This window comes from Comamonas sp. 23 (genome assembly GCF_049601575.1).
Lineage (GTDB): Bacteria > Pseudomonadota > Gammaproteobacteria > Burkholderiales > Burkholderiaceae_C > Comamonas > Comamonas squillarum.
Map to the genome: position 1 here is coordinate 3813446 of NZ_CP187127.1, position 57417 is coordinate 3870862.

The 57417-nt window shown below is 64.7% G+C and carries 46 protein-coding genes (2 of these 46 only partly in view); 15 read left to right on the plus strand and 31 right to left on the minus strand.

Annotation, left to right across the window (positions count from 1 at the left end; genetic code table 11):
- On the minus strand, positions 1-421 hold the beginning of the coding sequence (locus ACPEE1_RS17300; protein ID WP_423934090.1) for an RtcB family protein. The gene continues 800 nt to the left of window position 1, outside the view; only the first 421 of its 1221 coding nucleotides appear in the window; the start codon lies at positions 419-421; its stop codon lies off the left edge, out of view.
- A 616-nt stretch (positions 422-1037) separates the two neighbouring features.
- The gene (locus ACPEE1_RS17305) at positions 1038-2615 is read right to left on the minus strand and encodes a vWA domain-containing protein (protein WP_423934092.1); all 1578 of its coding nucleotides are present in this window, start codon (positions 2613-2615) and stop codon (positions 1038-1040) included.
- A 264-nt stretch (positions 2616-2879) separates the two neighbouring features.
- Here ACPEE1_RS17305 and rtcR point away from each other — a divergent pair, with 264 nt between their 5' ends.
- The 5 genes from rtcR (at position 2880) to ACPEE1_RS17330 (ending at position 9580) form a co-directional block, all read left to right on the plus strand.
- Positions 2880-4496 (plus strand): RNA repair transcriptional activator RtcR, encoded by a 1617-nt coding sequence (rtcR, locus tag ACPEE1_RS17310; protein WP_423934095.1) that lies wholly within the window; start codon positions 2880-2882, stop codon positions 4494-4496.
- Between the two features lie 902 nt (positions 4497-5398).
- Positions 5399-6766 carry an amino acid permease gene (locus ACPEE1_RS17315; RefSeq protein ID WP_021027717.1) on the plus strand — a complete coding sequence of 456 codons (1368 nt, stop codon included), beginning with the start codon at positions 5399-5401 and terminating at the stop codon, positions 6764-6766.
- Between the two features lie 14 nt (positions 6767-6780).
- Entirely contained in the window at positions 6781-7458 is a 678-nt protein-coding gene (gene kynB / locus ACPEE1_RS17320; RefSeq protein ID WP_260719053.1) for an arylformamidase, read from the plus strand.
- Positions 7459-7531: 73 nt separating this feature from the next.
- Positions 7532-8848, plus strand: a complete 1317-nt coding sequence (gene kynU / locus ACPEE1_RS17325) for a kynureninase (RefSeq protein ID WP_116924879.1) — start codon at positions 7532-7534, stop codon at positions 8846-8848.
- A 30-nt stretch (positions 8849-8878) separates the two neighbouring features.
- Positions 8879-9580, plus strand: coding sequence for a 3'-5' exonuclease (locus ACPEE1_RS17330; protein ID WP_182345204.1), 702 nt, complete (start codon positions 8879-8881; stop codon positions 9578-9580).
- On the opposite strand, the gene ACPEE1_RS17335 is transcribed toward ACPEE1_RS17330, so the two are convergent.
- Positions 9555-10988: an L-lactate permease gene (locus tag ACPEE1_RS17335; RefSeq protein WP_260719052.1), complete on the minus strand. Its 1434-nt coding sequence runs from the start codon at positions 10986-10988 to the stop codon at positions 9555-9557. The genes ACPEE1_RS17330 and ACPEE1_RS17335 overlap by 26 nt on opposite strands.
- Before the next feature lie 66 nt (positions 10989-11054).
- On the opposite strand from ACPEE1_RS17335, the gene ACPEE1_RS17340 reads away from it, so the two are divergent.
- Positions 11055-11636, plus strand: coding sequence for a helix-turn-helix domain-containing protein (locus ACPEE1_RS17340; protein ID WP_182345202.1), 582 nt, complete (start codon positions 11055-11057; stop codon positions 11634-11636).
- A gap of 27 nt (positions 11637-11663) precedes the next feature.
- Here the strand turns inward: ACPEE1_RS17340 and ACPEE1_RS17345 are convergent, their stop codons facing one another.
- The gene (locus ACPEE1_RS17345; RefSeq protein ID WP_423934100.1) at positions 11664-12572 is read right to left on the minus strand and encodes a LysR family transcriptional regulator; all 909 of its coding nucleotides are present in this window, start codon (positions 12570-12572) and stop codon (positions 11664-11666) included.
- Positions 12573-12678: 106 nt separating this feature from the next.
- Between ACPEE1_RS17345 and ACPEE1_RS17350 the strand changes: the two genes are divergently transcribed.
- Positions 12679-14211 (plus strand): MFS transporter, encoded by a 1533-nt coding sequence (locus ACPEE1_RS17350; RefSeq protein WP_207788046.1) that lies wholly within the window; start codon positions 12679-12681, stop codon positions 14209-14211.
- Here the strand turns inward: ACPEE1_RS17350 and ACPEE1_RS17355 are convergent.
- The 3 genes from ACPEE1_RS17355 to ada form a co-directional block, all read right to left on the minus strand.
- On the minus strand, positions 14205-15125 hold the full coding sequence (locus tag ACPEE1_RS17355; protein WP_116924873.1) for a DNA-3-methyladenine glycosylase 2: 921 nt from the start codon (positions 15123-15125) through the stop codon (positions 14205-14207). The two genes, ACPEE1_RS17350 and ACPEE1_RS17355, sit on opposite strands and share 7 nt — an antisense overlap.
- An 87-nt stretch (positions 15126-15212) precedes the next feature.
- Entirely contained in the window at positions 15213-16037 is an 825-nt protein-coding gene (locus ACPEE1_RS17360) for a 2OG-Fe(II) oxygenase (protein WP_116924872.1), read from the minus strand.
- Positions 16030-17202 (minus strand): bifunctional DNA-binding transcriptional regulator/O6-methylguanine-DNA methyltransferase Ada, encoded by a 1173-nt coding sequence (gene ada, locus ACPEE1_RS17365; RefSeq protein ID WP_423934104.1) that lies wholly within the window; start codon positions 17200-17202, stop codon positions 16030-16032. Before ada ends, ACPEE1_RS17360 begins: the two co-directional genes overlap by 8 nt.
- A gap of 107 nt (positions 17203-17309) precedes the next feature.
- Here ada and kynA point away from each other — a divergent pair, with 107 nt between their 5' ends.
- Positions 17310-18170, plus strand: coding sequence for a tryptophan 2,3-dioxygenase (gene kynA, locus ACPEE1_RS17370; RefSeq protein ID WP_182345199.1), 861 nt, complete (start codon positions 17310-17312; stop codon positions 18168-18170).
- Between the two features lie 307 nt (positions 18171-18477).
- Positions 18478-19749 carry an MFS transporter gene (locus tag ACPEE1_RS17375; protein WP_423934107.1) on the plus strand — a complete coding sequence of 424 codons (1272 nt, stop codon included), beginning with the start codon at positions 18478-18480 and terminating at the stop codon, positions 19747-19749.
- Between the two features lie 46 nt (positions 19750-19795).
- Here ACPEE1_RS17375 and ACPEE1_RS17380 read toward each other — a convergent pair whose 3' ends face one another.
- The 5 genes from ACPEE1_RS17380 to ACPEE1_RS17400 form a co-directional block, all read right to left on the minus strand.
- Positions 19796-21004, minus strand: a complete 1209-nt coding sequence (locus tag ACPEE1_RS17380; protein WP_116924868.1) for an FAD-dependent monooxygenase — start codon at positions 21002-21004, stop codon at positions 19796-19798.
- 99 nt (positions 21005-21103) lie between these two features.
- Positions 21104-23962 (minus strand): putative bifunctional diguanylate cyclase/phosphodiesterase, encoded by a 2859-nt coding sequence (locus ACPEE1_RS17385; protein WP_260719047.1) that lies wholly within the window; start codon positions 23960-23962, stop codon positions 21104-21106.
- Between the two features lie 157 nt (positions 23963-24119).
- Positions 24120-27044, minus strand: coding sequence for an aconitate hydratase (locus tag ACPEE1_RS17390; RefSeq protein WP_423934111.1), 2925 nt, complete (start codon positions 27042-27044; stop codon positions 24120-24122).
- Between the two features lie 487 nt (positions 27045-27531).
- Positions 27532-27819, minus strand: a complete 288-nt coding sequence (locus tag ACPEE1_RS17395) for an H-NS family nucleoid-associated regulatory protein (RefSeq protein WP_021027731.1) — start codon at positions 27817-27819, stop codon at positions 27532-27534.
- A gap of 121 nt (positions 27820-27940) precedes the next feature.
- Positions 27941-29233, minus strand: coding sequence for a hemolysin family protein (locus tag ACPEE1_RS17400; protein WP_423934114.1), 1293 nt, complete (start codon positions 29231-29233; stop codon positions 27941-27943).
- Positions 29234-29274: 41 nt separating this feature from the next.
- Between ACPEE1_RS17400 and ACPEE1_RS17405 the strand changes: the two genes are divergently transcribed.
- Positions 29275-30117, plus strand: coding sequence for a symmetrical bis(5'-nucleosyl)-tetraphosphatase (locus ACPEE1_RS17405; RefSeq protein WP_260719044.1), 843 nt, complete (start codon positions 29275-29277; stop codon positions 30115-30117).
- A 60-nt stretch (positions 30118-30177) separates the two neighbouring features.
- Here the strand turns inward: ACPEE1_RS17405 and ACPEE1_RS17410 are convergent, their stop codons facing one another.
- The 4 genes from ACPEE1_RS17410 to guaD form a co-directional block, all read right to left on the minus strand.
- Positions 30178-31629, minus strand: a complete 1452-nt coding sequence (locus tag ACPEE1_RS17410) for a DEAD/DEAH box helicase (protein WP_116924864.1) — start codon at positions 31627-31629, stop codon at positions 30178-30180.
- Between the two features lie 185 nt (positions 31630-31814).
- Positions 31815-32693, minus strand: coding sequence for a KPN_02809 family neutral zinc metallopeptidase (ypfJ, locus tag ACPEE1_RS17415; RefSeq protein ID WP_116924863.1), 879 nt, complete (start codon positions 32691-32693; stop codon positions 31815-31817).
- A 223-nt stretch (positions 32694-32916) separates the two neighbouring features.
- A complete protein-coding gene (gene dcd, locus ACPEE1_RS17420; protein ID WP_021027736.1) occupies positions 32917-33483 on the minus strand; it encodes a dCTP deaminase in 567 nt (188 codons plus the stop codon).
- Between the two features lie 104 nt (positions 33484-33587).
- Complete coding sequence (guaD, locus tag ACPEE1_RS17425) at positions 33588-34889, minus strand: guanine deaminase (protein ID WP_423934119.1); 1302 nt, start codon at positions 34887-34889, stop codon at positions 33588-33590.
- A 285-nt stretch (positions 34890-35174) separates the two neighbouring features.
- Between guaD and ACPEE1_RS17430 the strand changes: the two genes are divergently transcribed.
- The gene (locus tag ACPEE1_RS17430; protein WP_116924937.1) at positions 35175-35645 is read left to right on the plus strand and encodes an HIT family protein; all 471 of its coding nucleotides are present in this window, start codon (positions 35175-35177) and stop codon (positions 35643-35645) included.
- Between the two features lie 65 nt (positions 35646-35710).
- On the opposite strand, the gene ACPEE1_RS17435 is transcribed toward ACPEE1_RS17430, so the two are convergent.
- The 10 genes from ACPEE1_RS17435 to ACPEE1_RS17480 form a co-directional block, all read right to left on the minus strand.
- A complete protein-coding gene (locus ACPEE1_RS17435; protein ID WP_260719042.1) occupies positions 35711-36754 on the minus strand; it encodes an adenosine deaminase in 1044 nt (347 codons plus the stop codon).
- Position 36755: 1 nt separating this feature from the next.
- Positions 36756-37745, minus strand: coding sequence for an aromatic ring-hydroxylating oxygenase subunit alpha (locus ACPEE1_RS17440; protein ID WP_260719041.1), 990 nt, complete (start codon positions 37743-37745; stop codon positions 36756-36758).
- Positions 37746-37894: 149 nt separating this feature from the next.
- Positions 37895-39043 (minus strand): BMP family ABC transporter substrate-binding protein, encoded by a 1149-nt coding sequence (locus ACPEE1_RS17445; protein WP_260719040.1) that lies wholly within the window; start codon positions 39041-39043, stop codon positions 37895-37897.
- A gap of 201 nt (positions 39044-39244) precedes the next feature.
- Positions 39245-40393, minus strand: a complete 1149-nt coding sequence (locus tag ACPEE1_RS17450; RefSeq protein ID WP_116924858.1) for a BMP family ABC transporter substrate-binding protein — start codon at positions 40391-40393, stop codon at positions 39245-39247.
- A 78-nt stretch (positions 40394-40471) separates the two neighbouring features.
- Positions 40472-41392: an ABC transporter permease gene (locus ACPEE1_RS17455; protein WP_116924857.1), complete on the minus strand. Its 921-nt coding sequence runs from the start codon at positions 41390-41392 to the stop codon at positions 40472-40474.
- The gene (locus ACPEE1_RS17460; RefSeq protein ID WP_021027744.1) at positions 41392-42474 is read right to left on the minus strand and encodes an ABC transporter permease; all 1083 of its coding nucleotides are present in this window, start codon (positions 42472-42474) and stop codon (positions 41392-41394) included. The genes ACPEE1_RS17455 and ACPEE1_RS17460 overlap by 1 nt, the downstream gene beginning before the upstream one ends.
- Positions 42467-44059 (minus strand): ABC transporter ATP-binding protein, encoded by a 1593-nt coding sequence (locus ACPEE1_RS17465; RefSeq protein WP_260719039.1) that lies wholly within the window; start codon positions 44057-44059, stop codon positions 42467-42469. The genes ACPEE1_RS17460 and ACPEE1_RS17465 overlap by 8 nt, the downstream gene beginning before the upstream one ends.
- A 62-nt stretch (positions 44060-44121) precedes the next feature.
- Entirely contained in the window at positions 44122-45069 is a 948-nt protein-coding gene (locus ACPEE1_RS17470) for a LysR family transcriptional regulator (RefSeq protein ID WP_116924855.1), read from the minus strand.
- Between the two features lie 102 nt (positions 45070-45171).
- Positions 45172-47238, minus strand: a complete 2067-nt coding sequence (locus tag ACPEE1_RS17475; RefSeq protein WP_182345191.1) for a diguanylate cyclase domain-containing protein — start codon at positions 47236-47238, stop codon at positions 45172-45174.
- 217 nt (positions 47239-47455) lie between these two features.
- Entirely contained in the window at positions 47456-48073 is a 618-nt protein-coding gene (locus ACPEE1_RS17480) for a Crp/Fnr family transcriptional regulator (RefSeq protein WP_116924853.1), read from the minus strand.
- A gap of 293 nt (positions 48074-48366) precedes the next feature.
- Between ACPEE1_RS17480 and ACPEE1_RS17485 the strand changes: the two genes are divergently transcribed.
- Positions 48367-49389, plus strand: a complete 1023-nt coding sequence (locus ACPEE1_RS17485) for a porin (protein ID WP_116924852.1) — start codon at positions 48367-48369, stop codon at positions 49387-49389.
- 129 nt (positions 49390-49518) lie between these two features.
- Here the strand turns inward: ACPEE1_RS17485 and ACPEE1_RS17490 are convergent, their stop codons facing one another.
- Together ACPEE1_RS17490 and ACPEE1_RS17495 are read right to left on the minus strand one after the other, a co-directional pair.
- Positions 49519-49797, minus strand: a complete 279-nt coding sequence (locus ACPEE1_RS17490) for a PsiF family protein (protein ID WP_021027750.1) — start codon at positions 49795-49797, stop codon at positions 49519-49521.
- A 178-nt stretch (positions 49798-49975) separates the two neighbouring features.
- On the minus strand, positions 49976-50680 hold the full coding sequence (locus ACPEE1_RS17495) for a YebC/PmpR family DNA-binding transcriptional regulator (protein ID WP_116924851.1): 705 nt from the start codon (positions 50678-50680) through the stop codon (positions 49976-49978).
- Positions 50681-50904: 224 nt separating this feature from the next.
- Between ACPEE1_RS17495 and ACPEE1_RS17500 the strand changes: the two genes are divergently transcribed.
- Entirely contained in the window at positions 50905-51279 is a 375-nt protein-coding gene (locus tag ACPEE1_RS17500) for a hypothetical protein (RefSeq protein ID WP_116924850.1), read from the plus strand.
- Positions 51280-51345: 66 nt separating this feature from the next.
- Positions 51346-52197 carry a glutamate racemase gene (gene murI, locus ACPEE1_RS17505; RefSeq protein ID WP_423934130.1) on the plus strand — a complete coding sequence of 284 codons (852 nt, stop codon included), beginning with the start codon at positions 51346-51348 and terminating at the stop codon, positions 52195-52197.
- Here murI and ACPEE1_RS17510 read toward each other — a convergent pair whose 3' ends face one another.
- Positions 52198-52746: a YgjP-like metallopeptidase domain-containing protein gene (locus tag ACPEE1_RS17510; protein ID WP_116924936.1), complete on the minus strand. Its 549-nt coding sequence runs from the start codon at positions 52744-52746 to the stop codon at positions 52198-52200. It lies immediately after the preceding gene.
- A gap of 85 nt (positions 52747-52831) precedes the next feature.
- On the minus strand, positions 52832-53470 hold the full coding sequence (locus ACPEE1_RS17515; protein ID WP_116924848.1) for a DUF6806 family protein: 639 nt from the start codon (positions 53468-53470) through the stop codon (positions 52832-52834).
- 132 nt (positions 53471-53602) lie between these two features.
- Here ACPEE1_RS17515 and ACPEE1_RS17520 point away from each other — a divergent pair, with 132 nt between their 5' ends.
- Complete coding sequence (locus ACPEE1_RS17520) at positions 53603-53854, plus strand: hypothetical protein (RefSeq protein ID WP_133248075.1); 252 nt, start codon at positions 53603-53605, stop codon at positions 53852-53854.
- A 135-nt stretch (positions 53855-53989) separates the two neighbouring features.
- Here the strand turns inward: ACPEE1_RS17520 and ACPEE1_RS17525 are convergent, their stop codons facing one another.
- On the minus strand, positions 53990-57417 hold the 3' portion of the coding sequence (locus tag ACPEE1_RS17525; RefSeq protein ID WP_423934134.1) for a choice-of-anchor P family protein. It continues 202 nt past the right edge of the window; the window shows 3428 of its 3630 coding nt (coding positions 203-3630); the start codon falls outside the window, past its right edge; its stop codon occupies positions 53990-53992.

Below are 57417 nucleotides of genomic sequence, written 5' to 3' on the forward strand. Positions count from 1 at the left end.
TGACCAGGCCCGTCCAGGCGGCATCGGTTTCCTCAGGCGGCGTCTCCCAGCTTCCCTTGTCGCGGCCATAGCGCTTGGGCGTCATCCCCACCGGCACTGCCCGCTCGATCGCAGCGCGGATCGGCGCCAGGTTGTCGGGCAGATCGCTGGCCGTCAACGTGGTCTTGCAGGCCATCATTCCGCAACCCAGGTCCACCCCCACCGCCGCCGGGATGATGGCCTTGAGCGTAGGCACCACCGAGCCGATGGTGGCACCAATCCCCAAGTGGACATCAGGCATCACCGCCACGTGCTTGAACACCACCGGCAGGCGCGAGATATTGGCCAGCTGGTTCTGCGCTTCGGCCTCGACCGGCACGCCATTGGTCCACATCTTCACGGGCACGCCATTAGGCACTTGCATTTCGTTGTATTGCGACATCTCTTAGCTCTCTTCTTTATCTTCACACCGCTGTATGACAGCGATGACTTGGTAGGGGTGACACGGTGAGCACCTCTGGGCTGCGACCAGGGTTTGGTGAAACACTTCCGGAGCTCAGGCACTGAGCTACAGGTTCAAAGAACCTGGCGGGATTCCAACCCGCATCGCCGGATTCCAATGTAGTTCCACCGGCATTCGCAGCCAGCGATGCAAACCTTCCCAAAAACACTATCCCAACAAAAGCGCGACCAGGGTCGGCAAGACAACTGCCACACCGGTTTCCCGGCTGAGGATTCGAACCCCCGGCGTTCCGGATGTAGTCTTGCCAGCATTCGCGCAAACCAAAAATCTTGTACAGATGGGCCACCTGCAGCGACTAAAAAGGTGAAATATTTTTCGTGCTCTACCCATGAGCTACAACTTGCGTTGGCAGGACTCGAACCTGCTCCCTCGAGCGTTAAAGGCTGTAATTTCACCGGCATTCGCCGCAAGCCACCCAAACCTTTTAAACCTTATTCATTGTCGGTATCCACCGTTGGCGACCAGAAGGTGGTGTGACGCAACAGTTTTGGAATATAGTCACACCGGCATTCGCCAACAGCAGATAAAACACAGCTTACTGGGCGGGCAGCACGATCTGCTCGATCTCGCCCACCCAATGTGCGGCACCCAGCTTGCCTTCGGCAAAACGGGCCACCACATCAAATACCGCATCGCTGAAACCACCGATATTCAAGATATCGGCACGCTCCTGCGCCTGCGTCGTCGCATACGGCTGGATGTCAATACACACCAGCTTGGCAGCGGGGTTGCGTTGCTTGATGCGCGCCCATTGCTGCATCGTCTCCGTCGCACCCGAGCGCTTGCCATCCACCCAGGACTCGTTGTCCGAGACCAGGATCACCAGGTCCACGGCCGCCTTTTCATCGGCCAGCAGCTTGAGCGGCGCACTGCAATTCGTACCGCCTCCGCCCACAGCCGCCAGGCGGCTGGCATTGGTCATCACCGAATCACGGCCGTTGAGCGACAGCGGCACCACCTTGCATTCAAAGGGAAGCACGCGCGCCTCGCGGTTCTTGCGCAGCACGGCAGCCGCCATCAGGCCAGCCACATCGATGCAGCGCACCGCGCTGGTGGCACCGGCCCGGTAACCCGTCACCGACGAGTGCATGGAACCAGAGACATCAGGGCAGACGGCGACCCGGCCCGCAAATTGCGGCACGTTGGCCGTTGCCAGCTCCATCGCATCCTGCAGCGCCTCTGCCACGGCAGCCGGCACCTGCTGGCCCGCAGCCTGGTAGGCCGCCAGCAGCTGGTAAGGCATGGCACGGGCCTTGGCCACGGCTGCCGCATCCTGCAGCTTGGCGGCCACGCGCTCAGCCATACCAGGCAGCTCGAACACACCATGGCGTGCCAAGGTGTTCAGGTTCTGCCGCAGCATCTGCCACGAACCCTGGCTTGCAATCTGCGCCCATTGCTGCGCACCCAGGCCCAGCGCGGTCAGCATCTGGAACGGCACCTCCGGCACCTGCTCGGGCATCTGGCCCTGGGCCACGGCACGCTTGAAGCGCTCGAACGCCAAGGTGATGGGTGGCAGGCTGGCTTCGTCATACGACTTGCCAATCAGCCAGGCAAACCAAGCGGCGCGCCAGGCCTCCTGGGGCTTGGGGTGCACCATCTTGACCACATCGGCGAGCGAGGGCTGGTTACCGATGGCGGCGTTGAGCAACTGCTTTTCCGTCGCCGTCAGCAACCACTGCTGCACCAGCTTCTTGGGCCGGGTGCCGAGCGACTTGCGCCCCAGCACTCCGCTGCGCAGGATTTGCACAAAATTGCGCAGCATCTTGCCGTTGTCCACCACGCGGGGAAAGATCTGTGCCAGCAGCTCGACATCACGCACGGCCAGCACCGCCGCCAAGGTGGCAGGCATGTCCTTCATATAGCCACGCTCACGGGCATAGATGGCCGTCTTGGCAATAAAAGGCGCTTCGACCTTGGCCAGCACGTCCATCAGATGCGAGAGCTGGTCCTGCGGGCTGGCATAAAAAGTCTGGCCCAGGCAACCGGTCAGCGCCATTTGCGCCAGCTGGTGCTGCGGGCCAAATGCATAGGCCGCCATACCCGATTGGTTGGTGGCATCCGCCGTTGCCAGCTGGGAGCCCTTGTAGGTTTGAAACAGTTGCAGGTTGACCATGGTGTTCTTCTTTCTTGTTCATTCAACGCCTCGGGAAAGCAGAGACCCTGCTCTGCTTTCCCCAACGCACGCCACGTGGCGCTTGTTAGGTTTATTGCCAAAAGCGTGCCAACTTTTATATCCAGCACTCGCACGAAATTAACTTATTGATTTAAATATAAATTTTCATACCACCACCAATTCCCACTTCACCATCGTCTCGCTATTTTTATCTTTTTATCTAATCTATTTAGAATATGGAATCGTCTTCAAGATCGCACTCGCATGAAACCCATCACCGTCATCGGCTTCCTTGGCACCCAGCTCGACAGCGGACGCGGCGCAGGCCGCTGGAGCAAATGGCGCCCCTCGGTGGCCATCACGCAGCATGAGGACATGGTGGTGGCCCGCATGGAGCTGCTCTACACGCGCGCGCATGTGGACCTGGCGCGGCTGGTGCAAAAGGACATCGCCACCGTGAGCCCCGAGACCGAAGTCCACCTGGTGGAGCTGCCGATCCACGACCCCTGGGACTTTGAAGAGGTCTATGGCGCGCTCTACGACTGGACCAGCAGCTACCACTTCGACAGCGACCAGGCCCAGTACTGGCTCAACATCACCACGGGCACCCATGTGGCGCAGATCTGCCTGTTTTTGCTGGCCGAATCGCGCACGATCCCCGGCGTGATCCTGCAGGCCTCGCCGCCCAAGCGGCAGATCGATGGCGCGGCGGGCAACTATGCGCTGATCGACCTGGACCTGTCGCGCTACGACGCGCTGGCCACCCGCCATGCGCAGGCCCAGCAGGATGCGGTGGCCTTTCTCAAAAGCCACATCCCCACCCGCAACCCGCGTTTCAACCAGCTGATCGCCGAGATCGAGCAGGTGGCAGGCCGCTCGCAGGCGCCCATGCTGCTGGTGGGGCCTACGGGCGCGGGCAAGTCCTTCCTGGCGCGCCGCATGTACGAGCTGAAAAAGGCACGCCACCAGCTCAGCGGCGCCTTTGTCGAAGTGAACTGCGCCACCTTGCGCGGCGACAGCGCCGCCAGCACCTTGTTCGGCCACAAGAAAGGGGCGTTCACCGGCGCTGCCACCGAGCGCGCCGGCCTGCTGCGCACCGCAGACCAGGGCCTGCTGTTTCTCGACGAAATCGGCGAGCTGGGCGCTGACGAGCAGGCCATGCTGCTGATGGCGATCGAGGAAAAGCGCTTTTATCCCATGGGCTCGGACAAGGAGGTGAGCAGCGACTTCCAGCTGATCGCAGGCACCAACCGCGACCTGCGCCTGGAGGTGAGCGCCGGCCGCTTTCGCGAAGACCTGTTTGCCCGCATCAACCTCTGGACCTACAACCTGCCCGGCCTGGCCCAGCGCAGCGAAGACATCGAGCCCAACATCGACCACCTGCTGGTGCAGCATGCCCAGCAAACCCACCGCACCGATCGCTTCAACGCCGAGGCGCGCAAACGCTACCTGCAGTTCGCCCAGAGCCCGCAAGCGCTGTGGAGCGGCAATTTTCGCGATCTGCACGCGAGCGTGACGCGGCTGGCCACCTTGTCGACCAGTGGTCGTATCACCGAGGACCAGGTGGAGGCGGAGATTGGGCGCTTGCAGTGGCTGTGGCAGCGGCCGGAGGCTGTGGCCTCGTCTGTCGATGGTTCTGCTGAAGTGGCGCTGGAGGCCTTGTTGCCAGGCGATGCCATTGAGGCCATGGATTTGTTTGACCGGATGCAGTTGGCGTCAGTGGTGCGGGTGTGTCGTTCATCTGGCAGTTTGTCAGAAGCGGGGAGGCAGTTGTTTCAGGCTTCGCGGGCGCAGCGGGCGGTGGTCAATGATGCGGATCGGTTGCGCAAGTATTTGCAGAAGTTTGGGTTGAGTTGGGATGTGGTTTGTGGTGCTCGTTGAGCCCTTTGAGGTCGCTTGCTGTTTTTAGCTTCCGCTGTGCATTGCATGCTGCTGGGCGTGTGCAGCTCTTGCTTATGCATATGCCTGCGGCGCTGCTTGATTTTGTTGGCCGGGTCTCGCCCCGGCGGGCGAGATACTTTTCTTGGCGACCCCGGATCGCCGGCCGAAGAAAAGTACCCAAAAGAAGGTCGCCCTGCTGACTACGTCCCTTCGCTTCGCTACGGGCAACCTGTGGTGCTCGGGTATGGGCTGCACCGCGAAACTCACTACGCGCCAAAGGCGCTCCGTTCAAACAGACGCGGTGAGTCAGTTCACGATGCAGTTGCACTCTACGGTGCAACTGCCCAGCCCATACCCTGTGCTCCTCGGCGCATTCAGAAGGGGAGATTCGCAGACGCAGGCCATCGCTACGCTCGGCCCCCAAACAGGCCGAGCGCAGCGATGGCCTATTGGTATTTGGCTGTTTGGGGGTTGTTTGCATCCCCCCTTTTGCATGCGCCTGGGGCGTGGTGTTTGTGGGGTGGCACTGGCACCGCAGAGTGCCAGTGCATCGTCAACTAGCTTGCCGCGTCTGTTTGAACGGAGCGCCTACGGCGCGTAGTGAGTTTCGCGGCACACCCCGCAAACGCCACGACACAGGTTGCCCTTCGCAAAGCGAAGGGTCGCAAGCAGCAGGGGCAGCCTTCTTTTGGGTACTTTTCTTGGCAGCGCAAGAAAAGTACCTCGCCCGCCGGGGCGAAACCCGGCCAGCAATAACTTGCAAAGATAAATGCCCATCTAACAGCCATGGCACAAACAAGCGACATGGATTTCCCACAAATCCTAAAATCCCCACCTTCCCCGCGCACCAGCGGCCCGCAAAGCCGCCCCAGCGCCACCCCAGCCACAACAAGCAAAAACCCGTGTCCCCTTTTGAATCGATTGCCCGCCGCGAACGCGGGCTGCTGCAGCAACTCACTGCAGCCCAAATGACGATGATCGCCATTGGCGGCGCCATCGGCACCGGCCTCTTCATGGGCAGCGCTTTTGCCATCGGCTTTGCCGGGCCCAGCGTGCTCATCAGCTACGCCATTGGCGCGCTCATCGGCCTCTTGCTGATGGGCTGCCTCGCCGAGATGACCGTCGCACACCCGACCAGCGGCTCGTTTGGCGCCTATGCCGAGCACTACCTCAGCCCGCTGGCCGGCTTTGTGGTGCGCTATGCCTATTGGGCGGCCGTGGTGCTGGCGGTAGGCATGGAGGTCACCGCGGTTGGCAAGTACATGAAGTACTGGTTCCCCGAGGTGGAGCAATGGGTCTGGGTGGCGCTGTTCTCGGTCGTGCTGGCGGCCGTCAATGCCACCAGCGTCAAGGCCTTTGGGCAGATGGAGTATGTGTTCTCCATGGTCAAGGTCGTGGCCATCGTGGCCTTTATCCTGATCGGCGCCTATGTGGTGTTCGGCTCGCGGCCCGAAGGTGTGGGTTTTTCCAACTACACCGCGGACCGGGGCTTTTTCCCCAATGGCTGGTGGGGCACCTGGGTGGGGGTGATCATCGCCATCTTCAGCTACCTCAGCCTGGAGTCGATCGCGATTGCCGCCGGTGAGGCGCAGAACCCGCGCCAGGCGGTGACCTCGGCGTTCAAGACCACGGTGCTGCGCCTGGTGCTGTTCTACCTGCTGTCGCTGGCTTTGATGCTGGCCATCGTGCCCTGGAGCCATGCCAGCACCGACAAGAGCCCCTTCGTCAAGGTGATGGAGATCGTCGGCATTCCCGGCGCGGCGAGCGTGCTCAATTTTGTGGTGCTCGTCGCCAGCCTCTCGGCGATGAATGCGCAGCTCTATGTCACCTCGCGCATGATGTTCAGCCTCTCGCGCGGCGGCTACGCGCCGGCAGCGCTGGGCAAGGTCAACAGCCGGGGCGTGCCGATGGGCGCAATTGCGATCTCCTGCCTGGGCATGGCGGTCGCCATGGTGCTCAACGTGCTCAAGCCCGAGGAGTCGCTCACCCTGATGATGTCGATCTCGATGTTCGGCGCCATGTTTGCCTGGTTCATGGTGTTTGTCACCCACCTCTTCTTCCGCCGCCGCTGGCAGCGCGAGCATCCGGGCGAGCGCCTGCAGTTCCGCATGTGGGGCTTTCCGGTGCTGACCCTGCTGGGCGCCGTGCTGATGCTGGCCGTGATCATCACCACCTATTTCACCGATGTGTTCCACATGACCACCTTGATCGGCGTGCCCATGCTGCTGGTAATGACCGCCGTCTACCTGATCTGGTACCGCAAGCGCTGATACATTGCATAGCTATGCCAAACACGCCTCACTCCGCGCCAACCCTGTGGGACATCTCACCGCCCGTCTACGTCGGCATGCCGGTGTTTCCCGGCGACACGCCCTACCAGCAGCAATGGGTGGCCAGCATCGGGCCGGGTTGCCCGGTCAATGTGGCCAGCATCACCAGCACCCCACATGCAGGGGCCCACGCCGATGCGCCGCTGCACTACGCCCCCGATGGCGCGACCATCGGCCAGGTCGATCTGGCGCCCTACCTGGGCCGCTGCCGCGTGGTCCATGCGATTGGCTGCGGCCCGCTGATCGAGTGGCAGCACATCGAACACGCGATAAGCGACGACCTGCCTGCGCGCGTTTTGGTGCGCACCTACCAGCAGATGCCGCAAACCCAGTGGGATGCGGGCCTGACGGGCTACGCGGCCGAGACCGTGGAGCGCCTGGCTGCGCTGGGTGTGCGCCTGATCGGCATTGACACCGCCAGCATCGACCCGGCCGACAGCAAGGCCCTCCCCAGCCACCAGACCGTGCGCCGCCACGACATGCGTGTGCTGGAGAACCTGGTGCTGGACGCCGTGCCCGAGGGCGATTACGAGCTGATCGCGCTGCCGCTCAAGCTCGTGCAGGCCGATGCCTCGCCGGTGCGCGCCGTGCTGCGCGCGCTGCCCGGCACCTACAATCAGGCCTCGGTCTGAACCACCCCATCCCTTGCGGCAGGCGCCTGGCCCACCAGCGCCTGCCCGCCACCATTGACAAAGAGACATAGCCATGACCACCTTGGAAGCCTGCCGCGACGTTGACCAGCAAGAGCCGCTGGCACCGCTGCGCGATCTGTTCGACCTGCCCGACGGCGTGATCTACCTGGACGGCAACTCGCTGGGCCCACTGCCCAAGGCCACGGCCGCGCGCGTGGCCGATGTGGTGCAGCGTGAATGGGGCCAGGGCCTCATCCGCAGCTGGAACGATGCCGGCTGGATCGACCTGCCCCAACGTTTGGGCGACCAGTTTGCGCCCTGGATAGGCGCCAAGCCCGGCGAAGTCGTGTTCACCGACACGACCTCGGTCAACCTCTACAAGGTGCTGAGCGCGGCCATCCGCCTGTCGCAGCAGGAGTTCTCCGACCCGGCGCCGCGCACCAAGGTCATCAGCGAGCGCAGCAACTTCCCCACCGATCTGTACATCGCCGAGTCACTGTGCAAGCAGCACAACCTGGAGCTGGTGCTGATCGAGCCCGAAGAGCTGCCCGCTTGCCTGACCACCGACGTCGCCGTGCTGCTGCTCAGCCACGTGAACTACCGCACCGGCCATATGCACGACATGACCCAGGTCACGCGCGATGCGCATGCGCAGGGCGTGCTGACCGTCTGGGACCTGGCCCATGCCGCCGGCGCCGTGCCGGTGGACCTGAACGCCGCCAACGCCGACTACGCGGTGGGCTGCAGCTACAAATACCTCAATGGCGGCCCCGGCGCCCCGGCCTTTGTCTGGGTGCATGCGCGCCATACCGACAAGTTCTGGCAGCCGCTGTCGGGCTGGTTTGGCCATGCCGAGCAGTTTGCCTTTACCAGCGACTACCAGCCAGCTGCCGGCATCCGCCGCTATATGTGCGGCACCCAGCCGATGATTGCGCTGTCGGCGCTGCAGTGCGGCCTGGACATCTTTACCGAAGCCGAGAAATACGGCGGCATGACGGCGCTGCGCCGCAAGTCCATCGCGCTGACCGACCTGTTCATCGAGCTGGTGGAGACCCGCTGCGCCGGTTACGGCCTGGGCCTGGCCACGCCGCGCGATATCTTTGCGCGCGGCTCGCAGGTGTGCCTGACGCGCGACGACGGCGCGGGCGTGGACGGCCAGGGCAGCGGCGCCTACGCCATCGTGCAGGCGTTGATTGCCCGGGGCGTCATCGGTGACTTCCGCAAGGGCGACGGCGGCAACGGCCCGCACAAGGACATTCTGCGCTTTGGCTTCACCCCCCTCTACACCCGTTTTGAAGACGTGTGGAACGCGGTCGAGCACCTGCGCCAGGTGCTGGAATCGGGCGAATGGCAAAAGCCCGAGTTCAACCGCATCCATGCGGTGACCTGATTGCCGAGCACCTCCAGCACCCGCCCCGCCATGTCCGAACGCATCGCCATTCTCGACTTTGAAACCACCGGCATGAGCCCGGCGCATGGCGCGCGTGCGGCCGAGGTCGGCATTGTCATGGTCGAGAACGGCCGCATTGTGGACCGCTACCAGAACCTGATGAATGCCGGCCAGCGCATGCCCAGCTTTATCACGCAACTGACCGGTATCACCACAGCGATGCTGCAGGCGGCAGCGCCCGCTGAGCAGGTGATGCGCGAGGCAGCAGACTTTGTCGGCACGGCGCCGCTGGTCGCACACAACGCATCGTTTGACAGCAAGTTCTGGCTGGATGAGCTCGAGCGCGCAGGCTGCGCGGCCAGCCCGGCCGCGGCGCCTGTCGGCAGCCTGTTTGCCTGCACGGTCTTGCTGTCGCGCCGCCTCTACCCCGAGGCGCCCAGCCACTCGCTGGGCAAGATCGTGCGCCATCTGCAACTGCCGCCGGCCGACAAGGCCCACCGGGCGCTGGCCGATGCCGAGATGACCGCCCATTTGCTGCTGCGCATGCAGGCCGATCTGCGCAGCCGCTGGCATATCCCCGACCCCAGCCATGCACTGCTGAGCGAGCTGCAGGTCTGCCAGCGCAAGCACCTGGGCCGCTGGCTCAGCAACACCTCCGCACGCCAGACCCAGCCACAGCTGCCCGAACTGGTGGCCACACTGGCGCCTAAGGCTGCTGCAGCACGGCGCTGAGCAGCACATTCAGCACCGCCATCAGCAGCACCGCCAGCCCGGTGACCAGCAGCACCTGGGACTGCACCCAGGCGCGCTCAGTCTGTGCCGTCCCGGACACCAGCTGGCAGGCCATCTCCACCTTGCCGGGCGATGCCATCAGCAGCAGCGCCGCGCTGACATTGTGGACCGCCATAAAGGGCAGCACCGCGACGCCCAAGGCCTGCGCAATCTCGGCCTGGGTAGCGGCAAACATCGCATTCGCCCCCGTGTTGGAGCCGGTCACAAAGCCGCCCAGCGCGCCGACAAAAGGCGCAGCAAACACATAGGCGCTGCCGCCCTGGGCCAAGGCATGGGCCAGTTGCGCGGCCATGCCAGATACCGCCATCACGACACCCAGCACGATGAACAGCCCCGTCACGGGCGCCACCTGGCGCCAGGACTGCCACACCCGCTGCAGGCTGCTGGGCGCTGGCAGGCCACGCGCAAACCAGGCCGCCGCCACAAACAGCCACAAGGCCGGTGACGCCAGCAGATGCCAGGCGCCCGCAGCTTGCAAGGCCCGCAGCACGGCCCCTGCCACCAGCACACCGAGCAGCAGCAAGCCATAGGCGGCCAGCGCGCGCCAGCCCAGAGGGCCCAGCGGCGCAGCGGCATCGCCCGCAAAAGCGCCTGCGCCCCGCCGGCCCAACCAAAGCCAGAGCACGGTCATCAGCAAGGCGCCCAGCGCTCCGGCGGCTGAGGTACCTACCACCGCATTGCTCAGCCCAATGGCCAGTGCCAGCAACAGGCCCGACAGCGCGCCCTGCAGCATAGCCCCCGCACGCCGGCCCGGCGCACTGGCCAGCCCTGCGGCGGCCACACCCACGACCACCATCGGGATCACGCTCACTGCCGCCGAGGCCACGCCCAGCGCGTCAAATGACAGCCCGGCCATCGTCGCGGCAACCAAGGTGCCCGGGCCCATCGAACCCCAGGGCACGGCGCACAGGCCTAATAGGCCAATCAGCGCAATCTTGCGCGCCGGCAAACCGCTGTGCACCAACAGTGGAATGCCAATCGTGATGCCAATGCCAAAGCCGGTCAGCGATTCGGCAAAGGGCGTGACCCCATGCACCACCAGCAACACCGCACCCATGCCTTCGCCGGTGCGGCCCATCACCCATTGCGCCAGCGCCTTTTGCGCGCCGGCGGCGCGCAGCACTTCGGACAGCAAGAGGCCCCCGCCAACAATCAGCAGCACCTCGACCAGCACCGGCATCCAGCTGGCCAGGGCCTGCAGCGCTGCGGGCGCGCTGAGCGGAAACGCCATCACACAGCCGACCAGCGCCAACGCCACGCCGATCAGCGCCGCATACAGCGAGCGCAGGCCCAGCAGCAACCCGGCGATAACGGCCAGGACCGGCGACGCACTCAATAACAGGTACATTGGGAGAGCTCTTGTTGAAATTGCATATAGGTAAATAATATTTCCTACACGAAATATCGTCAATCCATGTCGACTGAAAACTCCCCACCCAGCGCGGACTCCGACCTGCAGTTCGGCCTGGCGGTGCGCGCCCGCCGCGCCCAGCTAGCCATCACCCTGGACCAATTGGCCCAGGCCAGTGGCGTAACTTCCGGGGCGCTGTCCCGGGTGGAGCGGGGGCTACTGAGCGTGAGCCTGCGCAACGCCATGGCCATTGCGCGCGGCCTGGGCTGCGAGCTGAGCGACCTGGTGCAAAGCCCTGCCCCGGCGCAGATCACCCGCGCGGGCGACCATGCGCGCTTTGTGCATGAGGACACCGGCATCGTGCGCCTGGCGCTGGCCCGCCCGCTGCCGGGGCTCGAGCTGCTGCACTATGCGGTGCCGCCCGGCCAGAGCTCCAGCCACTTCGCGCCGCACCGCCCGGGCACACGCGAGGTGTTCTATGTCGAGACCGGCAGCCTGCGCGTCTTCACCGGTACTGATTCGGTGCTGCTGCAGGCGGGTGACAGCGCCCAGCTGGCGATGGACACCGAGCACCACTTTGCCAACGAAGGCCGGGGCGTTGCGCATTTCATCCTGCTGGTGGCAGCTCCGGCACACGGCGGCTGATGCCCCTGCGCCTGGCCTCGATGGGCTTTATGGCGACGGTGGCTGGAACAGCCACTCGGCCACAAAGTCCACAAACACGCGCAGGCGCGGCGACATCAGCCGGCCCGAAGGCCAGAGGATGCTGAACTGACCGGAATAGGTCAGACAGTCGTCCAGCACCGTCTGCAAGCTGCCATCGGCCAGCGCGTCGCGGGCCAGAAAATCGGGCATATAGGCGATGCCCAGGCCGGCGATCGCCGCGCCGCGCAAGGCCTCCATGTTGTTGCAGGTCAGCGCCGGCGGGTGGGCTGCGGCATCCTGCTGTGCCTCGGCCGTGTCACCGCCCATCTGCCAGGGCTGCAGCTTGCCCGAGGTGGGAAAACGAAAACGCAGGCAGTCGTGCGCCGCCAGGTCCTCGAGCCGCTGGGGCCGGCCGCGCTGCGCCAGATAGGCGGGGGATGCGCAGAGCACAAAGCGGAACAGGCCCAGGCGCCGGGCGCTGAGGCTGGAGTCGGCCAGCACCCCACTGCGGATCACCGCATCCAGGCGCGCCTCAACCACATCCACCAGCCGGTCGTTGAAGTCCAGGTCCAGCTCAATGTCCGGATAGCGCGCACGGAAGTCTGGAATCACCGGCAGCAAAAAGCGGTAGCCAATGGTGGGCAGCCCTATGCGCAACAGGCCCCGGGGGCTGCTTTGGGTGCTCGACAGCAGCGCCTGCGCATCCTGCAGGTCATCCAGAATGCGGCGCCAGTGCGTGTACATCAGCTCGCCCTCATGCGACAGCGACACCCGCCGCGTCGTGCGCACCAGCAGCTGCGTGCCCAGCTGCGCCTCCAGCTTGGCCACGCTTTTGCCAACGGCAGACGCGGAGATGCCCAGGGCGCGGGCGGCGGCCACAAAACTGCGGCGCTCGGCCGCCTGCACAAAGGCGGCGATGTGGTTGAGGTTGTCCATGCGCGCATATTACGGAATTTTGGTTGTTAATCAAACAACGATTGGCCTGTTTATCGGCGATTCATTCCTCATTAAGCTCCACAGCGTGTTTTTGCAGGAGTTGGCTATGCACCGTGTTTTACCCGCCGCCTGGCGCGGGCCCTGGATGGTTCTGGCATCCGTCTGTCTGGCAGCGCTGGTGCTGCCGCTGAGTTTTTCTGGCGGGGCCGTGGCCACGCCGGCAATTGGCCGCGCACTGGGCGGCAGCGCCACCAGCCTGGGCTGGATCACCAATGCCTTCATGCTGGGCTTTGGCAGTTGCCTGATGGCCGCCGGCGCGCTGGCCGACCAGTGGGGGCGCAAGCGGCTCTTTTTGCTGGGCCTGTCGACCTTCTGCCTGGCCGGCCTGGCGCTGGTGCTGGCGCGCAGCGTCTGGCAGATTGACCTGCTGCGTGCGCTGCAAGGCGTGGCCGCAGCTGCAACGTTGGCCGGCGGCACGGCCGCGCTGGCGCAGGAGTTTGCGCCGGCCCAGCGCGCCCAGGCCTTTAGCCTGCTGGGCACCACCTTCGGCACCGGCCTGGCCTTTGGCCCGCTGCTGACGGGCTGGCTGATCGAGCAAGCCGGCTGGCAGGCCGGTTTTGCGCTCTGCGCTGGCCTGGGCCTGGTCGCCTTGCTGGTGGGCATGGGGGCGATGCGCGAGTCGCGCGACCCGCAGGCCCAGGGGCTGGATTGGCCCGGTGCGCTGCTGTTCACCAGCATGCTGGCCTTGCTGACGCTGGGCATGGTGCAGGCCGCCGCGCTGGGCTGGCGCAGTCCGCAGGTCATCGCACTGCTGCTGGCATCCATCGCGGCGCTGCTGCTCTTTATCGCCGTGGAGCGGCGCGTGGCCCGGCCCATGCTGGACCTGAGCCTGTTCCGCTACCCGCGCTTTATCGGTGTGCAGGTGCTGCCCATTGCGACCTGCTACTGCTATGTGGTGCTGCTGGTGCTGCTGCCGCTGCAGCTGATCGGCATTGCCGGCTACAGCGAGGTGGCGGCGGGCTGGTGGATGCTGGCGCTGTCGGCCCCGATGCTGGTGGTGCCGCTGGCCGCAGCCTGGCTCACGCGCTGGTTCCACGCCGGCCCTATTTCGGCCGCTGGCTTGCTGATCGCGGCTGGCGGCCTGGTGTGGCTGGCGCAGGTGCCTGTGGATGCGGGTGGCATGGCACGGGTGCTGCCGCTCTTGCTGATCGGCTGCGGTGCGGGCCTGCCCTGGGGCCTGATGGATGGGCTGTCGGTGAGCTTGGTGCCCCAGGAGCGCGCAGGCATGGCCACCGGCATTTTCAGCACCGTGCGGGTGGCCGGCGAAGGCATAGCGCTGGCGATGGTGACCGCCCTGCTGGCCGGTTTGATCAGCCCGCATCTGCCCGCGGCGCTGGATGGGGCCAGCCTGCAAACGGCCGCCCAGCAGCTGGCGATGGGCGAGCTGCGCCAGGCGCTGGCCCCGTTGCCCGCCCAGCCGGGTGCGGCAGCAGATTTGCAAAAGGCCTATGGCCAGGCCTTTGCACAGCTTATGTATGTGCTGGCGGCGATAGCCACGGTCTCGGCCCTGGTGGTTTTGGGCCTGCTGCGCCCGGCCAGTGGCGATGCGCTGCAGGTGGCTGCGGCCAGTCCTCAGTAGCTTTTGGCCGACAGGCTGGCCCAGAGGTGGGCCGCCACCAGTGCCCGCCAGGGCGCGAACGCACCCAGCCACTGCTCGGCCTCGCGCTGCGAGACGCTGGGCACATCCAGCAAGCGGGCCAGCGCATTGCGCACCGCCACATCGCCATGCAGGCTGCCATCCAGCCAACCAAAGCCGCGCAGCAAGGCGTAATGCACCGTCCAGGGGCCAATGCCCTTGATGGCCAATAGCGCATCTTCAATCGCCTGGGCATCTTGCGCCTGCAAGGGCTGGGCGGCCCAGGCATCGAGTGGCAGGCTGCCATCCAGCACAGCGGCGCAGACGCGCTCCAGGGTAGCGATCTTGCTGACCGAAAAGCCCGCCGCGCGCAGTTGTTCGGGCGTCAGCGCCGCCAGCGCGGCGGCATCGGGGTGGCAGAGCATGCCACTGCTGTGCTGCACCGCTGCTGCCGCAATCAGGCGCCTGCGCAGCGCAATGGCCGCTGCCACGCTGATCTGCTGGCCGGTGATGGCCCAGACCAGCGCCTCAAACGGGCTACTGCTGGCGGGCACACGCAAGCCCATCTGGCCCAGCAGCAAGGGGCCCAGCACCGGGTGCTTGCCATGCTGCAGTGCCAGCTGGTCCGCCCCATCACCCAGGCCCAGCATGCGCGCCAGCATCGCATCGAGTGCAGCGGGGTCGTTGCCAGTAGGCGCAGTGCCATCGACTGCCAAGCTGGCGACCGCGCGGGACGCGCCGTCCACCATCTCCAGCTGCAGCAGCGCAGGCTGCCCCTGCCAGACCAAGCCCTTGCTGACACGCAACCCTTCGACCTTCTCGGACGCCTGCAAGGCATCGCGGGCATGCAGGGCCAGCATGTCCTGCGGGCGGTAGTTGGCAGGCAGGGCGACTTGGGTCGTCAGTGGCAGGGGCATGGCGGGGTCGGTAGAAGGCGGCGGCGGCCGTGGATCCCCACTATAGAGGATGGACTGCGGGCGATAAAGTCAGGGCTGTTTCAGTGTTTACTCCGCATCGTGGAACACGATGCCCAGCGTGTGGCGCTGCCCGCGCAGTACCGTGGACACCCCATGCCGGTGCTGCACCCGGTAGCTGCCGCGCGTGCCTCGTACCGGCCGCTCGCGCACCGCAATGATGGCCGCATCACCGCGCTGCAGCGGCAGCACCTGCACGCGCGACTGCATGCGGGGGCGCTGCTCGGTCAGCACCAGCTCGCCCCCGTCAAAATCCTCGCCCGGCTGCGACAGCAGCACAATCACCTGCAGCGGAAACACCAGCGCGCCATACAGGTCCTGGTGCAGGCAGTTGTAATCGCCCGCGCCATAGCGCAGCAGCAGCGGTGTGGGCCGCCGCTGGCCGGCTGCATGGCACTGCGCCAGCAAGGCCGCATGCTGCGCAGGCCAAGGCGGCGCGGCGGCTGCGAGCTGCGCGCGCCATTGCTCCGCCACGGGCTGCAAGCGGGCATAGAGTGCCGTGCGCAGAGCCTGCAGCAGCGCTGGCAGCGGGTAGGCAAAGTACTGGTACTCGCCCCGGCCAAAGGCGTGGCGCTGCATCTGGATGCGGCTGCGAAAATGCGCCGCTTCGCCATACATCGCGGCCATCTTCTGGCATTGCGCGGCATCCAGCAAACCTGGTAGCAGGCCCCAGCCCTGGCGGTTCAGCTCGCTGCCCACAGCGGCCCAGTCGTAGCGCTGCAGGCTTGCCTCACTGGCTACATCTGCGCCATCTGCATCGGGTTTTGCGGGGGCGGTGGGCTGCAACAGCGGCGCGCTGGCCTCGGCATCCAGCGGCAATGCAACCTGTGCAGCGCTGGCCGTGCGCTTAGCCATGGCGCGCCACCCGTGGCGCCTGCGGTGCCAGCTCGGCCTCGTGCTGCAGCAGCGCGCGCTTGCGGTCCACGCCCCAGCGGTAGCCGGAGAGGCCGCCGTCATTGCGCACCACGCGGTGGCAGGGAATGGCCACGGCAATCGCATTGGCCGCGCAGGCGCCAGCAACGGCGCGGCTGGCCTGGGGCATGCCCAGCTTGCGCGCCAGCTCGCTGTAGCTGACGGTGCTGCCGACGGGAATCAGCCGCAGCGCCTGCCAGACCTGCTGCTGAAACGCGGTGCCGCGCACATCCAGCGGCAGCGCCAGGCCGCGCGTGGGTTCATCGACAAAGCCGATGACCTGGGCCATCCAGCGCTCAAAGGCTGCGTCGCCCCCGGCCAGCTGGGCTTTGGGAAAACGCTGCTGCAGGTCCTGCACCAGCGCATCGGCATCGTCGCCTAGCAAGATCGCGCAAATGCCCTGCGCGGTGGCGGCCACCAGGATGGGGCCGAGGCTGCATTCGGCCACGCCAAAGCGGATCTGCTGCGCGGCGCCCCCTGTGCGGTACTGGCGCGGGGTCATGCCCAGCACGGCCTGGCTGTCGCGGTAGAGCTGCGCGGTGCTGGCAAAGCCGGCATCAAAGATCGCATCGATGACGCGGGGCGCTTCTTGCGCATCGCCCAGCGCCGTTTGCAGGCGCTGGCGGCGCTGGGCCTTGGCATAGGCCTTGGGCGATACGCCGACGGCCGCCTTGAAGACGCGCTGCAGATGGAAGGGGCTCATGCCGGCGCGCTCGGCCAGCTCGGCCAGGCTGGGCTCGTCTTCGGCGCTGGCGATCCAGTCGCAGAGCTGGGCCATCAACGCCGCATGGCCGGGCTTGGCCGCCGCTTCGGGCTGGCAGCGCTTGCAGGCGCGGTAGCCGGCGGCCTGGGCCTGCGCGGCAGTGTCGAAAAAGCTGACGTTCTCGGGCTTGGCCAGGCGCGAGCTGCAGGAGGGCCGGCAAAAAACGCCGGTGCTGCGCACCGCATAGACAAAGCGGCCATCGGCTGCGGCCTGGCGGCCCTGTACATCGGCCCAGCGCGGATCGGCCAGGGTTTGCTGCGCGCGGGAGGCAGCTAACGCGGCAGCACCGCGCGCCACAGGGGTGTCAGAAGTGGCGCTGGGTGTGGATGGGACAGACGGTTTCATGCGAATCACCTCAGTACAATCGATGCAGCCACTTTAGGCCTTGCGGCCCGGTTGTGCAGTGCCATTCTTGCGCTGCAATTGACGCCGCTTGCACTGCCCCACACACCATGCGAGACACCCCCAGCAAGCCCGAATCCATTGTGCATGAAGAGCGCGCTCAGCTCGATTTCAGCAAAGACATGAGCTATGGCGACTACCTGCACCTGGACGAGATCCTCAACGCCCAGCACCCGCTGTCGCCCGCGCACGACGAGATGCTGTTCATCGTGCAGCACCAGACCAGCGAGCTGTGGATGAAGCTGATGCTCCATGAGCTGCGCGCCGCCATGCAGGCCATGGCCAATCCGGCAGACAATACCAAGCCCGAGGCCTTCAAGATGCTCGCGCGCGTCTCGCGCATCATGGAGCAGCTGGTCAATGCCTGGACCGTGCTCTCGACAATGACCCCGCCCGAGTACACGGCCATGCGCCCCTACCTGGCCAACTCCAGCGGCTTCCAAAGCGCGCAGTACCGCAGCATCGAGTTCTCGCTGGGCAACAAGAACGCCGCCATGCTCAAGCCCCATGCACACCGGGCAGACCTGCTGGCCCAGGTGCAGGCGGCTTACGAGTCGCCCTCGCTCTACGACATTGCGCTGCAGCTGCTGGCCCGCGAAGGCATTGCCGTGCCGGCCGAGGCGCTGCAGCGCGACTGGACCCAGCCCTACGCCGAGAGCGAAGGGGTCCAGCAGGCCTGGATCACCGTCTACCGCGATCCGCACAAGTACTGGGATCTGTACCAGCTGGGCGAGAAGCTGACCGATATCGAGGATGCCTTCCGGCTCTGGCGCTTCCGCCACCTGACCACCGTCGAGCGCGTGATCGGCTTCAAGCGCGGCACCGGCGGCACCGGCGGCGTGAGTTACTTGAAGAAAATGCTCGACGTCGTGCTCTTCCCCGAGATCTGGACGCTGCGCACCCACCTCTGAGGCACGGCGGCCCGCCAGTCCACCCAGGGTTGCCTCAAGTGACACCGCGCCGTGCAGAGCCGGCCAGAGTCCTCTATAGTGACAGGCGCATATAACAAGCCGCGCCAGCCCCCTGCTGGCCAATGGCGCATATTAAGAGGCGCTTACATCACCCAGCAAACCGAAGGTTAGCGGTTGAGACGAGGCATCAAGCCGCAGACAGTACAAACGTACGGCAAGGCTTGAGAGCGGCGTATCAAGGGTTATGTTAGCGACTCCAATAGGACCGGCACCTTCTGGCCCTGGCTTGTTTCGCTCACTCTCAGCCATGCCGGTTCCACCTACACCCTCCCCCACCGGGCGCCCCGCGGCACCCTCGTCCACCCTGCTCTGGGCCATGCTGCTGACCTTGCTGTCGGCCTTCTCGCTGAGCCAGGCCTTCCGCACCGTCACCTCCATCATTGCCGATGGGCTGCGCACCGATTTCGGGCTCTCGGCCGAGTCGCTGGGCGCCTTTGCCGGGCTGTTCGGCCTGTCGTTTGGCGTCACGCAGCTGTTCATGGGCGTGGGCATGGACCTGTATGGCCTGCGCAAGACCGTGCTCACCGCCTTCCCGCTGGCCATTGCCGGCTCGCTGATCTCGGCGCTTGCGCCCAGCTACCACGGGCTGATGCTGGGCCAGCTGCTGATCGGCATTGGCTGCTCGCCTGCGTTTTTGGCCTGCACGATGTTCATTGCGCGCCATTTCCCGAGCGACCGCTTTGCGTTCATGTCCGGCGTCGGCATGGGCGTGGGCGGCCTGGGCCTGCTGTTTACCGGCACGCCGCTGGCCTGGCTGGTGCAGCACTACGGCTGGCGCTGGGGCTTTGGCCTGCTGGCGGTGCTCTGCGCGCTGTCCTGGATAGCGATCTTTTTGCGCGTGCACGAGCCGCACCTGCCCAGCGATGACCTGCCCAAGCCCAACTGGCTCACCGCCGTCAAGGGTTTTGGCGGCCTGCTGCTGGTGCCGCACACCTGGGCGATCGCCATCATGGGTATGGTGGGCTATGCCTCGTTTCTGACGGTGCGCGGGCTCTGGCTCAGCCCGATGCTGATCGACCGCTATGGCTTCTCGCTGGTGGCGACTGGCAACGTGGCCCTGATCGTCTCGATGATCTCGCTGTTCACGCCCTCGGTCTTTGGCCGGCTCGATCCGGGCCCGGCCCGGCGCCGGCGCCGCATCATCGCCGGGGCGGCGGTGATGGCCTGCACCTTCTGCGCGCTGGCCTTTGTGCACCATGCGGCGGCCACCGTGGCGCTGATCATGTTCATGGGCCTGGCCTCGGGCTACTCGGTGCTGCAGTACGCCGATGTGCGCTCCTCCTACCCCAAGGAGACCACCGGCCGCGCGCTGTCGGTCTACACGATGGCGATGTTCCTGGGTGTGGCGCTGATGCAGTGGCTCTCGGGCATCGTCGCGTCGTACGCGCAGCAGCACGGCGGCGAGATCTACCAGTATGTGATGCTGTTTGTCGCGGGCATGCTGATGCTCGGCTGCCTGGCCTTCCGCTTTTTGCCGCAGTCGCCGCTGCTGGCGCAGCAGGCGTCGGCGCGCAGTTAAGGCCCCATCGGGACTTGCGCGGTTTGCGCGGCTTGGCAAGCCCGCACTACAGCACCGAGGCCGATGAACCATCGCCCCGGTACAGCCAGGGCACATCCATCAGCTTGGCGCCCAGCGCGCGCAGCGCCGTATCGCGCCCCAGGGCCACCAGGCCGCGTGCATGGAAAATCTCGCCATTGCGGATCGCCCGCGCCTGCACCCGGGCATTGCGCTGCCAGCGGTTGAGCGCATAGCGCCGCAGGCGCAGTGGCATCTCCAGGTCGTGCATGGTCAAGGCCCGCTGCAGCTCGGCTGCATCTTCAATCGCCATGCCGGCGCCCTGGGCCAGGTAGGGCCGCATCGGGTGGGCGGCATCGCCCAGCAGCGCGACCAGGCCTTGCGCCATCTCCTGGGGGCCGGTCATCGGTGCGCGATCAGCCAGCGGCCAGAGGCGCCAGGCAGCGCCTGTGGCACTGACCGCTTCCACCAGCCCCAGCAACTGGCGATGCGCACCGGCCAGGCACCGCAGCAGATCGGCGCCGTTGCCGGCATGGTCCCAGTGCTCCAGGTCATCGGGCGCGGCGCCCTCGACAATGATGACCAGGTTCTGCATGTCGCCGCCGCGCACGGGGTACTGCACTGCATGAAAGCGCGGCCCCATCCAGGCGCTGACCACGTCGGTGCGCAGGGCCGCCGGCAGATCGCTCTGGCGTACCAGTGCCCGGTAGGCCAGGTGGCCGGTGACGCGCGGGGGCGCATCATGGAGCAGGCGCAGCCGCGTGCGGCTCCAGATGCCATCGGCCCCCACCAGCGCATCGCCCTCGATCTGCTTGCCCTGCTTGGTGGTGAGGGTGACGACGCGGCCGTTGTCCTCGTGGTAGTCCACGGCGTTGTCCAGGTTGAGGTGCAGATCGGCGCTGGGCCGCACCGCATCGAGCAGCAGCTGGTGCAGGTCGGCGCGGTGGATGGTGGCGTAGGCTGCGCCATAGCGTGCCACCGCGTGTGCACCCAAGTCCAGCCGGGCCAGCTCCTGGCCGCTGATGGCATTGCGCGAGACCAGCGCCTGCGGAAAGGCTGCCACCGCCTGCAGCGGCCTTTGCAGGCCCCAGGCCTGCAGGCGCCGCACGACGTTGGGGCCCAGCTGCACACCGGCGCCCACCTCGCTGAACTGCGCAGCGCGCTCAAACAGGCGCACCTCGGTGCCCGCGCGAAGGGCGGCCAGCGCAGCAGCCAGGCCGCCGATACCGCCGCCGGCGATCAAAATCTGTTCATGCATACCGCCATTGTGCCCAGATTGCAGGGCCTGCCTTGTGCGCTAGCGCAACTGCCACGTGCCTGGCTGCAGCAGCCCACAACACTGTATCGGCCGTGGGGCTCAAGCCGGCCGGAAGCTGGCGAAGCCGTGCAGGCGCTCGAACTCGCCAATCGGCACCGGGCGGCCAAAGTGGAAGCCCTGGAAGCGCTTGCAGCCGTTGCTGACGAGGAAATCCACCTGCTCGGAGTTCTCCACGCCTTCGGCCACCACTTCGAGCTCCAGGCTGTGGGCCAGCGCCAGGATGGTGCGCACAATCACCGCGTCGCTGACGTCGCTCAGCACATCGCTGACAAAGCTGCGGTCGATCTTCAGCTGGTCGAGCGGCAGGCGCTTGAGGTAGGACAGCGACGAGTAGCCGACGCCAAAGTCATCGAGCGAGAAGCCCACGCCGCGCTCCTTGAGCTGGCGCATGCGGTTGACGGTTTCATTGACATCGCCCAGCAGCAGGTTCTCGGTCAGCTCCAGCTTCAGGCGTGCGGGGTTGGCACCCGTCTGCGCCACAATGCCCAGCACCTCGTCAACAAAGCCCTGGTTATGGAACTGCCGGGGGCTCACATTGACCGACATGGTCAGCGCCTGGGTGGAAGGGCTGGCGGCCCACAGCGCCAGCTGCTCGCAGGCGGTGCGCATCACGAAGTTGCCCAGGTCGACAATCAGCCCGGTCTGCTCGGCCAGGTCGATGAACTCGATCGGCATGACCAGGCCACGCGCCGGGTGGCGCCAGCGCACCAAGGCTTCCGCGCCCACCAGGCTGCCGCTGCCATTCATCACCGGCTGGTAGTAGACCTGCAGCTCGCCGTCATGGATGGCCTGGCGCAGATCACTTTCCAGGTTGGCACGCGCGTTGACGATGGCCTGCATCTGCGGATCAAAGAAGCGCTGCGTGTTGCGGCCGGCCGATTTCGCCTCGTACATCGCCAGGTCGGCGCGCTTGAGCAGCTCCTGCACCGTCAGCGATTCTTGGTCGCCAAACACGGTCACGCCAATGCTGGGCGTGCTGTGGTGGGACTGGCCGTCGAGCACAAAGGGCTGCTTGAACCGGGTGATCACATGCTCGACCACCGAGCGCACATGGGCTTCGGCCTGCACGCGCTCGGCGCCCAGGTTCTCGACCAGCACGACAAACTCGTCACCGCCAAAGCGCGCCACCACATCGCCGCTGCGCACGCTGGCAATCAGGCGCTTGCCCACTTCGCACAGCAGCCGGTCACCCTTTTGGTGGCCCAGCGAATCATTGAGGTCCTTGAAATTGTCCAGATCGATGAACAGCAGCGCCGCATAGGTGCCGCGCTGCTTGCAGGCGATGATCGACCATTCGAGCCGGTCCATCAGCATGCGGCGGTTGGGCAGGCCAGTGAGCACATCGAAGAACTCCAGGCGCTCGATTTCCTTGCGGGCGCGGCTGCGCTCGGCCAGATCGCGGCAGATGCACAGCAGGCCGGTGACCTCGCCATTGGCAGCACGGATGGCCGATTTGGTGATCTCGAAACGGCCCTGGTAGCCATTGTCGGCAAACTGCAAGGTCTCTTCATAGACCACCGGCGTGTTGGCATTGCGCGCACGCAGATCAGTCTCCCAATCGGAGGGCATGCGCCCTTGCAGGCCCAGGTCCGAGGTCGTGCGGCCGATGATCTGCGCGTGTGCCAGGCCCACCAGGCGCTCAAAGGCCTGGTTGCAGTGCAAAAAGCGCCCATCGGCCCCCTTGAGCACGACCAGGTCCGGGATGGCACTGACCAGCGACACCAGTTGCGACTGCTGCTCCTGCACGCGGCCGACCATCAGTTTTTGCATCGACACATCGTGCGAGAGCAGCATGAAGGCATGCGCATCGCGCCCTTGCGGGGCGACCAGGATATCGGTCTGGAAGTGGCGCAGGCCCTGGGGCGTATCCATGCTTTGCTCAAAGGCGAGCGACTGCCCCGCGCGCAAGCGTGCGAGCCAATCGGGCGCCTGGTTGCGCAGGCTCGGCGCCAGCGCTTCGGTCCAGGGCTGGTCCACCAGGCTGGGCACGCCCAGCCAGTCGAGCTGGGTGCGGTTGGCATGGACGATGGCGCCCGAGCCGTCGACCCGCACGACACCAATGGGGGCCTGCTCCAGCCACTCCTCACCTTGCAGGCGCGCAGGATGGGCCGAGGCCCAGCCCACCAGGCTGTGGCGCAGCGAGGCCATGACCAGCACCAGGGCCAGCACCGACAACGCATAGCACCAGGCCGCCTGCTCCAGCAGCATGGCCCAGTGGCTGCCCGCGCCCAGCAAGATGGCTGCTGCGCCCACGGCCAAGGCGGCCGCGAGTCTCAACACTGTCCAGCGGCCGGACTGGCCCGCAAAATGGCGGCTCTGCAGCGCAGCCCAGGCGCAGCAGGCCAGCATGCCCAGCGGCAAGACATAGCGGCGCATGCCTTCCAGATCGACCAGGCCCTGCGCCACCCCTGCCGTGACCGCCACCAAGAGCGCCAGCGCCGTGAGCACCGCGCCATTGCTTTGCAGGTGCAACCAATGGCTGGCTCGGGGCACGGCGCCCGGGCTATTGCGCCGCGCAGACGACAATAAATCTATGGAGACTATCAATAGGCATATTGATAGCAAAATATTGACCGCCAGCTCCAGCCACAAGGCCGGCCGGCTGCCGTGTTCAGACAGCCGCAGCGGCAGCGCCAGCAACACCGCAAAGCCGCCCAGCGCAACGGCACTGCAGACCCACAGCGGCCGGCCCATGAACGCACTGCCGGCCGTGCCCTGCAGCAACAGGCGCCCGCCCCAACCCAAGGTGGCAAGAGCTGCGAGCAGCAGCAGCACCTGTATCCAGGTCTGCAGCGCCCGGGCAAAGCCCACGCCCTGCGCATCGGTAGACACCAGCCCCGCCAACAGCACCCCGCCAGCGAGCAGACACCACATGATCCGCGTGTGGATCTCGTGCATGCGCCTGCCTAGCGACAAGGGGGTGTAGGGATGGGCCATAGTTGGCTAAATGTAATTAAAAGTAAACTAACGTCCATCTATTTGACCAGTAACGGTCAACAAATGCAAACGGGCCTCGTCGTAACAAGGCCCGTGTCAGTCGCGTGTAGGTCAACTCTTACAGCAATTGGCGTAAAACGAAGGGGAGTATACCGCCGTCCTTGTAGTATTCGACCTCGATAGGCGTGTCAATACGCAACACCAGCTCGGCTTCGGTAACGCTGCCATCGGCGCGCTGGATGACCAGTTTGGCCTTGCTGCGCGGCGCCAGCGACGGGTCGGGCACGATGTCGATCAGCTCGTCGCCGCGCAGGTTCAGACTCTCCCAGCTTTCACCTTGCTTGAACTGCAGCGGCAGCACGCCCATACCCACCAGATTAGCGCGGTGGATGCGCTCGAAACTGCGCGCCACCACTGCCTTGATACCCAGCAACTGGGTGCCCTTGGCCGCCCAGTCGCGGCTCGAGCCCGTGCCGTATTCCTCGCCGGCAAACACCACAGTGGGCGTGCCCGCTGCCATATAGCGCATGGCGGCATCGTAAATGAAGAGCTTGCTGCCTTGTTCGTCGCCCGGATTTTGGTAGAGCGTCAGGCCACCCTCTTCGCGCGAACCGTCCGGCTTGGCCGCCAGCATCAGGTTCTTGATGCGCACATTGGCGAAGGTGCCGCGCATCATCACCTCATGGTTACCGCGGCGCGATCCATAGCTGTTGAACTCGCTCTTCTTGACGCCGTTGGCCAGCAGCCATTGGCCGGCGGGCGAGCTGTCCTTGATCGATCCAGCGGGCGAGATATGGTCAGTGGTAATCGAATCACCAAATAAAGCCATCACTCTGGCCTTACGCACCGCATTGTCGCGCTGATCGGCACGCGGCTCGGGCGCTGCCAGCGAGAAGTCCTTGAAAAAGGGGGGCTCGGCAATATAGGTGCTCTGCGGCCAGGTATAGGTGGCGCCGGTCACGCCCTTGATCTTTTCCCAGAGTTTGCCCGGCTCGCTGCTGACCTTTTCGTAGTTGGCGCGGAAAGCCTTGCCGTTCATCGCAAATTTCATCAGCTTCTGCACCTCGTCGGTCGTCGGCCAGATATCGCCCAGGTAGACGTCGCGGCCATTCTTGCCCTGGCCCACCGGCTCGGTCATCAGGTCCTTGCGCACATTGCCGGCAATCGCATAGGCCACCACCAGCGGCGGACTGGCCAGGAAGTTGGCGCGGATATTGGGGTGGATGCGCGCCTCGAAGTTGCGGTTGCCCGACAGCACGGCCGCACAGACCAGGTCATGGTGCTGGATGGCGCTGTTGAATTCCGGCAGCAGATCGCCAGCATTGCCGATGCAGGTGGTGCAGCCATAACCGGCGATATTGAAGCCCAGTTGCTCCAGATAGGGCAGCAGACCCGACTCGGTCAAATACAAGGTCACCAGGCGCGAGCCAGGGGCCAGCGATGTCTTGATGTGCGACTGCACACGCAGGCCAGCCTTGACGGCCTTCTTGGCCAGCAAGCCCGCGGCCAGCATCACGCTGGGGTTGGAGGTGTTGGTGCAGCTGGTGATGGCGGCAATCAGCACATCGCCGTTGTGCAGGTCCACATCGCGCCCGTCGATGCGCTCGGCATGGGCATCGGCCGCATCCAGGCTGGCTTCTTCATCCACCACCGCGGGCTTGTTGGCGACCATCTCCTCGGCATTGCGCGGCGAGCCGGCCGGCAAGGGCTTGGTGGACGGCTCGGCCGTCTCGCCCGCGCCATTGATGCGCACCTTGACGGGCCGGGCCAGCTGGTCTGCAGGCAGGTTGAAGCCGTTTTGGGCCCCCGGCGCGCTGAACAGCATGTCAAACTTGGCAGCCACCTGGCCGATCTCGATACGGTCCTGGGGCCGCTTGGGGCCCGCCAGGCTGGGCGCCACCGTGCCCAGGTCCAGCCGCACGACCTGGGAATAATCAATGTCTCCCGCCCGGGGCACGCCATACAGGCCCTGGGCTTTGAAGTAGGCTTCAAAGGCGGCAATCTCGGCCTTGCTGCGGCCCGTACCTTCAAAGTAGTCCATGGTCTTGTCATCGACCGGGAAGAAGCCCATCGTGGCACCGTACTCGGGCGCCATGTTGCCGATGGTGGCGCGGTCAGGCACCGACAGGCTGCGCGTGCCCTCGCCAAAGAACTCGACAAACTTGCCCACGACCTTTTCACGGCGCAGCATCTCGGTGACGGTCAGCACCAGGTCGGTGGCGGTCACGCCTTCGCGCAGGCTGCCCGAGAGCTCAAAGCCCACCACATCGGGCGTGAGGAAGTAGACCGGCTGGCCCAGCATCGCAGCTTCGGCCTCGATGCCGCCCACGCCCCAGGCCACCACTCCCACACCATTGATCATCGTCGTGTGGCTGTCAGTGCCCACCAGCGAGTCGGGGTAGTAGACATGGTGCTTGTCCTGGTGCACGCCGCGCGCGAGGTATTCCAGATTGACCTGGTGCACGATGCCAAAGCCCGGCGGCACCACGCCAAAGGTGTCAAAGGCCTGCATGCCCCATTTCATGAACTGGTAGCGCTCGTTGTTGCGCTCGAACTCCAGCTTCATGTTCAGGTCCAGCGCGTTCTTGCTGCCGTAGTAATCGACCATGATCGAGTGGTCCACCACCAGATCGACAGGCACCAGCGGCTCGATGGCGCTGGCGTTCTTGCCCATGCGCTCGGCCGTGCTGCGCATCGCAGCCAGGTCGGCGAGCAGCGGCACGCCGGTGAAATCCTGCAGCACCACGCGTGCCACGACAAAGGGAATCTCTTCGGTGCGTTCGGCCTGCGGCTTCCAGTTGGCCAGCTGCTCCACATGCTCGGGCAGCACGCGCTGGCCATCGCAGTTGCGCAAGACCGACTCCAGCACAATGCGCAGGGACATCGGCAGGCGCTGGATATTGGGGAATTGTTTGCTCAGCTCGGGCAGCGAATAGAACTTGGCCTTGCCACCTTTGCCAGACTTCTTGGACGAAGGGATCGAGAGGGCTTGGAGGGTCGAGGCGAAGGCGTGTTGCGCTGCCTCATGATCACCTGATTTCATCGTGACTCCTGTTTTACGCGTATTAGACGGAACGCTGCAAACAGTCTACTCCCGGGCCTGGTCCTGCATATGTCATCCAAAGGCTAAGCCCTGCAATCCCAGGTGCAATCGCAGGAGTGATCGCAATGCGATTTGCGCATTCCCATTAACCATCCATACCGGACACCATGGGCATCGAAATGCGACCCACTCCGCAAACTGCCAATCCGCTGCCAGGCCTCCATAAAATCTACAAAATCGTAAAAAAAATGAATAAGCCTATAGATTAGCAAATGCAATTATAGCAAGGCACTATGAGCAATTGCATACATTTAGCATCGCTCAGATATGATGGATCGCTCAACGGATAGTTAGCAACAATCCACTCCTACAAAAATAGGAGAAATGAAGAAGAGATGTAGGAATTTTTATAAAGCTGCCCGACAAGTCGACCCCGCAACGAAAAAAAACCTGCCGAAGCAGGTTTTTTCTTTGAAGGACGCCCCACTTAAATCGCGAACTTTTCACGATCCTGGCCTTCAATCCACTTTGGCGCCTTGCCACGGCCCGTCCAGGTAGCGCCCGTTGCTGGGTCGCGGTACTTGGGAGCGACTTTAGAGCCTGCGGAAGCCGAGCGGCCACGTGCAGGAGGGAATACATCCTGTTCGGTCAGGCCGTAATCTGCCACAAGCTTGCGCACCTGGTCGACAGCGGTCTTCAGTTCGTTGCGACGAACTTCTTCACGCTGTTGTTGCAGTGCTGCCAGTTGGGCATCGATTTCCTTCAAAGTAGGCATGTTTAATATCCATTCAATTCGGTTAACGTTTGCAGTATACCTAAAAATGCAATAACCGAGTAAGTCCACACATTTTTCTATTTAAAGGAATGGTAAACCTGGATCCCCCTACCTGTAACTTTCAGTAATCGAGTGCCATCACGTCCAGCCTGGCGATTACCTTGTCGACGCGCTTGCCTTCCAGCGCCAGAACCTCAAATACCCAACCCGCGCAATAAATCTTTTCACCCAACGGCGGCAGATGGCCCGATTCGGCCATCAACATGCCAGCCAAGGTGTTATAGCGGCCCTTGTCCTCATCGGGCAACTCCTTGATTTCCAAACGCGCCTTCAATTCGGATACCGGCATCAGGCCATCAAGGTACCAGGAGCCATCGTCGTTCTGTACCGCCCAGGCCTCGCTGGCGGCCCCGGGTTTGAGCTCGCCGGTAATCGCTTCGAGCAAGTCACGCGGCGTGATGATGCCTTGCACGACCCCGTATTCATCGACAACAAAAATCATGCGGCCCGCGCGCGCGCGGAACTGCTCGAGCAGTTCAAAGCCGCTGAGCGTTTCGGGCACGTAGCTGGCCGCCAAGGCCACCTTCGCAATCGCCGTGTTGTGCGTATCGACGACGTCGAGCAGGTGCGCCACGCTGACCAGGCCCACCACGTTGTCCAGCGATTCGCGGCAGACGGGATACCAGGAATGCGCTCCCTTGCCACTGGAGGCACGCACCGCATGCAAGGCCTCGGCCACGGTCAGATTGGCATCGAGCCATTCCACATCGCCCCGGGGCACCATCATCGAGATCAGGGGGCGGTCATCCAGATGGAACACGTTCTGCACCATCTGGTGTTCGTGGTGCTCGATCACGCCAGCGTCTCGCCCTTCATCGAGGCTGGCGACGATTTCCTCTTCGGTCACCGCGCGGTCCGATTCATCCTTGATGCGCAGAAGGCGCAGCACGCCTTGTGCAGAAATGGCCAGCAGCCAGACAAAAGGCTTGGCGATGCGCGACACCCAGGTGAGCGGCAGCGCAATGAGGCGCGACGACGCCTCGGGGTACATCTGTCCAATGCGCTTGGGCACCAGCTCGCCAAACACAATGGTCATGAAGGTAATGACAATGATCACCGTGGTGGTGGCCACCACCGACGCAAACGAGGCCGGCATGCCCCAGGTGATCAGCGATTGCGCCAGCCCGTCGCTGAAAGCCGCTTCACCAAAAATGCCGTTGAGCATGCCGATCGAGGTAATACCCACCTGAATCGAGGACAGAAATTGGGTAGGATTGCTCAGCAGATCCAGCGCCGCCTTGGCGCCCTTGTCGCCACTTTCGGCCATGGCCAGCAAACGGGACTTGCGGCTGCTGGCCAGCGCCAGCTCGGACATGGCAAAGACCCCGTTGAGCAAGGTCAAAAGCGCGATCAAGAGTACGTCTAACAAAATAGTTCACAGGTAGTTCAACAAGCATGTCACTTTACTGTATCGGCGATATCCAAGGCTGCGATAGCGCTTTGGGCCGTCTGTTGGCCAAAATCGACTTCTCCCCCAGCCGCGACACGGTCTATCTGCTGGGCGACCTGGTCAACCGGGGCCCCGAATCGGCCCAGACCCTGCGCCGCTGCATAGACGCGGACGGCAGCATCCAGGCCCTTCTGGGCAACCATGACCTGCACCTGCTGGCGGCTGCCCATGGCCGGCGCAAGTTCTCCCGGCGCGACACCTTGCTGGAAGTGCTGCAGGCACCCGATGCCGCACAGCTCTTGGCATGGCTGCGCCAGCAGCCGCTGGCGCGTACGCACACAGTGGCGGGTGAACAACTGCTGATGGTGCATGCCGGCGTGCACCGCAGCTGGAATGCAGCCGACACGCTGCGTTATGCGGCCGAGGTGGAAGCGGTGCTGCGCAGCGAAGAGCTGACCAGCTTCTTGCAAGCCATGTACGGCAATATCCCTGCGCAATGGGATCCGGAGCTCACGGGCATGGAGCGTCTGCGCATGATCACCAACGTGCTCACGCGCATGCGCTTTTGCCATGCCGATGGCAGCCTGGACTTTGACAGTACCGAGAGCCTGGCCGATGCCCCCGAAGGTCTGACCGCCTGGTTTGACCTGCCCGGGCGCGCCACTGCCAACACCACCATTGCCTTTGGCCACTGGTCCACCCTGGGCGATCTGCAGCGCCCCCATCTGCTGGCGCTCGATACCGGCTGCGTCTGGGGTGGCTGCCTGAGCGCGGTGCGCTTTGGCAATACGCTGGCCGAGCGCGAGCTGATCCATGTCGATTGCGAGCAGGCCCAGCAGCCGGGATGAGCGCAACAAAAAAAGGCCTCAGCGGTTAGCTGAGGCCTTTGTCTATCGTCGTGACCGAGATTATTCAGATGCTGGCGAAGGCTTGAACAGCGCAGCGACCTTGCGGCGTGGCTTGATGCCGGGGCCACGTGCTGGCGCCGGCTTGGCGTTCGCATCCCAGGCAGCGGGCTCAGCGGCCTTGGGCTCGTACGGCTTGTCAAAGAACGGATCGCGCGAGACGGGTGCCGGGCGGTAGCGCTCACGGCGGTCCTGCGCGTCGTCCTCGCGCGGCGCGCGGCGGTCGCGGCTGCGCGAGCTGTCGCGCTCACGGCCAGCTTCACGCTCACGGCGTTCGCGGTTGCCATCGTTGAAGCGCTCGCGCTGGGGCTGCTCGTCCAGCGCAAAGTTCTCGACGTCGATCTTCTTCTTGATCAGCTTCTCGATGTCCGACACATGGCGGGCATCGGCATGGGAGACCAGCGTGACGGCCAGACCGGATGCGCCAGCACGGCCGGTGCGGCCAATGCGGTGCACATAGTCTTCGGCATTGAAGGGCACATCAAAGTTGAAGACGGCGGGCACATCCTTGATGTCCAGACCACGGGCGGCCACATCGGTGCAGACGAGCAGATCGACTTCGCCTTGCTTGAAGGCTTCGAGCGCCTTGAGGCGTTCATCCTGGCTCTTGTCGCCGTGCAGCGCTGCGGCACGCAGGCCCTCACGCTCCAGCGTACGCGCCAGGCGCGAGCAACCCAGCTTGCTGTTGACGAACACAAAGGCCTGGCGGATCTTGCGCTCGCGCAGCACCTTGGTCAGCACACGGCGCTTGTCATCGTCAGAGGCAGCGTAGAAGCGCTGCTCGACGGTGGACGCGGTTTCGTTGGGGCGTGCAACCTCGATCGTGACCGGGTCTTGCAGGTAGCTGCCGGCCAGGCGCTTGATCTCGGGCGAGAACGTGGCCGAGAACAGCAAGGTGATGCGCTTTTTGGGCAGGAAGGACAGGATGCGCTGCAGATCGGGCAGAAAACCAATGTCGAGCATGCGGTCGGCCTCGTCCAGCACCACGTACTCCACCTGGTTGAGCACCGCGTTCTTGGCCTCGATGTGGTCCAGCAGGCGACCGGGGGTCGCCACCAGGATTTCCACACCCTTTTTAAGCTCCAGGGTTTGCGGTTTCATGTCCATGCCGCCAAACACCACGGTGCTGCGCAGCTTGGTGTGTTTGGCGAACTGGGCAATCTGCTGGGCGACCTGGTCGGCCAGTTCACGCGTCGGCAGCAGCACCAGCGCACGCACCGGATGGCGCGCGGGCGATGCCGAGCTGTTTTCGTGCACCATCATCCGCTGGAGCAGCGGCAATGAGAAAGCAGCTGTCTTGCCCGTGCCAGTTTGTGCAGCACCCATGACGTCTTTCCCAGTCAGCACCACAGGGATGGCCTGTGCCTGAATGGGAGTCATGGATGCGTAGCCCATCTCGGAGATGGCTTTGGCCAGGGGCTCGGCCAGATGAAGGTTGGAGAAAGAATTTGTCATGTAAGCCCCCTATTGTCGCACTGCAGACAAATCGGCGCTTAGCTTAACCCTGTCTTGCCTTACGGATTCGCACGCGGCCCCTGAAAATCCTGGCTGGCCAGCGTAGAAACGGGCGCCGCCAGCCTGCAGCGGAAGGCCGCAGCGGATCGGCCCAGCCCGATTTTTAGCGGCCGGGGCCAAGTGCATCACAGGCTGCCGGCCTGGAAGGTATCGCAAGACTGGACGCTGCCGGTCTTGTAGCCCTGCGTGAACCAGCGCACGCGCTGGGCGCTGGAGCCGTGGGTGAAGCTGTCGGGGCGCACGGTGCCGGTGGCTTCGCGCTGCAGCTTGTCATCACCGATCTGCTGAGCGGCATTCACGGCCGATTCAATGTCGCCCTGCTCCAGCCAGCTCTTGGCCTGCTGGGAATGGTTGGCCCAGATGCCGGCATAGCAGTCGGCCTGCAGCTCCAGCCGCACCGACAGCGCATTTTGCTCGCGCTCGCTGATGCGGCCGCGCATCGCATCGACCTTGCCCGAGATACCCAGCAGGTTCTGTACATGGTGGCCCACCTCGTGCGCAACCACATATGCGCGCGCAAACTCACCGGGCGCGCCCAGCTGGCGGCTCATGGTGTTGAAGAAATCCATGTCCAGGTACACCTTCTGGTCACCGGGGCAGTAGAACGGGCCCATCGCCGACTGGCCGGTGCCGCAGGCGGTGCGCGTGACGCCGGTGAACAGCACCAGGCGCGGCGCGCGGTACTGGGCGCCACCCTTGGTGAAGATATCGCTCCAGACATCTTCGGTCGAGGCCAGCACGGTGGAGACAAACTTGGCCCCCTGGTCATTGGCCGGTGGCGCCTTGGCCGGGCCTTGCTGCGTGGGCGCGGGCGAGCCCCCCCCCGAGAGCACGCCGATGGTGGTGAGCGGGTTGATGCCAAACACCCCCCAGCCAATCAGCGCCAGCACCACGGTGCCAATGCCGATGCTGCGCCCGCCCAGGCCAAAGCCTCCGCCGCCCCCGCCACCACTGCCGCGGCGGTCTTCCACATTGCTCGATTCGCGGTTGCCTTCCCATTTCATGGTCGCTCTCCTTGCAGTGCCCTGGCACTGCCTCTGTTATTGATCCGTCTACAGTAGCGCATTTGCGGTGGCCCAGCGCGTAAGACCGGCTCCCGAGCGCGCAGAAAATGGGCCCGCAGCGCCCCCATTGAAGAAAATTTGCAAAGACCTGGGCCACTGTAAACAGGCCCCGTAAAAAAGCCACTCCAAAACGGGAGTGGCTGCAGGGCAAGATGGCGCGTTGTCAGGCCTTTGGCAAGGTGACGCCATGCTGGCCCTGGTACTTGCCATTGCGGTCCTTGTAGCTCACCTCGCAGGGCTCATCACCGCGCAGGAACAGCACCTGCGCGCAGCCCTCGCCCGCATAGATCTTGGCCGGCAGCGGCGTGGTGTTGGAGAACTCGAGGGTTACATAGCCTTCCCACTCAGGCTCGAACGGCGTCACATTGACGATGATGCCGCAGCGCGCATAGGTGCTCTTGCCCAGGCAGACGGTCAGCACATCGCGCGGAATGCGGAAGTACTCGACGGTGCGGGCCAACGCAAAGCTGTTGGGCGGAATGATGCAGTAGTCGCCTTCAAAATCGACAAAGCTTTTTTCATCGAAGTTCTTGGGATCGACCACGGTGCTGTGGATGTTGGTGAACACCTTGAATTCGCGGGCGCAGCGGATGTCGTAGCCGTAGCTGGAGGTGCCATAGCTGATGATTTTCTTGCCATCCACCTGGCGCACCTGACCGGGCTCGAAGGGCTCGATCATGCCGTGCTGTTCCGCCATGCGGCGAATCCACTTGTCGCTTTGAATGCTCATGTCTGAAATAACTCCTAGGCGGCATTGTAGCGAAAGGCATTGCCCCGGCGGGCGGCATCTGCAGCCGCCCCGAGGCCTGCCCCTGCACTACCGCTGCACCAGGATCAGCCCTGCTTCTGCGCAATCCGGCTGCGCTCGATCAGGCGGTCATCGCCCAGCACGATGAGGCTGAACAGCAGCTCCTCCAGATTGCGGGCCTGCGCCGTCTTGCGGGCGATCAGCAGCGTGGCCTGCGGGTTGAGCACGACAAAGTCGGCTTCGCAACCCGGCTGCAGGTTGCCGACCACCCCAGCCAGGCCCAGCGCCTGCGCCGCACCGGCCGTGTGCTGCCACCACAGATGGCTGGGCGCGAGCGACAGGCCCTGCTTGTCGCGCCCCTCGCGACCGACAAAGTAGGCCGCCAGCATGGTGCGAAACGGGCTAAAACTCGTGCCGCCGCCCACATCGCTGGCCAGGCCGTACAACATCTGCGCGGCGTCGGCCTGGGCATAGTCAAAAAAGCCGCTGGCCAAAAAAAGGTTGCTGGTAGGGCTCACCGCTGCGGCGGTGCGGGTTTCGTGCATCAGCGCGCGGTCACGTGCATCGAGGTGGATGCAATGGGCATAGACGGCACGCTCACGCATCAGCCCCCGGTCGGCATAGACCTGCAGGTAGCTGCGGCTGTCCGGAAACAGCTCGCGCACCCAGGCAATCTCGTCGAGGTTTTCGGCGACATGCGACTGGATCCAGACATCGCCGTAGCGCGCTGCCAGCTCGCCGGCGCCGCGCAGTTGGGCCTCGCTGCTGGTGGGCGCAAAGCGCGGCGTGATCGCGTATCCCAGGCGGTCCACACCATGCCAGCGGCAGATCAGCGCCTCGGTGTCGACCAGGCTTTGCTCGGTCTCATCGCGCACGCCGTCGGGCGAATGGCGGTCCTGCAGCACCTTGCCGGTGATCAGCCGCATCTGGCGCTTGTGCGCCTGGGCAAACAGCGCATCGGCCGATGCCGGGTGCGAGGTTGCAAAGGTCAGCGCCGTGGTCACGCCATTGCGCAGCAGCTCATCGACAAAGAATTGCGCCACTTCTGCCGCGTAGGCGGCATCGACAAAGCGCGACTCATGGGGAAAGGTGTAGTCATTGAGCCAGGGCAGGAGGCCGCTGGCGGGCGAGCCGATCACATCGGTCTGCGGGTAGTGGATGTGCATGTCGACAAAACCCGGCGCGATGATGCGGCCGGGCAGTTGCTCGACCACGGCATCGGCCCCCGCCTGGGCCATCAGCTGGGCCGACAGCGCCTGCCAACTGCCTGCGGCCAGCACACGCTCGCGGCCATCGGGGCCCGGGGCCACGGCCAGCAGGCCATCTTCTTCATACAGCGCCTGGCCGTCATCGGCAAAGCGCAACAGGGCGGATCGGTAAATATGCATGCTGCCAAGCTTAGCGTCTGCCAAGGTCTGCCGTTATATGGACCTGGCAATAGTTTCTATGCGCCGCAGCAGCGCTGTCGGCAGTGCCGGCTGCTGACCGCGCTGCAACTCGGGCTGTAGGCTGACAGCAGCGCGATGGTTAACCAGGGAAAACCCCAGGCTCAGATGTATACGCGGGTCATATCTGCGGTCTATAGTGTTTGTTTTACCTGTTGGTTAAATCCACTGGTAGTGGCACTGCACAGACAGCAGCCGCTGCCAAAGCCCAAGGAGGAGGCTTGGCCCATGCCGCATTTTGTTGATCCGTCCCCTGCCGGTGTCTGCATTTTCTGCCGACTGGTGCAAGGAGAAATCCCTTCGGCCAAGGTGTATGAAGATGCGCTGACGATCGCCTTCATGGACCTGGGCCAGGTTAACCCCGGCCATGTGCTGGTCGCAACCAAGCGCCACGCAGCCAATATTTTCGAGATCACCGACGAAGAATCGGCTGCGGTGATGCAGACGGCGCGCAAGGTGGCACTGGCCGCCAAGATCGCTTTCGAGCCCGCAGGCCTCACGTTGCTGCAGGCCAATGGCGTCGAAGGCGGTCAGACCGTCGCGCACTTCCACCTGCATGTCGTGCCGCGCCATGCCGACGACGGCGTGAGCTTCAGCTGGCCGCGCAAGGAGCCTGGCGGCGCGGTGCTGGAAGGCTATGCGCTGCAGCTGCGCAATGCCATGCTGTCGGAGTCGGTGCCCGCAGCAGCCGCCGCTTAACGTCGCCGCTCACCTGCCAGCAAACAGGGCGCCTCGCGGCGCCCTGTTTGCTTTAGCGTTTCAGTTCAACGGGCTGCCTCGGCAAAGGCCATCTGCAGCTGGCCCAGCCAGGCCTGCTTGCGCGTCTGCGGCACAAAGCTGGCTTCAAAGCTGTTGGCCGCCAGTTGGTAGGCCTCGTCCGAGCCCATGCCGGTGGCGGCAAACAGCTGTACAAAGTTCTCGTTGATATAGCCGCCAAAATAGGCCGGGTCGTCCGAGTTGACCGTGGCCACCAGGCCCGCAGCCAGCAGCTGCGGCATATTGTGGTCGGCCAGGTCGGGGAACACCTGCAGCTTCTGGTTGGACAGCGGGCAGACGGTCAGGGGAATGCGTTCGTCCTTGAGCCGCTGCATCAGCGCGGCATCGTGCACCGCTTGCACGCCATGGTCCACGCGCTCGGCATGCAGCACATCCAGCGCGCCCCAGATGTAGGCCGGTGGCCCTTCCTCGCCGGCATGGGCCACGCGGCGCAGGCCCAGGTCCTTGCAGCGCGTAAACACGCGGGCAAATTTCTCCGGTGGGTTGCCGACCTCGCTGCTGTCCAGACCCACCCCGCTGAAATAGGCGCGGTAAGGCAAGGCCTCACCCAGGGTCTGCAGCGCTTCTTCTTCGCTCAGGTGGCGCAGAAAATTCAGAATCAACTGCGCGCTGATGCCCCAGCGCTTTTCCGCATCCACGCAGGCCTTGTGCAGGCCCTGGATGACGCTCGCCATCGCCACGCCACGGGCGGTGTGCGTTTGCGGGTCAAAGAAGATCTCGGTGTGCACGACATTGTCGGCCACAGCCCGCTCCAGGTAGGCCATGGCCATGTCGTAGAAGTCCTGCTCGGTCAGCAAGACACTGGCGCCCGCGTAGTAGATATCGAGAAAGCTCTGCAGGTTGGTAAAGGCGTAAGCGGCGCGCAGGCTCTCGACATCGGCATAGGGCAAGGCCACGCCATTGCGCTGGGCCAGCGCAAAGATCAGCTCGGGCTCGAGCGAGCCTTCGATGTGCATATGCAGCTCGGCCTTGGGCATGGCACGCAGCAGGCCCGGCAGGCGGGCCGCTTCGATCTGGGGGACGGTGTACATCTCAACACACTCCAAAAGTGACGCCACTGGCCTTGAGGTAGCGGCGGTAGGCCACCGACATGCGGTCGGCCGGTGAGTTCAGCTCTGCCTTGGCATCGAGCGGCAGCGGCTTGGGCATCTGCGACTCCAGCACGGGCTGATCCTGGGTAAAGATCGTATGCTGAAACTGCTGCAGTTGCTCGTCCGAGCTGTCGAAATCCGCCACGGCCAGGCGGAACCAGACGCGGCTGCGCTCGGGCGTGACCGGGCAGACAAATAGGCCAATCGCCTCGCGCCAGCCCTGCTTGCTCGATCCGCTCTCGGGCACCTTGGTCAGCAAGGCGGTGTAGGGGGCGGTCACCTCGTAGCTGTAGTCCACTTCAGCCGGCTTGGTGGAGTGCAGGTTCGACTGGGGCTGGATCGCCTTGCAGCCGGTGGCCTTCACGCCCCGCTCGGTGGCTTCGACCTCGTAGTGGGACATCTCGGTTGCATCGCGGCTGCCCAGCCAGCCCTCGTGCACAAAGCCAAAGTGCGACATATCGAGAAAGTTCTCGATGATGCGCGGGGCGCTGGCCTCCACATCATAAGGGCCGCAGTTGAGCTTGCGCAGGCGCTCATCGGCTTCGGCCTCGAACACCGGCAGAGGCACGGGCGCCTGGCCTTCTGCCGCCGGCGCCAGCTGCACCCACACCAGGCCATGGGCCTCCTGCACGCCATAGGAGGCCACGCAGTGCTTGGCGGGCGGCACAAAGGCGGGCACGGCCGGCACCTTCACACACTGGCCGCCGCTGGCAAACTGCCAGCCGTGGTAGGGGCACTCCAGCTGGCCATCCTGCACGCGGCCCAGCGACAGGCGGGCGCCACGGTGCGGGCAGCGGTCGACAAAGGCCTGCACCTGGCCTAGCGCATCGCGCCACAGCACCAGCTCCTGGTCCAGCAGGCGCACCGGCAGCGGGGCATCCACCACCACATCAGACAAGGCAACCGGGTGCCATTGTTGGGCTTCGATCATCGGGGGAAATCTCTTGGTATAAATGACAAGGCTGCCCTGGGGCAGCCTTTGGTCGCAATGTTAGCACCGGAGCCAAAAGCACCGCTGCCACTCGCGTTTAGAACGGACATCGAACGCCGGGCGTCGAGCACCGGCGCAGCGCCCGCGCATCACTTGCCAGGAACCTGGCCTTCCACGCCCTTGATGTAGAAGCTGATGCCCTTGAGGAAGTCGTCGTCGGCGACCTTGTCGGCCGCCAGGATTTCCTTGCCATCCTGGCCCAGGATGGGGCCCTTCCAGATGCTGAACGTACCGTCCTTGAGGCCCTTCTTGACTTCTTCGACCTTGGCCTTGGTCTCGGCCGGCACATCGTCAGCCATGGACACCAGGTCGATCGTGCCTTCCTTCACGCCCCACCAGGTCTGGCGGCTGGTCCACTTGCCGTCCAGCGCGCTGCGGGTGGTGTCGATGTAGTACGGCGCCCAGTTGATGATGGCCGAGCCCAGGTGGGCCTTGGGGCCGTAGGCGGTCATGTCCGAATCCCAGCCAAAGGCGCGCTTGCCCTTTTCTTCAGCGGTCTTGAGCACGGCCGGCGAGTCGGTGTTCTGGAACAGAATGTCCGCGCCGCCATTGATCAGGCTGGTGGCCGCTTCGGTTTCCTTCGGAGGGCTGAACCATTCATTGACCCAGACCACCTTGGTGCTGATCTTGGGGTTGACGCTTTGCGCGCCCAGGGTGAAGCTGTTGATGTTGCGGATCACCTCGGGGATCGGCACCGAGCCCACCACGCCCAAGGTGTTGGACTTGGTCATCGAGCCGGCGATGATACCGGCGAGGTACGCGCCTTCGTAGGTGCGGCTGTCATAGGTGCTGACATTGCCGGCCACCTTGTAGCCGGTGGCGTGTTCCCATTTCACATCGGCAAACTCGGGCGCCAGCTTCTGGATCACGTCCATATAGCCAAAGGTGGTGCCAAACACCAGCTTGTTGCCCTGGGTGGCCATGTCACGCAGCACGCGCTCGGCGTCCGCGCCTTCGGGCACGCTTTCGACAAAGCTGGTCTGGATCTTGTCGCCAAATTCCTTCTCCAGCGCCTTGCGCGCCTGGTCATGTGCAAAGGTCCAGCCGCCGTCGCCCACCGGGCCCACGTAGGCAAAGGCGATCTTCAGCGGATCGGCCGCAGGGGCTGCGGCTGCCGGGGCAGCAGCGGGTGCAGGCGCTGGCGCCTCTTCCTTCTTGCTGCAACCCACGACGGCGGCAGCAGCCAGCGCGGAGAGCGCGGCCACCTTGATCAGCGAACGCTTACGGAAATCAGTCATCTGTGTGTCCTCGAATGTTGTTGGAATGCCGAGCTCTACAAGCCACCATGCCGGCCTGCAGCGGGTAGAACATCGCCCGGCCAATATATGCATAAATCGGGCCAGGTTCCAAGTGCCGCCCGGCCCGCCGCGCGGCACTGTTGTTTGTTTGCCAGCAGGCCCGGCCGGGCGCCCAAGTCCCGACCTGGCGCTGCAGCCGGCTTACTTGGCGCCGGGCACTGCGCCTTCGATGCCCTTGACATAGAAGTTGATGCCGCGCAGGAAGGCATCATCGCCCACCGTGCCGCTGGCCAGCACTTCCTGGCCCTTGTTGTCCACGATCGGGCCGGTCCAGACGGCGAAGCTGCCGTCCTTCATGCCTTGCTTGGCCTTTTCGACCTTGTCCTTGGCGTCCTGGGGCACCTGGTCGGCAATCTTGACCAGGTCCATCGCGCCTTCCTTCACACCCCACCAGAAGTTGCCCGACTGCCATTGGCCGGCCAAGGTGTCTTCGACCACCTTGCTGTAGTAAGGCGTCCAGTCGATCACGGCCGAGCCCAGGTGGGCCTTGGGTGCAAAAGCGCTCATGTCGCCGTCCTTGCCAAAGGCGTAGACGCCGCGCTCTTCGGCGGTCTTGAGGACGGCGGGCGAGTTGGTGTTCTGGTACATCACATCCACGCCGCCGTTGATCAGGCTGGTGGCCGCTTCCGACTCCTTGGGCGGTGCAAACCATTCGTTCACCCAGACCACCTTGGCCTGGATGCTGGGGTCGACACTTTGCGCGCCCAGCACAAAGCTGTTGATGTTGCGCACCACTTCCGGAATCGGCACCGAGGCGACCACACCGACGGTCTTGGTCTTGGTCATCGAGCCGGCCACGATACCGGCGAGGTAGGCGCCTTCAAAGGTCTTGGTGTCGTAGACCGCCACGTTGTCGGCCTGCTTGTAGCCGGTGGCGTGCTCGAACTTCACATCCTTGAGGTCGGCAGCGGCCTTCTGCACAAATTCCTGGTAGCCAAAGCTGGTCGCAAAAATGAGCTTGTTGCCCTGGCCTGCCATGTCGCGCAGCACGCGCTCGGCATCGGCCGACTCGGGCACGCTCTCGACCATCGAGGTCTCGATCTTGTCGCCAAACTTCTGTGCAATCGCTTTGCGTGCCAGCTCGTGCTGGAAGGTCCAGCCGCCGTCACCAATCGGGCTCACATACATGAAGCTGACCTTGAGCTTGTCGGCAGCAGGGGCGGCGGCAGCCGGCGCAGGAGCTGCCGGGGCGGCGGGCTCTTCCTTCTTGCCGCAGGCGGCCAGGGTCGCCAACGACAGGGCCGACAGGCCGATCAACTTGATCACGGAGCGCTTGCGCATGGTTTGCATGGATGAATCCTTGGTTTTTATAAAGAACGGACAAAAAGCGGGCCGCTGTTATTGTGATGGGCGCGTGCTGACACGCGCTTATGACCCGGGATAGAAAGGCTTGCCCAACGAGGCCGGCATATTGGCGCGAATCCAGGTTGGATTGCGCGAGATCAGCACCAGCACCACGATGGTGGCCAGGTAAGGCAGCATCGACAGCAGCTGGCTGGCCAGCTGCACGCCGCTGGCCTGCAGGTGGAACTGCAGCATGGTCACACCGCCAAACAGGTAGGCGCCCAGCAGCACCCGCGCGGGGCGCCAGGTGGCAAAGGTGGTCAGCGCCAGCGCAATCCAGCCCCGGCCCGAGACCATGCCCTCCACCCACAGCGGCGTATAGACGGTCGAGATATAGGCACCGGCCAGGCCACACATCGCGCCACCGAACACCACCGCCATCAGGCGGATGCGGCGCACCGGGTAGCCCAGCGCATGGGCAGATGTGGGCGATTCACCGACGGCGCGCAGCACGAGGCCTGCGCGCGTGCGGTAGAGGAACCACATCATCACCAGCACCAGCGCCATGGCGCCATATACCAGCGGGTGCAAGCTAAAGAGCGCCGGGCCCAAGAGCGGGATATCGGCCAGGCCCGGAATCGCGTACTTGGGCAGGCTGGGCAGCTTGGCCTGCACGTAGGACAGGCCGACAAAAGCCGAGAAACCGGCGCCAAACAGCGACAGTGCCAGGCCCGTGGCGTACTGGTTGGTGTTGAGCCAGATCACCAGCACGCCAAAGATGGCGGCCAACACGGCGCCAGCGAGCATGCCCGCGCCAAAGCCCAGCCAGGTGCTGCCGGTGTGGACGACGGTGGCAAAACCGGCAATCGCTGCGCACAGCATCATGCCCTCGGCGCCCAGGTTGACGATGCCGGCCTTCTCGTTGATCAGCAGGCCCAGTGCGGCGAGCGCCAACACGGTGCCAGCGCTCAGCGTGGCGCCCAACAGCAGTGCATAGGATTCCATCACAGGCCTCCTTTCACTGCGGCGCGCGATGCCACCCAACGCAGGCGGTAGACCACCAAGGTGTCGCAAGCCAGCAAGGTGAACAGCAGCAGCCCCTGGAAGACGCCGGTCAGGGCCTTGGGCAGGCCCAGGCGCGACTGCGCCAGCTCTCCGCCGATATAGAACATGCTCATAAGAATCGCGGAGAAAACCATGCCCACCGGGTGCAGGCGACCGACAAAGGCGACGATGATGGCCGCAAAGCCATAGCCGGCGGGCACATAGGGGGTGAGCTGGCCCAGGGGGCCGGCCACTTCCAGTGCGCCGGCCAGGCCGGCAGTGGCGCCCGAGATCATCAGCGCCGTCCACAAGGCCTTGCGCGACGAAAAGCCGGCATAGCGGGCCGCCGAGGGCGCCAGGCCCCCCACCTGCTGGGCCAGCCCGGCGCGGGTGCGGAACAGGTAGACCCACAGCAGCGCAGCACCGGCCAGCGCAATTAGCACGCCGATGTTCATGCGCATGCCTTGCACCAGTTTGGGGATTTGCGTGATTTTCTCGAAGCTCTTGGTCTGCGGAAAGTTGTAGCCCATCGGGTCTTTCCAGGGCCCGTAGACCAGGTAGCCCAGCACCAGCGTGGCGACATAGACCAGCATCAGGCTGACGAGGATCTCGTTGGCATTGAAGCGGTCGCGCAGCCAGGCCACGATGCCGGCCCAGACCATGCCGCCGAGCATGCCAGCCAGCAGGATGACGGGCACGATCCAGGGCCCGGTGTTCTTGTCAGCCAGCAAGGCCATACCGCCCGCGGCCACGGCGCCAATGACAAACTGGCCCTCGGCACCAATGTTCCAGACATTGGAGCGAAAGCAGACGGCCAGGCCCAGTGCAATCAGCAGCAGCGGCGTGGCCTTCATCGTCAGCTCGCCCAGCGCGTAGCCAGACTTGATCGGCTCCCAGAAAAAGGCCTGCAGGCCCTTGACCGGGTCCTTGCCCAGCAGCACAAACAGGCCCACGCCGATCAGCACGGTGATCAGCAAGGCCAGCACCGGCGAGCCAAAAGTCCAAAAGCGCGAGGCCTGGGGGCGTTGCTCTAGCTTAAGCATGGCGGCCCTCCTCGGCGAGAGCGGCAGCAGCGGCAGCCGGGGCGGCATTGCGGCCTTCCCAGAGGCCACTCATCCATTCGCCGATCAACTGCACCGAGGCATCGGCCCGCCCCACCGATGGCGACAGGCGGCCCTTGGCAATCACATGCAGGCGATCACTGATTTCAAACAATTCTTCCAACTCCTCACTGAGCACCAGCACGGCGCAGCCCGCATCGCGCAGCGCCAGGATCTCGCCGCGGATCTGCGCTGCCGCGCCCACATCCACCCCCCAGGTGGGCTGCGAGACGATCAGCAGGCGGGGCTGGGCATCGATTTCCCGGCCCACGATGAACTTTTGCAGGTTGCCGCCCGAGAGCGACTGCGCACTGGCCTGCGGGCCACCAGCCTTGACACCAAAGCGCGCGATGATGCCCCGCGCCATCTGGTCGAGCTGGCCCATGCGCAGCCAGCCGCCGGCGCCCAGCATCTCGTTGCGCGTCAACACCAGGTTGTGCGCCAGGCTCATGCTGGGCACGGCGCCCCGCCCCAGGCGTTCTTCGGGCACAAAATGCAGGCCCAGCGCGCGGCGCTGGCCCGGACCCATGCGCCCCATCGGCGTGGCATCCATCAGCACGGCCTGCGGCTCGGCGCGCATGTCTTCGCCCGAGAGCGCATAGAGCAGCTCCTTTTGGCCATTGCCCGAGACACCGGCAATCCCCACCACCTCGCCGGCCCGCACCTGCAGCGAAATGCCATCCAGGTCCACACCAAACGGGTCCTGCTTGGCCAGGCGCAGCTGCTGCACGCTCAGCACCGTGGCCCCTGCCTGGCTGGGGCGCAGCTTGAGCATCGGCGGCTCGGCGCCAATCATCATGCGCGACAGCGAGGCATTGCTTTGCTCACGCGGGTCGCACTCGCCGGTCACCTCGCCACCACGCAGCACCGTGCAGGCGGTGCACAGCGCGCGGATTTCATGGAGCTTGTGGCTGATATAGAGAATGCTGCAGCCCTCGGCGGCCAGCTTGCGCAGCACGACAAACAGCTTTTCCACCGCCTGGGGCGTGAGCACCGAGGTCGGCTCATCGAGGATCAGCACGCGGGGGCGGGTGAGCAGGCCGCGGATGATCTCCACCCGCTGCATCTCGCCCACCGACAGGCTGTGCACCGGCCGCTGCGGATCGATGTCCAGGCCATACTCGCTGGCCACCTCGGTGATGCGGGCGGTCACTTCCGCGAGCGACATCCGCTTGTTCTGACCCAGCCAGACGTTCTCGGCCACCGTCAAGGTGTCAAACAGGCTGAAATGCTGGAACACCATGCTGATGCCCAGCTGGCGTGCCTCCTGGGGGTTGCGGATCTGCACTGGCTGGCCGTCGACCAGGATCTGGCCCTCATCGGGTTTGACCGAGCCGTAGATGATCTTCATCAACGTGGACTTGCCCGCGCCGTTCTCGCCCAGCACGGCGTGGATTTCCCCGGCGCGTACAGTCAACGCTACTTTGTTATTGGCTACAACCGCTGGGTAGCGCTTGGTGATGCCGATCAGCTGTAACCGGGGCGCGGCCGCGCCATCGGTCGTCGGTGTCGGGGTCTGTTCTTTCATGGGCGGCAATTGTCCCTCAAATTGTTACCCGAGCGCGGGATAAAACGCGAAGATGCGCTCACTCACGGCGAATAGCCCGCCGGGCTTCGCAGCGAGAGCGCGGTTTTTTTCAGGCAGCTGCGCAGCCAGATGGCCGCATCAGAGGCATGGGTCCGGGCGTGCCACAGCAGGTAGTAATCGAGCGGCGGCAGCGCCAGCGGGCAGTCCAAAATGGCCAGCGCATGCGTGTCGACAAAGCGCTCACAGAACTGGCGCCCCGTGGTCAGCACAAGCAAGCTCGATGCCACCATGGCAGGAATGGCACTGAAGTGGGCGCAGCGCGCCATGATGCGCCGCTCCACCCCCAGTGCATCAAGCCGGGCGTCGATGATGCCGCGCGCGCCCGGGTGCGTGGCAGTGGGCGCAATATGCTCGGCCTGCAGCCAGGCCTCGACATCCCAGCCCCGCCGCACGGCCGGGTGGCGGCGGCTGACCAGGCTCACCACCTCATCGCTCATCAGGCTGGTCATGTGCAGGTCACCGGTGGGCTGCAGCCAGTTGCCCACCACCACATCGATATCGCCCTGGGCGAGCTGGGCGTGGTAGTGGGTTTCGGACGACAGCGGGTAGATCTCCACCACGCACAGCGGCGCCTCGGACTTGATGCGCGCGACCAGCGCGGGCAGGAACAGCGGATCGAAGTAATCACTCGCTGCAATGCGGAAAGTGCGGGTCGCCGTCTGCGGGTCAAAATCGCGGGCATCGCTGAACAGGCCTTCGGCAGCGCGCAGGATGGCAGCGGCCGGCTCGACCATGCGCTGGCCCTTGTCGGTGGGCATCATCGCCGCGCCCGAGCGCACCAGCAAAGGGTCGCCCACCAGGTCGCGCAGGCGCTTGAGTGCGGCCGACACCGCCGGCTGGTACATGCCCAGGCGCAAGGCCGCCCGCGAGACGCTGCGCTCGGTCAGCACCGTGTGCAGCACCCGGATCAGGTGCAGGTCAATCTTGTCAAACAGGGCTTGGTCGCGCATGCGGGTGTTTTGAATGAGGACATTCAAGCTTATCAGCCGGGGGCTGCAGCCTATCCCGGTTGTTACCCCAAGCTGTGGCGGATGTCCCTCAGCCCCTGGCCTTCAGGCCACCTTGGCCTCACGCCAGCAGGCCCGGTTGCCGCCCTGGCGCTTAGCGCTGTAGCTGGCCATGTCGGCGGCACGCACCACCTGCAGCGCATCGGAAAACGAGGCATCCATCTGAAGCAGACCGATGCTGACGGTGACCACAAAATGCTTGCTGCGCAGCTGGGGCTGCCAATTCTGCAGGGTGTCGCAGAGCTGGGCAGCCAGCTCATGGGCCTTTTCCGGGCTGCACTGGCGCAGCACCAGCGCAAACTTGTCGCCCGCCACCCGCGCCGCATAGCCCTGGAAAGGCTGCAGCAGCTGCAGCTGGCGCGCCACATGCTGCAGCACCAGATCGCCCTGTGCATGGCCGGCCAGTGCATTGATGGCCGACATATTGTCGACATTCACATAGAACAGCACCGGCGCGCTGGGCGAGGACTGGTCCAGCCCCTCGCGCCTAGCCTGCAGCAGGGCGGTCAGGTGCAGCAGCAAGGCCTCGTAGTTGGGCAGCAGGGTGAGCTTGTCCATGCGGCTGGGCGACTGCGCGGCCACGCGGGCCTGGCCGGCGCGCACAAAGCACCAGCGCAGATCCGGCCCCGCCTGCGCAATGTTCACCAGGTGCAGGCTGACCATGACCGGCGCGCCCGACTGGTGGCGCAGCACCACACTGGTCTCAGCGCTGCCCAGGCGCTCCAGATCCGGGGCCAGTTGCTCCCAGGCCTGGTCGAAGTCCTGGTCGGCCATCGCCAGCATGCGCACCGGCTGGCCTTGCAGGTCCTGGCGGCTGTAGCCCAGCAAATGGGCCAGCGCCTGGGAGACCTGTTGAATCTGATCGCGCTGCAGCAGCAAAAAGGAAAAACGCGCATGCGCGAGCACACTCTCGGCCAGTTGCTGCTGTTGGCGCAACTGCTCGGCCAGCGATTCGCGCTGCTGGCCCAGCTCTTGCAGGTGCATGCCCATGCGGTCAATCTCGTCGGGCGGCGGGCCGCTGGCAGGGTCGGCCACCTGGACCGGCCCCGAGGCCAGTGCCAGCACCGGGGTGGGTGCAGCGGGCAGCGGTGTCTGCGCCACCAATTGCTTGAAGCGCCGGCTGTGCGCCCACAGCCACAGGCAGGTCAGCGCTGCCAGGGCCACAGGCATGAGCAGCAGCCACCACCAGCTGCGCCACTGGCGCCCCCAGCTTTGCAGGCTCTGGTCATGGGGCATGACGCGCACCACCAGCCAGCGGGCCGCAGGCATCTGCGCGACGCTCACCAGGTTGGGCGCCAGCCACCAGGACTGCGCGGTCTGGGCGCCGCCACGGGCAGCGCGCTCCTGCCAGCGTTGCAGCACCGGGGCCAACAAGGCGTCATCTTCGGTCGTGCCCAGAATGCGCGTCGGGTCGGGGTGGGATACCAGCACGCCCGCTGCCGTCATCAGCACCAGTTGTCCGCTGTCCGGCGGGGTGGCTGCCAGCGATACCGGCAACAGGCTCTGGGACTGCAGCCGCAGCACCCCGGCCATGGCGCCTTGCACTGCACCTTGCTTGTCGCGTAGCGCAATGCCCAGCGCAATGCTGGGCCCGCCGGACGCACTTTTGAAAGGTTCGGACACCAGGGGCTTGCCATCGACCATCACGCGGCGCAGCACATCGCGCTCGGCTGGCTCGACGGCCTCGTCGCCCTCGCCCGCATCGCGCACATGGCGCCTGAAGACCTGGGTGCCGCGCGCAAACACCAGGCTGTCAAAGTAGCGCGTGGCCGCCAGACCCTGCTCCAGCAGCGGGGGCGGCTGGGACGCGGGGCCTTGCACCCAGGGCGCAGCCGCTTCGGCAAGGGCCCCCAGCACCTTCTGGCTTTGCTCGAACTTGCTGCCCATCAGCCTGGCCAGCATCTCGGTCTCGTCGGCCTGCTGGGCCGACAGCTGGGTGATCACCGTCTGCTGGCTGGCATGGATCGCCAGCCACTGCACCAGCGCCGTGCCCAGCAGCACCATCAAGGGCACCACCACCCACAGGCGCCACAGCCAGGGCCCGGCCGTATCGCGCAGGCCGTCGACCGGGGGTGGGGGATCTGGCTGCCAATGCACCTTCCTGTCATCCATGCCGCGCTACCTGACCTGCATGGCCCATGGCCTGCGGCAGCGAACGCCCGAGTCGGCCCGGCAATAGCAAATAACAGACTCTGGCATGCGGCGCCTCCTTTCAGCTGCGCACATGTTCGCTGTTTAGGTCCGGCGCCGGTATCGGGAAAAGACCGGACGGAGAAAACCCGGGTCACCGATGGGCTGGCCCATGCTGGGCAGGGCCCGATAGGGTTGGCTAGGACTTGGCGAGCTGGCGCAGCGACTCGGGCTGCGGCAGCCAGAGGTTCTTTCCCAGGCCGTCAAGCAGGCCCTGGTCGCGCAATTGGCGCAGCACGCGCGAGAGCGTCTCGGGCGCAATGCCCAGGTGCGCGGCAATCTGGCGTTTCGATTGTGCCAGTTGCACCCGCAGCCCCTGGTCGCCGGGCTCGGCATGCTGCAGCAGCCACTCGGCGCAGCGCGCCACAGCGTCCTGCGCCACCCGGCTGACTGCCAGCGCAGCCTGCTGGCAGTAGCCCTGGGCCATGCTGGCCACCAGGCCTTGGGCCTCGGCCGGCCACTGCAGCAGGTAACTGCGCAGCTGCACTACGGGCACCGCCCGCCATTGCACGGCGGTGCGCGCCACCATGTCCACCGCACAGGGCTGCTCGGCCAGTGCCGGCGCGGCATCGAGCCAGCAGGGCCCCTCCATGACCCCGAGGAGGTGGCGCATGCGGCCCTCTTCCTGCACCCCGAAGGCGACCGAGCCCCGCTCCAGGTACAGCACATCCAGCAAGTGCTGGTGGCGCTGGCGCAGCAAGGCACCGGCGCCGGCGCTGTGGGGGGCGAATTCATCCAGGCAGAGTAAGTCAGGCATGGGCCGCACTTTGCCCCGATTGACGCCTGCGCACATTGAGCTACATCAATCCTTGCCAGCGATCAGCCCCGCCACCACGGCAGCTTTCAGCCCTGATCCACCGTGCTCATCTGGCAACAGCGGCTAAGTCCATGCAAAAACCATATACCCCCAATATGCGGCGTACACGCCACACCTCGGGTCTTTACCAGCGGTTTTTTTAGCTTTTGGCACACATATTGCTCAGAGCGGTCGGCACTGACTTCACAATTCACCGCTATCACAAATTCACACGCTTGTAACAAAGGAATGCCATGAACAACAAACTGCTCGCCCTGGCCGTGATGGCCGTCTGCGCCTCCGCGGCGCAGGCCCAATCGTCGGTGACCGCCACCGGCTTGGTCGATATGTATATCGGCTCGATGAAAGCTCCTGGCGATGATGGCCGCACCTCCACGCTGGGCAGCGGTGGCATGACCACCTCCTGGTTCGGCTTCAAGGGCACGGAAGACCTGGGCGGCGGCCTCAAGGCCAGCTTTGTGCTGACCAGCTTCATGCGCGCAGACACCGGCACACCCGGCCGCTTCAACGGCGATATCTTCTGGTCGCGCGATGCGCTGGTGTCGCTGTCAGGCGATTTCGGCGCCGTCACCCTGGGCCGCACCGTGGCGCCCAACTTTGTGCCCACGATCTCGATGAACCCCTTTGGGGATTCCTTCACCTTCTCGCCGCTGGTGCTGCACCAAAACGTGTCGCTGTTCAACAAGAGCGGCTGGCAGAGCAGCAACCCCTCCGACACCGGCTGGGGCAACCAGGTGATCTACAGCACGCCCAAGGTCGGCGGCTTCAGCGGCAACCTGCACTACCAGTTTGGTGAACAGGCTGGCCAAGGCGGCAAGAACAACATCGGCCTGAACGCCACCTACGCGAGCGGCCCCTTTGCCATCACCGGCTTCTACGAAGACGTGGACCTGAGCAACCCCGTGTCCGTGGTGCTGCCCGAGAACCACCGCAACTGGATGCTGGGCACCAGCTATGACGCCGGTTTTGCCAAGGCCTACGCGACCTACGGCCAGACCACTGGCAAGGACACCGACTTCAAGATCAAGACCGCCAGCCTGGGCGCGACCGTGCCACTGGGCGCCACCAGCCGCATCCTCGCCGCCTGGGCCCACAGCAAGCTGCAAGACAGCGATTCCAAGCGTGATACCGTCTCGGTCGGCTACAACTACGACTTCTCCAAGCGCACCGATGGCTACGCGATCGTGATGTACGACAAGGTCAAGAACTTCGGCAACGGCACCAGCTTTGGTGTGGGCGTGCGCCACCGCTTCTAAACGGTTTCTGTAGCGATCTGTGCGGCCTTCGGGCCCACCACGCAAAACGCCAAGCATGTGTGCATGCTTGGCGTTTTTTCCTGCCGGTTCGGCAGACCCAGCACGTTGGCGCCGGATCGAAAGAAGTATTTACTTCTTCAGGCACTCGCTCATGAAGGCCTTGCGCTCGTCGCCCTTCTTGCCAGTGGCATCGACGTTGCAGGTCTTCATGCGTTCTTGCTGGCGCTTGCGGCCATCAGACAAGCAGCTGGACATGAACGCCTTGCGCTGATCGCCCTTGAGCTCCTTGGTCTTGGCCTCGGTGTTGCACGTACCCATCAGCTGCTGCTGGGCCGTGGGGGTCTTGTCGGCTGCCAGCGCAAACTGGGATGCCAGCGCGATGCTGGCAAGGACGATGAGTTTTTTCATGGTATGGGCTCTTATCTAAACTGCGCCGACGACCAGCGCAAGCGAATTTCTGCATATCTGGCCCGCCCTGTCAATGGGCAGATGATGAAGAAGCGCAAACTGCCTACGACGGCCTCACAAGCGCCCATGAAAAAACGGCCTGCGCGGCCGTTCTCAAGAGGGTTGGCAGGGACTGCGATTAGTCCACCAGGCCCACATAGATGTTCTGCACGTCGTCATCGTTTTCCAGGCCGGCCAGGAAGGCTTGCACTTCCTCCTGCGCCTCGGCGGGCAGGCTGCCCATGCTGACGGGGTTCTTGGCCTTGTAGCCCAGCTTGGCCGACAGCACCTTGATGCCCTGGTCGGGCAAGGCCTTGCTGACGGTATCCAAATCCGAGGGCTCGGTGATGAACAGGGTCACGCCCTCTTCTTCGGCGGGCTCGAAATCCTGCGCGCCCGCTTCGATCGCGGCCAGCTCCACATCAGCGCCGTTCTCCGCTTCGCCTTCGACCATGCCCACATGGTCAAAATCCCAGGCCACGGCCGTGAGCTGGCCCTTGCGGAAGCACACGCGCATATTGGGCGCCGTGCGGTTGGGGTTGTCGGTCAGGCACTCGACCATCACCGGCACGCGGTGGGGTGCATAGCCTTCGAACAACACGGTCGAGTAGTTGACGGCATCGGCGCCAGCGCCCGAGCCCTTCTTGATCGCGCGCTCCAAGGTGTCCTTGGGCATCGAGGCCTTGCGGGCCGCTTCCACAGCCATGCGCAGGCGCGAATTGCTGGCCGGGTCACCCCCGCCTAAACGCGCCGCGACCGTGATTTCCTTGACCAGTTTGCCAAAGAGTTTTCCCTTGGCATCAGCGACCAGCGCCTTGCCCTTTGCTTTCCATTGCGCGCCCATGGCTGCGTTTTCCTAGTTGTTGGTTGGGCAGCAGCGGTCGCTGCTGGCAACAATGCCGGGCAAAGCCCAGATTGACAGGGCAAATTTATACACTGCCGCCCAAGGCTGTGCTGGCTATAAGGGGAAATTCTTGCCAAAAAACCTGGGGCATCGCAGCGGCCAGGCGACGCTGGGGCGACGGCGCAGCACGGGCTGCGCCTGCCGTTCAAAGGCACAATACCGCCATGCATGTTCTGCAGCGACTTTGGCGTTGGACCCAGGCCCAGCGCACCCCCCTGCTCTGGAGCCTGGGCGGCCTCGTGCTGTCCTTGGTACTGCTGGGCCTACCCGGCTTTGCCAGCTACGCGCCGGCCGAGCAGCTCTTTGTCTGGGCGGGCGATGGCGCGCTGCTCCAGGCCATCCATGGCGACAGCCTCTGGCCCATCCTGATCTCGGCGAGCTTTTTGCAGGCTTTGCTGATCACGCCGCTGCACTGCCTGCTGCGGCGCTGCTGGCCGGGCCTGTCGCGCTGGCCCCATGTGCTGGGCGTCGTGCTCGGGGTTTGGCTCCTCAGCATTGTCTGTACCAGCCTGATGCTGCTCGCAGCGGTCGATGCATAAAAGCTGCAGCCTGCCTACAATCACGGCGCCTGCGCCTTTTTCTCAGCCTTGACCTTGCTCGCCCCCATGCCCCACCCTCTCTCCCCCATTGGTGTTTTTGACAGCGGTATCGGCGGCCTGAGTGTGCTGCGCGCGCTGCGCGATGTGCTGCCCCATGAGCAGTTCGTCTATGTGGCCGACAGCGGCAATGCCCCTTATGGCGAGCGTGGCGACGCCTTTGTGCAGCAGCGCTGCGCCCACATCACGCAGCAGATGCGCGAGCGCCACGACATCAAGGCGCTGGTGATTGCCTGCAACACCGCCACCGCAGCGGCGATTGAGGGCCTGCGCGAGCAGCACCCGGGCCTGCCCATCATCGGGGTGGAGCCTGCCCTCAAGCCCGCCGCCCAGCACAGCCAGACCCATGTGGTGGGCGTGATCGCCACCCAGGGCACCGTCAGCAGCAGCCGCTTTGCCGCCCTGCAGACGGCGCATGCGGCCCAGACCCGCTTTGTGGTGCAGGCCTGCAATGGGCTGGCACGGGCGATTGAAGACAGCACCCGCCCCGGGAGTGATGCAGCCGCCGATGCCGCGCAAATCCAGGACCTGTGCCAGACCTACCTGGCCGCCATGGGCCGCTTTGGCGCGCAGCCCGGCCAGATCGACACCTTGGTGCTGGGCTGCACCCATTACATTTTTGCCACCGACACCTTGCGCGCGCTGGTGGGCGAGCAGGTGCAACTGCTCGACACGGCCACGCCCGTGGCCCGCCGCACCTTCAGCCTGCTGCACGCCACCGGAATGCTGCGCAAGCCGGCGCAGGCGCCCAGCCTTGACGAGGCCTGCAGCCTGGTGACCACCGGCGAGCTGGCGGCGCTGCAATACGCCGCCGCGCAGTGGCTGGGGCTGCCGCCGCAGCGCTGCCAGGCCGCTGGCTGATCAGCGGGCGCCGTCCGCCGATTCAGCACCCAGCTGCCACAGCCGGTGGCCGCCCTGGTCCAGCCAGGTCAGGTACAGGCGCACCTCCAGCTCCAGTTGGTGGTAGGACGGCTCCATGTATTCGCACAGCTGGTAGAAGGCCTTGTTGTGGTCGGACTCGCGCAGGTGCGCGAGCTCATGCACGGCAATCATGCGCAAAAAGGCCTCGGGCGCATGCTTGAAGAGGCTGCCAATGCGGATCTCGTGGCGCGACTGGGTCTTGCCGCCATGGTTTTTGCCGCTGCGCACATGGATGCCCAGCGCCTGGTAGACCAGCTGCAGCTTGCTGTCATACACCACCTTGGCCAGGCCCGCGCTGTTGCGCATGTGCTCGCCCTTGAGGCCCATCACATAGGCATGCAAGGCCTTGTCCGAGCGCATCTGGTGCGGCTGCGGATGGCGCTGCAGCAGCCACTGGCCCAGCTGGCCCGATTGCACCAGGCTTGCGGCCTGCTGCTGTAAGCTGGCGGGGTAGGACTGCAAATAGGGAAGCGGGACAGGGCTGGACATGGCGCGAGCAAACAACAAAGGCAGCACAGCGGCTGCCTTGGGATAAACAACATGCGCTGCGCTTGGGGCGCGCGCAGCCTTATTTTCAGTGCAGGTGGCGCGGGCGGCGACCGCCGCCGCCGTGGCCACCACCAGGGCCGCCGGTGCCACCCGTGCCGCGAGGCGGCTTGCCGATCTCCAGTGAATCGACCAGCGCATCAAAGCGCTGGCTGAACAGCTTGTCGATCTCACCGACGACACCGACGAGTTCACCGGCATCGAAGTGGCGCTCCATCGTGCTCACGACGTCCTGCACCAGCATGTCGCGCTGCACCTGCATGATGGCCGCAGGCGTCGGGCCCACAAACAGCATCATGAAGTCATCGCGCGACTCGGCGCTGCGGTCCTGCTCCTCGTCGTCAAACTCGGCGTCATAGAAAGTGACCTCGATCGCCGCGCCCTGGTCGGCCAGCTCATTGAGGTTCATGCACATGTCGTCGAGCGACTGGCGAAAATCATCATCGCCGCGCACCGTCCAGCACATCTGCAGCATATGGTCCTTGGGCTCGAACAGAATGCCGGGCTCTTCCTCGTAAGCGCTCTCCGCGCCATCGACCAGGGACTTGGCGCCCGCATAGCCCCACAGCGGTTTCAAGGCCTCTTGCAGCTGGTCAAATCCGACATCGGCGCGCAGCAGCACTTGTCCGTGGACATGGATCTCAAAGGGTGGGTTGTAACTGGGCATGTTCTGTACCTTCCTAAATGGGGGCTGCCCGCTTGCGCTCGCCAACCCCACGCCTGATGACACGGCACACCGCATCGCTCTGCACAAGGCGCCAGCACAGCCACCGATGCGGGGCCAGGTTGGCGACTCTCCATGCGCCACCCACCCGAGCGGCGCAATATCTTCAATATCGGACATTGTGCCCGGTTTGTCGACCACAGACGAAGAAAAAGCCAGCAGGATGCCTGCTGGCTCGCGCACCGCATCCCGCACAGCACAGGCCGGGGATGCGAAACGGTCGTCGTCGCTGCCAGCATGTCTTCGCAATGCCCGGCCAGCGCCTGGGGCGCAGGCAATAAAAAACAACGGTTTGCAGGCGTTTTCTGCGAAACCGTTGCTCAGTAGTGCTTGGCGCCCAGGTATTTTAACAGGTCTGGCCCCGGACCTGTCCCGCAGGGTCAGTAGCCACCGCTGTGCCCGGCCTGGTGAGGCCAGGTCCGGCCCGGCCGGCTAAGGCCGGGCCAGCGATGTGTCCCCTCCTCAGTCGCCCGCCTGCACCATCTCGCCGTTCGGGTCGGTCACCCGCACCACGGTGATGGCCGGCGCATCCTCGGCGTCTCCCACAATGCCGGTGCTGGCGCCATAGAAGCCGGCCACAAAGCGGAAGGCTGGGGAGCCTGACGGGCCGGTGCAGCGGAAGTTGAACTGGCGCAGCACTTCAGCGACACAGACATAGCCCGAGGCCGCATCGATCACCGAGTTGGCATCGCGTGTCTGGAAGCGGAAGCTGCGGCTGGCTATCGCATCCGTTTGCGACAGCAGCACCCAGGATCCGCGCAGCGACTGGGCCGAGGCCTTGTTCACACCGTAGTAGAAGCGCTCGATCTGTACCGCTTGCTCACCGGGGAAGGCCAGCGTTCCCACCGATGGCGCGGTGAAGTGGATCGACCGGGTCAGACCAGCATCGGCCTTGAAGCTGGCAATCGCAGCCGGGCCACCAAAGTAGCGCCCACCCTGGTACTGCACCGTGGGCAGATCGGGGGTGTTGGGCTCTGGCGTGGTGGAGGCATCGTGCGCGCCCAGCAGGCTGTGGAAGGTCGCCTGTCCGTTGCTCTCATAGTCGTACACCGACATGAACAGCATATGGTCCTCGCTGGTCACAGGCTTTTGCAGCTCGATCGAAATCCCCCGACCCGGCAGACCCCGCAGCTCGCTGCTGACCACCCAGGTGCCCGACTCAAGGGCATAGCCCGGTGCGTAGTAGCTGGTGCGCACATTCTGGTTGTTCTGGCGGGTGTAGGCGGCACGAGCGATGCGGAAACCGACCAGGCGCCGGGCCTCGCCACCGCCCTCTTGCACGCTGCCACTGATCTGGTCCACGCCGCGCTGCAAGGACAGTGACACCACGGCACCGCCGCCTGCGCCGCCCGCCCGGTTGCCCGCGCAGTTGAACACCACACCGCTGCCGCTGTAGCTGCACTGCGCCACCACACGGCCGGACAAGGTGCCGCCAAAGCCATGCACGGTTGTTGCCGCTGTAGCGGGATAAGGCCAGGCCATCGCCGCAGCCGCCCATTCGCCACTCATGGGCACCTGTTCGCTCGTGCCAATATCGGCCCACCAGCTGCGCACCGGTTGGTTGCTGCTGTTGAACTCGACCATCGCCCAGCGATCGACAAAGGCCGGGTCGGAAAAGACGCCAGCTGGCGTGCCTTCATAGTCGTAGCGCTGCATCGCCTTGGTGGGCTCGCCTGGGAACTGGATCGTGCCGGTGTTGCGGCTGGTGAAGGTGATCACCACATTGCCGGGGCTGCCCGCCTCATGGCCGTCGCGTTGTTCGCTGCCAAAGAAGCGCCCGCCTTCGTAGAAATACAGCGGCGCGGTCACCGTGTTGTCGTGCAGGGTGCCCAGTGCTGTGTGGAAGGTCGGCGCACCCGAAGCACGGTAGTTGTAGACCTGCATGAACAGCACCCCATCCTGGATGTCGATGCCCATGCCGCGACCCGGCTCCCCATTGAGTTCGTCCTTGATGATCCAGGTGCCGCTCTGGGCTGCGATCAGACCGGCAGGCAGCTCGCCATTGGGGTCCGAGGTCTTGGCCACTTCGCGGCTGCTGCTGCCGGTATTGCCCGCTTCATCGGTCTGCGATGCCGTCACCGTGACCGGTCCCTTGGGCAAGGCGCCCACCTGCATGCCAGGCGCCGTCCAGGTGCCGTTGACGCAGGCCACCGTCACCTTGATGGATCCCACACTCACCGTGACTGCGCCGTCGCCGCTGGTGCAGGTACCCGCTGGGCTGTAGGCGTTCTGGTTCGAGGTATCAATGGTCGGCGCGGTGCTGATCGAGACCGCAGGCGCCGTCGTGTCCTTGACGGTGTTGAGCGTGCCGGAGATGACGGTGCCAGCCACTGTCTGCGAGGCCTTCACCACCACCGTGCCCTCAGGCAGGCTGCGCACATCGACAGCGCTCAAGCTCCAGTTGCCACCCGTGCAGGCCGCCGTGTTGCTGATGCTGCCAATGGCCACCGTCACCATGCCGCCAGCCGCACTGCAGGCGCCGGAGACGCCGCCATAGCTGGCCTGGTTGCTGCTGTTGATACGCGGCGCCACCACCACCGTGACGGCAGCTGCGCTGCTGTCCTTGCTGGTCGTGCGGCTGGCACTGCCGATGTTGCCGGCCGCATCGGTCTGCATCGCGGTTACCGTAACCGCGCCTGCAGGCAGACCACTGACATCCAGGCCCGAGGTGGACCAGATACCGCTGTTGCACACAGGCTGCGGCACAGCAGCCACGGTCCCCACGCGCACCGTGACCGCCGCCCCGTTTTCAGAACAGCTGCCCGCCACGCCATACGACGACTGGTTGGCCGCATTGATCACCGGTGCCGAGGTAATCGCCACCGCGGGGGCGGTCGCGTCCTTGCCGGTCACCAGGCTACCCGAGCCGGTCTGACCGCCCACCGTCTGCGAGGCCGTCACCGTGACCGATCCATCAGGCAAACCGCTCACATTGATGCCCGAGGCCGACCAGACACCGCCGCCGCACAGCGCCGATGCCGGGACCGATCCAACCATGACGGCCACCGCCTCACCATTGGCCGAACAGGTGCCCGACACCGTGTACGAGGCCTGGTTCGCTGCCGTGATCTGGGGCGCCGCAACGACGGCCACCACCGGCAACTGGGGTACCGAGCCCGTGCTCTTGGTGGTCGACTGGCTCGCCGAGCCAGGGGGCTGTCCGGACACCGTCTGTGTCGCGGTGATCGTCACCGTGCCATCGGGCAGGCCTTGTGCATTGACCGAGCCCGAATAGGTGCCGTCTGCTGCACAGAGCAGCGACTGGCTCACGCCTGCTGGGTTGGAGCTGATGGCCACATTGCCGCTGCCGGCACTGCAACTGCCGCTGATGGGCACCGACGCCTGGTTGCCCGCGTTGATCGGCGGCAGAGGATTCAGGGTCACCGTGGGCTTGCAATCGGGCATGGATGCGGTGGAGTTGCCCACGATCACCGAGGCGTTGAGCAAAGGCAGGGTCAAGGCCTTGGCCACCAACTCAATGCGCAGCGCGGTCACGCTCATGGAGGTGCCGCTTTGGCTTTGCTCATTGGTGTAGAGCTTGACACCCACCTCCGTGCCAATGGTTGGCACCCCGATCGTCAGGTTTACAAGACCATTGAGGCTTGCGCTGACTCCGCTGAGCGCGCCGGTTCCGCCGAGTATCTGGGCATCGCCCGAGCCTTGCGGCACGCCGTTGACGCAGGCCATACGGGCTTGAGAGCTGATGGTATTGGCACCCAGAGACAACCCCGCCAGCGTCAGGTTCAAACCGTCCACGGAGCTGTTGGATACCACGTTGTTCTGCGCCAGATTGCTTTGGGTGGAGGAGTTGATGACACCCGTGCCCACGCTCAGCAGATTGGCTCCGGCGGTCACGCCCACACTCGCTACAGAAACAGGCGTGTTGAAAT

What these genes read in the sequence shown, in the direction of transcription:
- ACPEE1_RS17305 (WP_423934092.1), bottom strand. Translation starts at nt 2,615, where the DNA reads ATGGTCAACCTGCAACTGTTTCAAACCTACAAGGGCTCCCAGCTGGCA.
- rtcR (WP_423934095.1), top strand. Translation starts at nt 2,880, where the DNA reads ATGAAACCCATCACCGTCATCGGCTTCCTTGGCACCCAGCTCGACAGC.
- kynB (WP_260719053.1), top strand. Translation starts at nt 6,781, where the DNA reads ATGCCAAACACGCCTCACTCCGCGCCAACCCTGTGGGACATCTCACCG.
- kynU (WP_116924879.1), top strand. Translation starts at nt 7,532, where the DNA reads ATGACCACCTTGGAAGCCTGCCGCGACGTTGACCAGCAAGAGCCGCTG.
- ACPEE1_RS17330 (WP_182345204.1), top strand. Translation starts at nt 8,879, where the DNA reads ATGTCCGAACGCATCGCCATTCTCGACTTTGAAACCACCGGCATGAGC.
- ACPEE1_RS17335 (WP_260719052.1), bottom strand. Translation starts at nt 10,988, where the DNA reads ATGTACCTGTTATTGAGTGCGTCGCCGGTCCTGGCCGTTATCGCCGGG.
- ACPEE1_RS17340 (WP_182345202.1), top strand. Translation starts at nt 11,055, where the DNA reads ATGTCGACTGAAAACTCCCCACCCAGCGCGGACTCCGACCTGCAGTTC.
- ACPEE1_RS17345 (WP_423934100.1), bottom strand. Translation starts at nt 12,572, where the DNA reads ATGGACAACCTCAACCACATCGCCGCCTTTGTGCAGGCGGCCGAGCGC.
- ACPEE1_RS17350 (WP_207788046.1), top strand. Translation starts at nt 12,679, where the DNA reads ATGCACCGTGTTTTACCCGCCGCCTGGCGCGGGCCCTGGATGGTTCTG.
- ACPEE1_RS17355 (WP_116924873.1), bottom strand. Translation starts at nt 15,125, where the DNA reads ATGCCCCTGCCACTGACGACCCAAGTCGCCCTGCCTGCCAACTACCGC.
- ACPEE1_RS17360 (WP_116924872.1), bottom strand. Translation starts at nt 16,037, where the DNA reads ATGGCTAAGCGCACGGCCAGCGCTGCACAGGTTGCATTGCCGCTGGAT.
- ada (WP_423934104.1), bottom strand. Translation starts at nt 17,202, where the DNA reads ATGAAACCGTCTGTCCCATCCACACCCAGCGCCACTTCTGACACCCCT.
- kynA (WP_182345199.1), top strand. Translation starts at nt 17,310, where the DNA reads ATGCGAGACACCCCCAGCAAGCCCGAATCCATTGTGCATGAAGAGCGC.
- ACPEE1_RS17375 (WP_423934107.1), top strand. Translation starts at nt 18,478, where the DNA reads ATGCCGGTTCCACCTACACCCTCCCCCACCGGGCGCCCCGCGGCACCC.
- ACPEE1_RS17380 (WP_116924868.1), bottom strand. Translation starts at nt 21,004, where the DNA reads ATGCATGAACAGATTTTGATCGCCGGCGGCGGTATCGGCGGCCTGGCT.
- ACPEE1_RS17385 (WP_260719047.1), bottom strand. Translation starts at nt 23,962, where the DNA reads ATGCACGAGATCCACACGCGGATCATGTGGTGTCTGCTCGCTGGCGGG.
- ACPEE1_RS17390 (WP_423934111.1), bottom strand. Translation starts at nt 27,044, where the DNA reads ATGAAATCAGGTGATCATGAGGCAGCGCAACACGCCTTCGCCTCGACC.
- ACPEE1_RS17395 (WP_021027731.1), bottom strand. Translation starts at nt 27,819, where the DNA reads ATGCCTACTTTGAAGGAAATCGATGCCCAACTGGCAGCACTGCAACAA.
- ACPEE1_RS17405 (WP_260719044.1), top strand. Translation starts at nt 29,275, where the DNA reads ATGTCACTTTACTGTATCGGCGATATCCAAGGCTGCGATAGCGCTTTG.
- ACPEE1_RS17410 (WP_116924864.1), bottom strand. Translation starts at nt 31,629, where the DNA reads ATGACAAATTCTTTCTCCAACCTTCATCTGGCCGAGCCCCTGGCCAAA.
- ypfJ (WP_116924863.1), bottom strand. Translation starts at nt 32,693, where the DNA reads ATGAAATGGGAAGGCAACCGCGAATCGAGCAATGTGGAAGACCGCCGC.
- dcd (WP_021027736.1), bottom strand. Translation starts at nt 33,483, where the DNA reads ATGAGCATTCAAAGCGACAAGTGGATTCGCCGCATGGCGGAACAGCAC.
- guaD (WP_423934119.1), bottom strand. Translation starts at nt 34,889, where the DNA reads ATGCATATTTACCGATCCGCCCTGTTGCGCTTTGCCGATGACGGCCAG.
- ACPEE1_RS17430 (WP_116924937.1), top strand. Translation starts at nt 35,175, where the DNA reads ATGCCGCATTTTGTTGATCCGTCCCCTGCCGGTGTCTGCATTTTCTGC.
- ACPEE1_RS17435 (WP_260719042.1), bottom strand. Translation starts at nt 36,754, where the DNA reads ATGTACACCGTCCCCCAGATCGAAGCGGCCCGCCTGCCGGGCCTGCTG.
- ACPEE1_RS17440 (WP_260719041.1), bottom strand. Translation starts at nt 37,745, where the DNA reads ATGATCGAAGCCCAACAATGGCACCCGGTTGCCTTGTCTGATGTGGTG.
- ACPEE1_RS17445 (WP_260719040.1), bottom strand. Translation starts at nt 39,043, where the DNA reads ATGACTGATTTCCGTAAGCGTTCGCTGATCAAGGTGGCCGCGCTCTCC.
- ACPEE1_RS17450 (WP_116924858.1), bottom strand. Translation starts at nt 40,393, where the DNA reads ATGCAAACCATGCGCAAGCGCTCCGTGATCAAGTTGATCGGCCTGTCG.
- ACPEE1_RS17455 (WP_116924857.1), bottom strand. Translation starts at nt 41,392, where the DNA reads ATGGAATCCTATGCACTGCTGTTGGGCGCCACGCTGAGCGCTGGCACC.
- ACPEE1_RS17460 (WP_021027744.1), bottom strand. Translation starts at nt 42,474, where the DNA reads ATGCTTAAGCTAGAGCAACGCCCCCAGGCCTCGCGCTTTTGGACTTTT.
- ACPEE1_RS17465 (WP_260719039.1), bottom strand. Translation starts at nt 44,059, where the DNA reads ATGAAAGAACAGACCCCGACACCGACGACCGATGGCGCGGCCGCGCCC.
- ACPEE1_RS17470 (WP_116924855.1), bottom strand. Translation starts at nt 45,069, where the DNA reads ATGCGCGACCAAGCCCTGTTTGACAAGATTGACCTGCACCTGATCCGG.
- ACPEE1_RS17475 (WP_182345191.1), bottom strand. Translation starts at nt 47,238, where the DNA reads ATGGATGACAGGAAGGTGCATTGGCAGCCAGATCCCCCACCCCCGGTC.
- ACPEE1_RS17480 (WP_116924853.1), bottom strand. Translation starts at nt 48,073, where the DNA reads ATGCCTGACTTACTCTGCCTGGATGAATTCGCCCCCCACAGCGCCGGC.
- ACPEE1_RS17485 (WP_116924852.1), top strand. Translation starts at nt 48,367, where the DNA reads ATGAACAACAAACTGCTCGCCCTGGCCGTGATGGCCGTCTGCGCCTCC.
- ACPEE1_RS17490 (WP_021027750.1), bottom strand. Translation starts at nt 49,797, where the DNA reads ATGAAAAAACTCATCGTCCTTGCCAGCATCGCGCTGGCATCCCAGTTT.
- ACPEE1_RS17495 (WP_116924851.1), bottom strand. Translation starts at nt 50,680, where the DNA reads ATGGGCGCGCAATGGAAAGCAAAGGGCAAGGCGCTGGTCGCTGATGCC.
- ACPEE1_RS17500 (WP_116924850.1), top strand. Translation starts at nt 50,905, where the DNA reads ATGCATGTTCTGCAGCGACTTTGGCGTTGGACCCAGGCCCAGCGCACC.
- murI (WP_423934130.1), top strand. Translation starts at nt 51,346, where the DNA reads ATGCCCCACCCTCTCTCCCCCATTGGTGTTTTTGACAGCGGTATCGGC.
- ACPEE1_RS17510 (WP_116924936.1), bottom strand. Translation starts at nt 52,746, where the DNA reads ATGTCCAGCCCTGTCCCGCTTCCCTATTTGCAGTCCTACCCCGCCAGC.
- ACPEE1_RS17515 (WP_116924848.1), bottom strand. Translation starts at nt 53,470, where the DNA reads ATGCCCAGTTACAACCCACCCTTTGAGATCCATGTCCACGGACAAGTG.
- ACPEE1_RS17520 (WP_133248075.1), top strand. Translation starts at nt 53,603, where the DNA reads ATGCGCCACCCACCCGAGCGGCGCAATATCTTCAATATCGGACATTGT.